Genomic DNA, 55,850 nt, shown 5'->3' with positions numbered 1-55,850 from the left:
CTTCCACGTCCGGCTGTCGCGGGCGATCCGGAGGGCGCTGGCGGGCCGGGTCCGAGAGTCGGTGTCGCGCCGCCTGGGTCGGATGCTCTCGGGCATCTCGCTCATCGTGGCGTCGATCGTCGCCGTCATCCTCCCGCTCGCGTACATCTCGTGGGTGTTCGTGCGCGACCTCACGGCGATCGCCCGGGGGAACACCGACATCGACGTCGCGGCGATCGAGGCCGAGATCGCGGCGCTCACCGGCCAGACAGTCGAGGTCGGCGACGTGCTGGCGACGGTCGGACAGAGCCTCGTCAACACGCTGTTCGGCGGGGTCAGCGGGGTCGTCACCACCGCGCTCCGGGCGTCGGTCGGGCTCTCGCTCGCCCTCTTTTTAGTCTACTACGCGCTGCTCGACGGGCCGGCGTTCGTGCGGTGGATCCGGTCGACGAGTCCGCTTCCGCAGGAGGTCACCGCCGACCTCGTCGACCGCGTCGACGCGATGACCCGCGGGGTGGTGATCGGCCACATTGTCGTGGCGCTGCTGCAGGCGGTGATCGCGGGGGTCGGCCTCTGGGCGGCCGGGATCCCGAACGTCGTCTTCTGGACGTTCGTGATGGCCGTGCTCGCGCTGTTACCGCTGATCGGGGCGTTCTTCGTCTGGGGGCCGGCCGCGGCCTACCTCGTCGTCATCGACCAGACCACCGCGGGCGTGTTGCTCGCGCTGTACGGGGTGTTCGTCATCGCGATGGTCGACAACTACGCCCGGCCGTTCGTCATCGACCAGCAGGCGCACCTGAACCCCGCGGTGATCCTCCTCGGCGTGTTCGGCGGGATCTACTCGGTCGGCTTCACCGGGCTGTTCGTCGGCCCCATCGCCATCGGCGTGCTCGCGGCGACCCTGGAGACGTTCCGCGAGGATTACGACCTGATCTAACCCCCGTCTTCCCCGAGCCGCTCCGCGATGAACGCCCGCTCGCGGGGGTCGAGCTCGCGGTCGTCCTCGCGGAACGCTCGCAGCCCGGCGCGGTACCGGTCGTCCTCCTCGCTCGTCCCGCCGCCGTCGACCTCGCTCTCCGGGGCCGGCTCCGCGGCCGGTCGCTCCAGCTCCAGCTCGGCGAGCCCGGTCCGCTCGCCGGTGTACGCGAAGCCGCACTTGTACAGGGCGGCGTAGGCGAACGGGTTGTTCACCGCGATCCGCACCCGGTCGTAGCCGTCGGCCGCGAGCCGCTCGACGGTCCGATCGACGAGCCGCGGGCCGAGCCCCTCGCCCCGGCGCGCGACGTGGACGGTGACGTACCGGAGCCGACAGCGGGCGGGGTCGGTCCGGTCGGGCGAGAAGGAGATCGCCGCGACCACGTCGTCGTCGAACGCGCCCGGTTCGACGGTCGGGGGGAGGGGCTCGTCCGGCTCCCACTCCGGGACCGCCGGCGAGCCGTCGGGGGTCCGGAGGGCGGCCTTGCCCGGCGCGCCGACGACGAACTTGCCGGCGTAGGCGAACGCCCGGTAGTCGAGCCGCAGGGTCGCCCCCGAGCCCGGCTCGCCGACGAGCGCGTACTCCATACCGGCCTCACGGCCCGTTCACGTAAATGCGGAGCGGCGAACGCGGTCCCTCCCGGCGCGAGCGACGCGCGACCGTTTATGTGGCCCCGACGCCGATCGCCGCCATGCACGGCCTCGGCGACGTCCGCTTTTTCGACCGCGTAGCGCCCCTGTACGACCGCGTCATGCCGCCGGCGGACGGCGAGGCGCTGGTCGCGGGGCTCGACCACGCGACGCGGCCGATCGACCGCCTGCTCGACGTCGGCGGCGGGTCGGGCCGGGCGGCCGCCGCGCTGACCGGCCCCGAGATCGCGGTCGTCGACGCCTCGCTCGGCATGCTCGCCCGCGCCCGGAACGGCCGAGGACTCTCGGGCGTCGCCGGCGACGCGGGGCGGCTCCCGTTCCGAGACGCGTCGGTCGACGCGATAACGATCGTCGACGCGTTCCATCACCTCCCCGATCAGGAGGCCGCGATCCGGGAGGCCGCGCGGGTCCTCGCGCCGGGCGGCGCGCTCGTGGTCCGGGAGTTCGACCCCGAGCACCCCCTGGGACGCGCCCTCGTCGCGGCCGAGCGCGCGATCGGGATGGCGTCGCGGTTCCGGACGCCCGCGGCCCTCGCGGCCGCGTTCGACGACGCGGGACTCGACCCCCGGATCGTCGACCGCGGCTTCGGCTACACGGTCGTCGGGATCAGACGGGGAGGCTGAGCGGGTCTCGTCCGCACGGCCCGAAAAGCGGGTCCGAGTCAGTCGTGCGAGTGGCTGTGCGCGCCGTGGTCGTGCGCGGCGTCTCCGCTCTGGTCCTCGTGGGTGTGGTCCTGCTCGCCCGAGTCCGTCTCGCCGAGCACCTCGGCGCCCTCGCCGTCGATCATGTCCATGTTCTTGAGGTTGTCGCGCTCTTCGAAGTCCTCGACGGCCTCCATCACGTCCTCCTGCGTGATCGTCATCCGGTCCTCCGTGAGCGCGCCGAGGACGGCCTCGCGCAGCACCATCCGGAGGTCCGAGCCCGTGAGCCCGCTGGTGCGGTCGGCGACCTCCTCGGGGTCGAAGTCGGCGATCTGCATCTCGCGGGTGACGACCCGGAGGATGTCCGCACGCATGTCGCGGTCCGGCTTGGGGAAGTTGACGATCTCGTCGAAGCGGCGCCACGCGGCCGCGTCGAGCTGGTCCGGGTGGTTCGTCGCGCCGATGAGGAGCACCTCGTCGCGCACGAGCGACACCTCGTCGATCGACTTGAGCAGGGTGTTGACCGCGCGCTTCAGTGCGGCGTGCTCGTCGGAGCGCCGGGTCTTCGCCACCGAGTCGAACTCGTCGATGAAGAGGATACACGGGGAGAGCCGCTTGGCGACCTCGAACGTCTTCTCGACGTTCTTCGCCGTCTCGCCGAGGTACTGGCTCGTGATCATCGACATCTTCACCTCGACGAGCGGGATGCCGAGCTGGTGGGCGAGCGCCCGCGAGACGGTCGTCTTCCCGGTTCCCGGCGGGCCGACAAACAGGAGCTTCCCGATCTCGCGGAGCCCGATGCTCGCGAGGTACTCGCGGTGCTCGATCGCCTTCACGATCTTCTGGATCTCGCCCTCCTGGTCGCCGGTGAGCACGAGGTCCGCGAGCGTCGTCTCGATCTCCTCGGGGGCCTGGACGTTGACGAGGTCGAGCATCTCGCCGTCCTCGTCCTCGTCGAAGTACTCCTCCAGCAGGGCGTCGATCCAGACGCGGTCGGCCTGGATCGGCCGGACGCTGTCGCGCGCCTCCTCGTGGGTCACGGGCGCGTCGAGGTCCGCGGCGAGTTCGAGCGCGGCGACGATCGTCGGGTTCTCGGCGATCCGGTCGGCGTCGGCGTGGTCGCGGTACCACTCCAGCGCCATCGCCGGCTGCGTCAGGGAGATCTCGCCGGAGAACTCGGTGCGTTGGGTGAAGAGGAGGTCGGAGACCGCGTCCCACGGGTGTTCGACGCCGGTGGCGGTTCGGGTGGTCTCGCTGGTCGCCTTGAGCGGTCGCTCGACGCCCCCGGGGGCGTCCTCGGCGGCGTCGTCCGACCAGAACACCTGTCGGAAGCGCGGGGGCAGGTCGTTCTCGTCGAGGTCGCGGTTCTCCGTGTAGAGGTGCGTCGTCAGCACGAACTCGACGACGTCGAGCGCCGGGTCACTCATCCGCGCGACGTAGCCGCGGGACGCGGTTAAGCGCGTCGAACCGCGGTCGGGGCTGCCGACGTCGGACCGCGGTCGGGGCCGCCGATGTCGGACCACGGTCGGGACCGCCGATGTCGGACCGCGGTCGGGACCGCCGGCGACGGCGGGGGCGCGTCGCCCGCCCCACGGCGTATCGAACGCTTATTAGCCCTGGTGACAGACCTACCTGCCATGAGCTCAGAGGACGCGGCCGCCCCCGGCGACCCCTCCGGAGGGGCCGACGCCAACGAGGACCACGAGAACGCGCTCCAGGACGTGATCGCCGTCGACCCCGACGACGCGGAGCAGGGGACGGTGAACCGGCTCGACGCCCACACCGGCGACGGGATCCGGCACCGGGCGTTCACCTGCCTCGTCTACGACACCGACGACCGGATCCTGCTGGCCCAGCGCGCGCCGACGAAGCGGCTGTGGGACGGTCACTGGGACGGGACCGTCGCCTCCCACCCGGTCGAGGGTCAGACGCAGGAGGACGCGACCGAGCAGCGACTCGAGGAGGAGCTGGGGATCACCCCGGACCAGTACGACGACCTCCGGGTGACGGACAAGTTCGAGTACAAGCGCTACTACCCCAACGAGGGCGTCGAGTGGGAGGTCTGCTCGGTGCTGAAGGTGACCCTGGACGACACCTCGCTCGACCCCGACGAGGACGAGATCGGCGGGATGCTGTGGGTCGACTACGAGCACCTCCACGAGAACCCGTCGCTGTACCGCCAGCTCCGGCTCTGTCCGTGGTTCGAGATCGCGATGCGGCGCGACTTCTCCTGAGCGGCCGGCCCCGCCGGCGGCCGAGCACCCCCGCCTGTTCGCCGGTTCCGATCCCCCCGGTCCCGACCCGAAACGGCGGCTTGAAGGCGCGCGGGCGACTCCTCCGAGTATGACCGTCGTCGCCGTCATGGTGCAGCCGCCCCGCGAGGGGCTCGTCGCGACCGGGATCGCGGAGTCGACGCCGCTCTCGACCGCCGAGGCCGCCGACCTGTACGAGGCGCTGTTCCGCGACGCCGTCCTCGCCGTCGACCGCTCCGGCGGCGAGCTCCTCGTCAACTACCCGGTCGACGACGACCTCCCCGCCGAACACCGCACCGACACCGCCCCCGAGGCCGAGCTGCGCACGCTCGTGGCCGACACCCTCGGCGGCACCGAGGACGCCCGGTTCGAGCGGCAGGTCGGGTCGTCGTTCGGCGCGCGCGCCGGCAACACCGTCACGCACCTGCTCCGCGAGGAGAACGCCGACTCCGTCGCGGTCGTCACCCCGCAGGCGCCGCTGCTCTCGCGCACCGTGATCGACTCGGCCGCGATGAAGCTCCGGACGAACGAGGTCGTGCTCGGCCCCTCCACCCGCGGGCGGGTCTACTACGCGGGCTTCACCGCGCCGATCGACTTCGACGGCGCGTTCGAGGACCCGAGCCTCCCGACGCTGGCGGCGCGCGGCGCCGACGCCGACCTCGACGTGGAGTTCCTGGAGTCCTCGCCGTCGATGGTCGACGGCGACGACCTGCTCGACGCCGTGCCCCTGTTGCGCGCGCGGTTCGCCGCCGAGCGCGTCGTCCCCGACTACACCGCCGCGTTCGTCCACCAGCACGGACTGGACGTGGTCGTCGAGGACGGCGCGGAGCGCGTGGTGCGGGACTAATTCGCGGACCGCATCGTATCTGAATACGAACGGCGGTATTTAGATCAGTCACAGCATATCGTCGGTCGTTTCTGCCGTTCGAAGCTCTCCTAACGTCGTGTATCGCAGACCTTGGGGATAGCGTGTCTCGAACGGGACCGGATCTTCGAGTTCATACAGCGTGCCCGGTCTGAACACGATGACCTTCTTATCGTCCGCGATCGCTCCTCGATCCTTGTATTCCAACGGCTCACGCTTGAGATCCGCTTGGTCCGGTGAGACCACTCGTTCGACTTCGGCGATGTATTTCACCTGCCGAACGTCTCCGGTCACGTACATCGCGACGTAGTCGAAGTCGCGTCCGACACGAACGAACCCCCACGCCTCGTTCTCCTTCAGAAACGGAAGTCCGGACTCCCGAGTCGGAAACACCGCAACCGCCGCGTCCGAGTCGCCCTCGATATCTTGACGGCGGATCGTTCCCGCGACGTGGTCTTCGATCGGTTCGATATGTTCGAGGTTATCGGGACCGTCTGCAGAGCCCGTCTCGCCCTCTCTTCCGGTAACTTCGGGGTCGGGCGGGGAGTCGTCTTCGGGAGTGTGGCCGTCGGTTTCCCCGACGAATTGGCGCTGTTCGCGCAACACGGATACGAGACCCTGGACGAACTCTCTCGACTGCGCTTCAAGGTCGATCGGTAGCTCGCCGACCTCGTCGGTAACCGCGCTCGCGACGGAATTGGTGACCGTCGATTCGTGTTCGTTTAGGTATCGGATCGCGCGGTTCGTTTCCGCGACCTGTTCGGCGATCTCCGCCGATTTTCCCGAGCGGATCGACTCCTTCGTGAGGAGTTCGAGAACGCCCGGCCGTTCGCCGAGATCTTCGAGACTGAACTGTACGACCGACATCTCTTCGCCGCCGTTTCGGCGTCTGTCCTTCGTCAACACCTCGAATGATTTTCCGTTAGTCAGAATGCCCCAGTCGACATCCAGTTCCTGTCGCATGTAGCTTCGTAACTGGCGGACCTCGTCGTCCGAGAGGGTCGAGCGCACGGGCTTCGCTTCGACGAAGACGACCGGTGAGTCGCCGACGAGGAGCGCGTAATCGACGTGTGTACTCCCCGACGCCATCGGGATCGTGTATTCCAGCGCGACCTCCGTCGAGTAGAGATCCCACCCGAGGAGTTCGAGGAACGGCTGGATCAACTTCACCTTCGTGTTCTCCTCGTCCATCTGTGGCGATGCCTCGATGAGCCCTTGACATCGGTCGACGTACTCATCGATCTCGTCCCGATCCATTATCGTGTGGTCCACGGCGAGGGTGTTTAAAACATCGCCACCAGAGACCGGCCGACACCGACACCACTTAGTCGAACGACTCCGACCGTCGGGACGTGGTGGGATGGCAGAGTGGCCCATTGCGCCTGCCTTGAAAGCAGGTAGCCTCACGGCTTCCTGTAGGCCCGTGTAATCACCCGATATACGCCTTCTACCTCAAGTATAGTTGATTCGCACTTATAAAATTATAGGTTCATAAGTCTAACCGATATGGTTCCTATCTTTACTCTGTCGACCGCAATTTAGGGCGGAATTGCCGGTCTGATTTATATACTCCCGTCATTTCCCGAGAACAGGCGCAAAATCCCGCCGCCGTCTGTTGCTATTACCCCTGTAAGCGGCCATGTAGAGGACTCCCAGTGGCACAACTTTTGACCACCGACAGGTGGTCCAACCAGCGAAAATTACTCACCCCTTGCGGCTGGTAGTACGGGTATGAGCGACGAACAGAACAAGTCCCCTGAAATCAATCTGCCCGACGGCGAGAGCGAAGTTCACGAGATGGCTGGCGCGGAGACGGACGAAGAGAAGGCGCTGGCTGTTGCCCAAGCGGAACTGATTGGCGACCTGTAGACAGTACATAATATCCACTTTTATATCAATTCGCTACAAGGTGCCAGCCAATGCCTTCGGAGAAACTTGTCCCATACTCTTTCGAAATATACGAACAACGGAATCCTGACAACGGCTACAACCTCACTCAACTACACGCCCACGATACAGCGTTCGATGAAAACCACATTCTCGATTTGATGGAGAATCTATTCTCGAAGCAGGATTCTAATCTTGAGCCTTCAAGTAATGACAAGACCTTCGTCATCGAAGAGTACCATCGTGACGGGAATCTAATCGAAGGTATCGTTTCGACTGGCTATCACGGATACGAGGCCGAAATCCGTGATGTGGAGTCAGGCGATATGACTCACCTGAAAGGAGAAGATGAAGCCGAGCAAATGCCGCTGTACTTCCTCATTTGTCTCCCACACACACGCGATGGCAAGCCATATGATAATGGCCAGACCGCTCTAATCATCCTTCACCAAGTGAACCGAATTGGCGTGAAGGGGAAATTGAAGAAGCATATCGAACAGACGTGTCTCTCGGGAGTGAGTGACTACACAATGAAGATGGACCCTGTTACCACGGAAGACGTACTTGAAAAGGTGATAGGAGCCGACCGAATTGCCAAGTTAGACATTAATGTTCGGAAGATTCCGGGGGACGATGAAAAGCGAATGGAGTTAGTAAAGGGCTTAAGAACTGAAGAAGTTGGAACTCGTTCGGTCGTTCTGCGTCCCGAACACGGTGGGAGTTTTGAGTGGGTGAAGAGTAAAGCGGCCAGCCTCAAGGACACGAACAAGCACTTCGGGACGATTGTCAGCGACGATGTGGAGAACTTTACTGTGACCATTCAGAAGGATGGTGGCCGGAGCGAAACCTTCTCGCTATTGAACGAAGAAGTGGCTATGCGGAAAGACCTCGATAGTGAGAAACTCCGCACTGAAGCTGGCCTTATCACCGCACGTTCTCTCCGAAATGAGTCAAACGATTTGGCCAATGATATTTTGGACCAGCAGATTGTAGAACCAGTCACCGGGTCAGCAAACGTCGAAAAATGATATTCGGCAATATCGGGAGTATCATCAGCGACCACTATTCATCCCTCGGCCAAGAGACTGGTCTAAAGAATCCGCTTGATTCCATCGTCTTGGCTGGTATTTTCGCCGTTTTTCCTGCCATTGTAGGATTCGCTCTCGCTAACTACGTCGTGCTTTGGTCGGGATTCATCACTGCTTCTGCTTCAGTTTTGAGCGTCCTGACGGGGTTTTCGATAAACACTATCATCCTGCTCATGAGGTACGACAAGGATGGTAGCCATCCCTACGAGCAACGGACTGTAAAAAAGACAAAGGAGTTCACGCTCTATGCGATTCTGGCAGGCGTAGTTCTCATAATCTGTCTGGTCTTTGGAATCGTGGTATCGCGCATAGGCGGCACCGCCGGTTCGGGACTGGCATTTATCGTGAGCGGGATTGTCTACAGCCTGATGGCGCACTATTTCTTGACGCTGTTAGTCATTACTCACCGCTTCTGGTCTTTGATACATGGCGATGTTCTTTGAGAGTGTGCGCTATGCGCCTCACGTATAAATTTAATAAAGACGTGGCAAACATTGGTGCCGCAAAAACAGGGGGTTCGACTACCGTGATTCGGCCCTCTCCAACGAATGTTTCCGGCCCGCTCTCGGCTCGCAGTCAATCCCTCACGTCCTTGAAGTCCAACGGTGACGAGTGACCCATGCTGTCGAAGGCGACCGTCACGACTGGCACGCGGCCAGCATGACGCCACGAACGCGGCCTGTGACCCCCGAAAATCACACATCTCTGTAGAGTGCCTGCCGCTCTGAAATTTTCGACCCTATCGAAGCCCCCACCCCTACCCCCGATTGTCTCGGCCCGACCGACGACCCCCTGACCCCCACGGGGCCAGTCCCCCGGCCTCTCGTACCCCACCAGCCCACCCGGCCTACGGGGTACCTCGGTGGCCCCTGCCGCTGACAGCGCTCTGCTGGTGCCTGTGCGTGCTGTGCGCCTACACAGGTCAGGTGGCTCACGGGTCGGACTGTCCCCACCAGAGACGGCCCCACAGGGCCATAGAGAGGTGCTACGCAATTCTCACACTGTCTAAAACGTCGTTAGAAGGATTTAGAGGCCGGTTTCGCCCGTTTCGGCCCCTTGCTAAAATCGGAAGGTATCGGGATAGCCGGTCAATTCGATTTGACCTTTTCACCCCCCTCATTCCCATATCGGGAATGAACAAGGAGACGCCCCGGTGGGGTTATCTGAAAACACCCCCCGGTGTCGAATCGAGAGCGACCGATAGTAGTCACATAAATCACCAAAATTTTGGCCGGGTTGGGTTCGGTCGCTCTGCTATTATCCCTATCAGCGAGTTCGGCTGATAGCCCTACTGATAGAGAGTCACTTCGGGATTTCAGCCGTATTCCTTTTTATACTCCGAATCACCTTGCTTCCAATAGAGTCGCTATACTCTTCGATTTCACGGGTTCCCGCTTCAATAATAGGAAGGCTGGTACTTCTATGGCCCCGAGGGGACGTTGACAGGGTATTGATTAGGCCACTGTTCCACAATACGCTGAAGGTGACTATGGGTCTTCTGTGGGTTGAACTCGTCACGGTAAACACGTCTGAACCATTCATATGTGCCGTCCCATCCGCGCGACTTGAGAAGACGACACGCAATCACGAACATCTGGTCGTATTCGGCAGTGAGTGATTTCGGGCCATTCTGCTCCACTTTTCGCTGTAACTGGGCCGCTCTGGTATTGGAAGAACGACCAGACTCCGAACTTCGTTCGCCGCGACGCCCGTTCTTACCTCCGCTACCAAGGTCAAAATCCGTCCACTCGTCAAGAGTATCGAATACAATCTCTTTCCCGTCCTCGTAGTTCAGGTCCTTCGAATACGATTTATCGACCACTGCGCCGTGAAGCACACTGCCGAGGGTTGAATCAATCTCGAAGATTCTCGACTGGCCGTTGCCGCCACCGATTATTAAGAGACTCTCTCCGGGGGCATACTCTCGCTTGTTGTAATCGGGTTCGGAAAGATAGAGTGGCAGGTACTTGCCGTGGTAATGAAATTCGGGGTCGCCGCCGAGAGCAAAGCGAGCAACGCATGGAATGAGAACTCGTCGTTCAGGGTCGTTTCTTCGAACGAATTCACCCCCTATGACGCGACCGACGAACACGCTACGTCTATGCGTTCGTACCTTGGCATATGGTGAGAAATACTGGTCGTTGTACGCTTTCCACTTCTCGTAGCCTTCACCCGCGTACTTCGGCTGTCCCGGTTCCCAAGGTAGAGGGTCGACTATGGGAGCGTCGTCTGTGGTGGTCGGGTCATATAGAAACTCTCCAATATTCGCAAAGAGGTACGACATTCCATATCCAAAATCACGTTCAAGTACGTCCACATATCGGTCAGGGGGTCTCGGTTGGCTTCGGTTGGTTTCGCGGGCGATTTTACCTTTTGACCAGTTCCATCCAATCTCCACTTTCGGTGAACCGCTATGGTGTTCAGTATCGGGTATGCGGAACTGTTGTTTCTGCTTGAACGTCGCAGAGTCTAATTGCGCCGCAGTTTCGCTGTTGAACTCGTCCACCAGTTCCTTAACACGCTCAAACCGTTCTATACCCTCGACGAACAATGGCGTATGAAGATGAATTGAGCGCCCGCCAGAGTAGTACAGGGTACAATCGTTGGGAGAGACAGGAAGGTACTGGTCAGCAAATTTTGAAAGCCACTGACGAACTACACTGATACCTTCGTTGCGAACTTCGTCTGATTCTACTTTTACCTGATAGAGTACTCGTCCTTCGTCTTTGACTCGCTCTTGTAGAACAGTAGCGATTGAGCCATTCGAGAACTCATATTCTGATTCTTCAGTGACTACTCGGTCATGCCGACGTATCTCTTCGTCTGTGAGGAAATAGAGCGGGCCGTGATACCTCGCTTCTTCCGGGGGCGAATCATAGATAGAACGGAGACGAGGGTACTGGTGCTTTCCACTGTCTTCTCTGTCGGTACTGTATCGAGTACAAGCAGTAAGTTCGGAAGCCGGAAATGACCCACTGCTACTGCTTGATTCTCGTGTGGTCGATACTCTTTTGCGGGCAGGGCTTGTATCGTTCATTGTCGTACTCGCCTACGACAACAGTCGTGCGTAGGAAGGGACAATCCCAATACTCTCTCCCCTTCCGAATCCGTCCCCTTGGGACTGCTTTCCGTAGCGGCGCGACCGGCGTTGTCGTTACGATTCGTTTATTACTCCGTGGGCATAAGCGAACCGCCGAAAACGTTGCTAATAGGGCTATCAGGGCCTCTACCCGAAGAATGCCGTTTCCGAATAGGGAATGAACTTCGAGGTCAAGTAGACCGTCAGATTGTCCTTGACAGCCTCTCGCTTGTCGGCGTCAGGTCGTGACCGTCGGAATCCTTTTGAGATTAATTCGCTTAAGTTGACATAGGCGTGGCCACCAATGAGCAACCACAGCGATAGGACAGAAAGAGTCGTCCTCTGTTTCGATAGGGACAACAGCGTCTCTGTCAACCCCCATCCGGAACACCGGGCAGTTCCTATCGGTTGGATTCAGTATTGGGCGCACGTTGAAGAGACTCCCGTGTGGTGTACTGGGAATCAGCATTTGAGGGTGGAAACGGAAACCCCCGGTATTCGGGAAGCAGAATACCTTTGGGAAGAGCATATCGCAGGCGAACAGTACAAGTACGAAAACTCGCAGTTTGAGGACTTCATCAAGCCACGCCGCCGCGATGGTCTTCGACTAATTCAGGACGTGTATGAAGCCGCGTTCCCCGACGAGGACTTACGGTTTATCGTCGTTGACGACGCGGACGTGAGTGACCTGTCGGACGAAGGCCCGTGGACTTGGTACGCACCGTGGGATTTCGTGGAAGCAGTTGAATCAGGCGAGTTCGTGCTGGACGAACCGGACGGAGACTCATTCCGTAACGAAGGCGTTCCATTCAATTCTACTGACCAACCGGACTTTGAGGCCGACCAACGGCGGGAACTCCGGCAGATACAGAAGAGGGTGCGTACCCCTGTCGCTTCCGAAAAATAACAGAGTGTCTCACCTGTCGAGTTAGAACGTTGGCAGGGGTATTCTGGTAACGAGATAGTCCACCCCGAGCTTCACCGGAGCAAATAACCGGCTCGCATGGAATAGGACGCATATGACCCTCTCCTTGGAAGAACTGGACTCACATCTTTTCAAATGCGCCGACATAATTCGTGACGCCGTTGACCCCACCGACTATAAGGAGTTCATACTCCCCCTCGTGTACTACAAGTCGATTTCCGACGAGTTCGAGAAACAGTACCAGCAGAACCTCGAAGAGTACGGCGAGGACTTCGCCCGCCGGGAGAACCTATACGACATTCCGGTTGTTCCCGAGGGCTACCTGTGGGACGACCTTCGTTCCGTCTCGGACAACGTGGACAAGGAACTGAACGAAGCCTTCGACGCGCTTACCGACGAAAACCCCGAACTTCAGGGACTCTTCCGGGCAGACTACATCGACGCCGACGCGCTGGACGACGACCGGCTCGGGAAGCTGGTTGAACACCTCTCGAAGTACGACCTCGACCGGGACAGCATCCCGCCAGACATGCTCGGAGAGGCGTACATGGATTTAGTTCGCCACTTCGCAGAGGAAGAGGGGAAATCAGGGGGGCAATTTTTTACGCCGCCACATATCGTCAATCTTTGCGTTCGCCTCGTGGACGAGTTCGAGGATGGTATGACCTTCCACGACCCGACGGTCGGTTCGGGTGGTATGCTCATTGAGGCCGCCCGCTACTACCGCGAGGAACAGGGTGGCGACCCCTCGAAGATGACATTCACCGGGCAGGAAATCAATCCCGACATTGCGGCGATTGCGAAGATGAATCTCTCGATTCACGGCCTGAATGGCACCATCGAACGCGAGGATTCACTGTCGAGTCCCGCGTTCACCAACGAGGACGACAACGCACTCACGCGCTTCGACCGGGTGCTGGCTAACTTCCCGTTCTCCGTCGATTGGGACAAGGACGGGCTTCAGGACGACCCGTATGGTCGCTTCCATTGGGACGAGAAACTCCCCCGCGCCGACCGGGGCGACTACAGTTTCATCATGCACATGGCCGAGCAACTGAAAGACCCCGAGCGTGGCGACGACTCGGGTGGGAAGGCGGCTATCGTCATTCCCCACGGGGTGCTGTTCCGCAAGCACGAGAGCAAATACCGCGAGCCAATGCTCGAAGACGACCTTGTGGAAGCAATCGTCGGACTTCCGGGCAACCTCTTTCAGAATAACAGTATCCCGTCGGCCATCCTCGTCCTGAACACTGACAAGCCCGACGAGCGAGCGAACGAGGTACAATTCGTTCACGCCGCTGATGAGGAATTCTACCGCGAACTCTCGAATCAGAATGAACTCACCAAAGAGGGACTTGACCACATCGTAGAGAACTTCCGTAACTGGACGACGGAAGAACGTGTTAGTCGAACAGCCGAACTGGACGAAATTCGGGAGAACGATTACAACCTGAATATCGCGTTGTACGTCGATACGACCGAACCGGAGGAAGAGATTGACGTACAGGAAGAACTTGGGAAACTACGCGAATTACAGGCCGAACGTGACGAGATAGAAACTCGAATGGATAGCCACATGGAGGCGCTGAATTATGAGTGAGGAAGCAAAATTGGATGATTTCAAAGACCACCGAGAGCAGGCCAATGAATGGGCTGAAAAAAGTCTTGTTGACCTGTGCGAGATTGGTGGTGGAAGCACTCCAAAAAAGAGCAACGACGAATACTGGGATGGGGGAAAAATTCTGTGGACAACGCCGAAAGATTTCGACGCCCCACGACTGAATGACACTGAAGACAAGATGACGAAGAAGGGGGTAGAGGCGTCAACATCCAAAATATATTCTTCAGGAACAACTCTCATGGTTGTTCGGAGTGGCGTTCTACGTCACACATTACCGGTTGCGATGGTTGATAATCAAACGACTATCAATCAGGATTTGAAGGCACTTGACCCGGACAATGAACAAGTCAACGCAGAGTACTTTTTCCAAGCAATCTCGGGTCTTTCCGAAGATATACGCGGGAGTTGTAAGAAGACGGGGACGACTGTTGAGAGTATTCAGACGAATGTGCTGAAACAGTATCAACTGCCTGTACCATCAAAATCTGAACAACAAAAAATCGCTACTGTACTTCACAACGTAGACCAAGCGATTCAGAAGACGGGAGAAATAGTTGAACAGGCGAATCGGCTCAAAAAGAGTTTCATTCAGGAGTTCTTTTCGCGAGGTTATTACGACCATCAAGAATGGCACCAAGTCGATATGCAGGACGCTTACGTGATGACAAGGACAGAGACCCTTCCTGCGGCGTGGGATATTAAGAAATCAGGCAAGATTACAGAGGTAAAAACAGGCCACACTCCATCTACCTCTGTCGATGAGTATTGGGACGGAGAAATTTCGTGGGTAGACATTCACGACCTGACCCAACTCGAAGGAACAGTCATTCACACTACTGACGACACCATCACCAAAGAAGGTCTGAACAACTCGGGAGCAAAACTCCTACCAGAAGGTACTCTCGTCCTTTGTCGCACTGGTGCTATCGGAGAAACGGCTATCTTGGGAAAAGAAATGGCGACCGACCAAGACCAAGTGACGTTCGAGTGTGACAAAAGTGAGGTACTCCCTCGGTATCTCATGTACCTCTTCGAGTACGCAACCCCACAGCTTGAACGACTCTCGGCGGGCAGTACTCACAACAAGGTTCAGTTACACTTCTTCTCTAACTTGGAGATTCCACTTCCCGAGATAGACGAACAAAGAAAAATTATAGAGGTAATCGAATCGGTTGATGAGGTTTCACAGGCCAACAAAAAGCAACTGGACAATCTTCACCAAGTCAAGCAGGGCCTCGTACAAGACTTGTTGTCAGGAACAGTCCGAACAACCAACACTAACATAGAGGTGCCAGAAGAAATCGAACAGCATGGTTAGTGATAGAGGACTGAACTACGCTCTTGGGAATCTTCTCGCCGGGCCAAGCCAGTGGCGAAACATGTATTCTACTGGCGCGTCCGTCGCTTTCATCGTCAATGTCTCACTTGCGTATCTGAATATTCTCCCACCACTCTACTCCAGCTCAAGTTCTGAAGTGGCCGACACGCTCGGAGTTTTTATACTGGAACTGGTCAATGCGATGTTGCCGATAGTTGCGTGGGCACTGGACAGGCCGATTAAGGCCGTACTGACGGTGATTGTGTACATATTCGTGGGCCTGTCCGTGTGGACTGTAAAGTATGAAACGGCCACGGGAGGCTTCTAATGACTACAGCACCAACCGAAGAGGGCGTTGAACACTCGCTACTGTCGTGGCTCAATACCGTCGGGTGGGACACCTACGGACAGGACGGCGACCGTGGTGCCAGCGCCCTCGACGCCGCATACGACCGGCAGAGCCACGAAATCGTCTATTGGGATTTACTGGCCGAACAGGTCATAGCGCTGAACAAGGACGTGACCGAGGAAAATGTCGAGAAATTCATTTCGTCCCTGAAGCGCGACCTCGACAGCGAGAGCCTGATAGACGGTAATCGGGCGTTCTACCAACTGCTGACGAAGGGCAAGACCTTCTCCGTCCGCCGCCCTGATGGAGTGGCGAAGACCGTCTATGTAGACCTGATAGACTACAAAAACCCCGAGAACAACACCTTCCACGCCGTGAATCAGTTCTCGGTATCGCGCGAGACGACCATCCGCCCGGACATGAACCTCTTCGTCAACGGGATTCCGCTCGTCACGATGGAACTCAAGAGCCGGGCACAGGACAACGATTGGCATGACGCTGTGAGCGACCTGCTGGCCTACCAAGAGGGTGTACCCCGACTGTTCGCCCCCGGCCTATTCAACGTCGCCGCAGACACGATGGAATTGCGCTACAGTGCGGTCGGCGCACCGCGCGAGTTCTACGAACCTTGGAACGACGCCCCCGAACAGTACGCCGACGACAACGAAATGCGCCAAGCCGTGAAGGCGCTGTGTAATCCCGGCTCCCTTCTGGACCTTCTGAAGAACTTCGTCTTCTACGAGCGCCGAGCCGGAGGGGACGCGAAAATCGTTCCTCGGTATATGCAATACTACGCCGTGAACGCGATTCTCGACCGCGTGGGTGAGGGCGAGGACAAGACCGGCCTCATTTGGCACACGCAGGGGTCGGGGAAGTCCTTCACAATGCTCTACGCCGCCGAGAACCTGCTGTCCCGCGACATGGCCGACAACCCGCAGGTGTTCATCATTGTGGACACGGACAAACTGAACTCCCAAATGCGGGACCAACTGGCGAACCTCTCCCTCGAACGGTGGACCGAGGCCACGGGTATCGACCACCTCGAAGAACTCATTGAAGAGGGCCAGAGCGAACTCGTCCTTACCACCATTCAGAAGTTCCAAGACGTAGAGCCAGACGCGCAGGGCAACGACGAGGTAATTGTCATGAGCGACGAGGCTCACAGATTTATGGAAGCCGACCTTGGCAGTCGTCTCGACAACGCGCTTCCGGACTGCTACCACTTCGGCTTCACCGGAACCCCGGTTAGGGAAGGCGAGACGCAGAAAGCCCGCAACACCTTCCGCGAGTTCTCGCCCGACGGCGAAGACTACCGAACCGGCGAACGGTATCTACACCAGTACACCGTCAAGGAAGGTATCGAGGACGGCCTGATTCTACCCGTCTACTTCACGCTCCGCCACGAGATGGAATGGAAGATTGACGAGGCCGGGTTGGACGACGAGTTCGATCAAGAGTTTCGGGGCCTCACCAAAGACGAGAAGCGCGAGTTCATCCGTGAAGCCGTCAACACGACCACGCTCGCAGAAATCGAGCCGCGCGTAGACAAGGCAGTCGAGGAAATCGACCAACATTACGACGAACACGTTTCCCCGAACGGCTGGAAGGGGATGGTCGTCACGCCGAGCCGCCGGTCAGCCGCCATGTACGGCAAGCGACTCACCGACCGTCGTGGCGAAGACGAGGTGGAAGTTCTCTACACGACCACCAACGATGACCCCGACCTGATTCAGCAGTTCCACACCGACCCGGATGAACGCGACAGTATCATCAAGTCGTTCAAGGAAGACGAAGACCCGAAACTGCTGGTCGTCCATAACATGTTGCTGACTGGCTTCGACGCCCCGGTTCTGAAGACCATCTACCTCGACCGGAATCTCAAGAACCATACCCTTATGCAAGCTATCGCCCGGACCAATCGGCCCGCCGAGGGTAAGGGGAACGGCGAGATAGTAGACTTCCAAGGCGTTTTCGAGAATATCGACGAGGCGCTGGACTACGACGACGAGACGAAAGCCTACGCCGCCCGCGACAAAAGTGAACTCTTTGAGGACCTGAAAGACCAGTTGGAAACAGTCATAGGTATCTTCGAGGCGATACCGAAGAACGACACACAAGAAGCCGCCTACGAGGCCGTCGAACGCGTCAGCACCCACCCTGAACGTCGTCAGTTCAAACAGGGTTTCCGACGGCTACAATCGCTCTATGAGTCCGTCGCACCCGACAAACGGCTCATAGAGAGCGGTATCGAGGACGACTACAAATGGTTGAGTCGAGTCCACGTCGCGTTCAAGCGGACCACCTCCGGCGACGACGACCCCGAAGAGGATATGCGCGAAAAGACCCGCGAGATAATCAGTGAGAACGTCGAAATCGGGGAAATCAAGCGGGACTTCCCCACGTACAAACTCGGAGAGGAATACCTCGAAGACGTGGAAGGGCTGGACAATCCCGGCGTGAAGGCGTCACAGATTGCCCACGCAACCCGTGAACACCTACACCCTCGGGAGAATCAGAACCCCCGCTACAAGCGCTTGAGCGAGCGCGTGACGGACATAGTGGAACGCTGGCAAGGAGACGAGATAGGCGACCCCGAGGCTGTTGAAGCCCTCAAGACCGTCGAAGAAGAGCTTCTGGACGTAGAAGCCGAGGCCGACGAGAAGGGGATGAAAGACACCGAGTTCGCTATCTATACCCACCTAACCGAAGAGACACCCGAGGCTATCGAGTCCGAAGAACAAGCCGAAGCCGTGGCCGGGGAAATCGTCACGCAGTTCCGCGACCGTGTGGACCGAGGGTATCACGGCTGGAAGACGAACCAGCAGACCATCGCTGAAATCGAGCGTGTCCTGCTGGACGTGCTGGTCAAGCAGTACGACCTTGGACGCTTGATTCAGGACGACGACGATTTCATAGACGCGATTCGGAACTACCTCATTGCGAACAATGGCTAAAGCACAACCTCGGAAAATCGACCTGTTGGGGAACCCCATCGAGTACGAGGTACGCCGCAGTGCTGACGCCAGCGAGCCACGTATCGACGTGGACATACATGGCGTAACGGTCGTCCTTCCCGAGTCCGAAGACGCTCGTTCATCGAGATTGCTGAAGGAGAACGCGGCGTGGGTCGTTGACCAGCAACGGAAGTACGACACCTACCGTGAGCAAGCCCCCGACCGGACCTTCGAGGCTGGCGAGGTCTTCCCCGTACTCGGTGAAGACCGGGAAGTCGTCATAGAGCCACGCCGGAAGCATGATGTGGACGAGGACTCGATTCGTCTCCGGAAGAGCGCCGTTGAGCAATCAACGGTCAAGCAAGTTCTCGAAAACTTCTACAGGAGACGGGCGCGGGACTATCTCACCGACCGTACCGACCACTACGCCGAACGCATGGGTGTCGAGTACGAAAAAATCGAACTTCGGAACCAGCGAACTCGGTGGGGTAGTTGCTCGACCGGTGGAACGATTAGCCTGAACTGGCGGCTCATTATGGCCCCGCCCGAGGTTGTTGATTATCTCGTTGTTCACGAACTCGCCCACCTGACCGAACAACACCACGGGCGAGAGTTCTGGCAGTTGGTCGGAGAACACGTATCGAACTACAAGGAGAAGGCCAAGTGGCTGGAACAAAATAGCACGAACCTGATTTTCACGAAATCGGATTTATGAACTGGCAAAGACTCCGTAGTGAGAAAATATCTGTCGAAAAAGGGGTCGGAATTGCCGTTGTCTTCTCTCACGTCGCACTTCTGGTTGTCGGGATAACCCTGTTTTCAATGGGCCTCCTTACAACGGCAATCGATTCGATTTTTCCGAACGCAACTCCGAGTGAAGCAGGGAATATCTCGTTGTCAGTTATCTCTATTCTCGTGAATACTCTCCTTACAGGTGGTCTGATATGGATATATCTTCGCCAGACGAGAGTTCTGGAAGACCAGAGAGACATTAGCGAAGAACAAGCGTCTATCGCAGAAGAGCAAACGTCAATCAGTGAAGAACAGACTTCAATACAAGAACGACAGCAAGAGATAATGGAGGCCGAGTACATTCCTGCTGTCGATATTTCGGTAACTGAAGCCTCGGATGATTCTATCACTATTCACTGTTCCAATCAAGGAACTGGCCTCGCCAAGCGATTCAAGATTGATGTTGAGTTCTACGTTGGCGAAGAAGCGATGGACGGGCCTGCTGATTATGATATGGGCGTAGAGGTGGAACCGCTCTCTAACAAAGTTTTCACCAGTACTGAACAGGACACACCACGGGGAGAGGTTACATTTCGTGCCACCTACACAGGAGGTGCAACTACACCGAAGAGAGTAGGCGCTGATGAAGACCTACCGCAAGCCCGTACAGAAGAGATTCTTCGTGAAGATGATGAACAGGACCTGAAGTTCTCACTCTATTTCGAGCGATATGTAGAACCCGGCGGAGAACAGTCAACTCGGTTCTCATTCAGTGAGGGTGTGGAAGAACTCATGGAAGAGAATATTAGTACACTTGGATTCGGTATCGGTATCTCTTATCGAGACATATTCGACAATAAGGTAGCGGATAGGACACTGGCTACTGGCTGGATAGATATTCGAGATGGTTCCAGTGTGGAACAACTGTTTGAGGATTCAGAAAACAGGACAATTCTATCACATAAACAACCATCACTCGATGATGAAGGAAACCTCTCACTCCGAGATGGGGAAAAAGTTCACCGAACTGGCCACTACTCCTACCTATAGAACGTTCTCACACCCGGTCTGTATCTTGCCGGCATAAACTATTATAACCGCTGAATCCGGTCGTAGAACACGTTGTGGAACTGTTCGCCGTGTTCAACCATCCATTCGAGGTATTCGTCCCATTGGTCTTGGTCAGTCACATCAGCCGACTTCGTGGCAACGATACGGCTCCGTTCCTTCCCGGCTCGCGTCTCTTCAGGTTCGTGCCAGGTTAATTGTCGGTCGAACTCCGATTCGATTTGTTGTGACTGGTCTATCAACTGCCGATACGCTTCGGCGTTATCTCGAATAATGAGTTCAGCTCGGAGTTCGTTATCGCGGGAATTGAGAATGAAGGCGAGTTCAAAGCCAGTTTTCCCAATCGGATTGTTGTACCAGTGTTGTGGGTTCGGTTTCCGAGCGCTCAAGGGCGTCTCGCGGTCCTCAATCCGGTCCCGAAACTCGGTCCAAAACTCTTCCTGTAATTTCTCCGTGTCCGTTAGTTCGCCCTCTGACCGCTTGGCCTTCTCCTTCCACTCGCTCGGCTCTGCGACAGGGTTCAGTCGGACAGCAGGGTCAGACTCACCAATCTTCCATACTTCGAGCCGTATAGCGAATAGGTCCACACCCTCGCGGCTGTTCTCGTTAAGCCACTGAATCGCGTCTCGGTGTTCGTCGTGAAATCGAGGTGAAATCCACACGATAATGTCAGCGTCAACGCCCGAAGCATAGGCAATTGATTTCCCCAAGTGGTCGTGGTCCGAGGGGTTCAGTTGGTTTTCAATGACGACGTTTCGATTGTCGTCTACGACTTCAGCGAGAATATCGACGTTGTAGCGTCCGACGCTCTTCTCTTCCTCGATTATCTCAAGGTCTAACCCCAACGAGTCTTCTAACTCCGAAACGTCTTCGGCACGTATCTCACTCGCTATCCACGGGGTGAACTCTTGAGCCTCGTGTTCCCAATACTCGCGTACCTCTTGGGATTCGAGCGAAGCAAAGTTTGGCATACAGCGAAACAGCGAGCCGATTATCAAAAATCTGCCTGCTACGTCTACGGTCTGCTTCGGTCAACGGTCTTGACACCAACCAGCCGCGACCCCCAATACACGGCCTCGACAATCACCTCGTCGGCACCATCCGTGGGTAGTCCGATAGTGCGGCTTCCACAGTCGCACATCACTCGCCGGACGACCCACCCATCGGCGTCGTAGTAGGTCGAGTAGACTACCGCCATGTCGCCCGTCCTGATACCCCTATTACACCGGTCGCATATGTGGCCTACCTGTACGCCGTTCAGCGCCGCCGCCGGAGATGGTCGGGTCACTGCCCATCACCCGCCGCGTGCGGGTTTGGTTCCTCGAATCCCTCACGATAGCAGGGCCAACAGCACAGCCCGAGGCCATCGTTCCACTCGCCACAGTCGCAATCCTCGGGACGGTCGTCGTTCCGGTCGTCAGTACCGAACTCTTCGAGGGCCGCAGTTCCTCCATCAGCGCGAACTTGCTGGTCTTCGGTGGCCGCTTCGAGGACTGGTTCTCGAATCGCTACGGCTACCATATGCTTACACACGCCGGGCTGGTACTCCCACGCTGGACACGTACAGTGCGAGGGGATACCGCTCTCGACATGGACGGTGTAAGTGTGGTTGCCAGCGTCCCCATGCGACCCATTCGTCACCTCTACGTTGCCGTCACCGAGAAGCGCGAACTCGAACGCTTCCCAAGCCGCTCGTTTCTCTACCTGTTTGTCGGCGTCGAGTACGTCCACCACATCGGTAGGGGATAGTGCCGCCATCGTTACCCCTCGATGTAGGTGACGAACTCGTTCCCGCACTCGGTACAGCGGTGGGTGTAAGTCACAAAGTCACTGTAACCGACCGACTTGCTGGTCCGGATGGCGTCAATACCGCAATCACACGGCCAACCGGAGTCCAGATGGAATCCCGGTAGCTGGCGAAGTATCTGTCGTTCAGTACACTCTTCACTCTCGGCGTTCGATGTTGTCATGGCCTTGTCGCCTCCAAGTGAGAAGGCCTCGTCCGGTGTTGTCGCACCGGGCGTTTTCGCGCGAATCACGCCCCAAGAGACGAGTCCTTCTCTATCTATACCTTGGAGGGCATGGATATTAAGTGTACTGCCTTGGACGGCATAGTTAACTGATTACGCGTAATAGAAGCCTGTATGAGCGAAGATACGAAACCGGGGCCTACATCGAGAGTGAGTGGAGATGAAATCATCAAATTGTTTCGAGACACGGACGACCCCGTACTTTCGACTGCGGAAGTGGCAGAACAGGTGCCGCTAAAACGACGCGCTACCTACAACCGGCTCCGCTCACTGGCTGACGAAGGTCGATTAGAGAGCAAGCAGATTGGGGGTCGAAACATGGTATGGTGGCTGGCCGAATCCGAGAAACTTCAACCGCGCTCGTTTATCGAACAGTGAAACCGACTCATAGAGAGTTATAGAGTTATAAAACGCTATTCAGGCGCTCTAATGGTTGTGGCTCTGGTTCATCTCCGAAAGGAACGATACCACTCGCTCCGTGACGAACGCACTCACAGCGCACTCACGGCGCTCTCACGGCTCGCTGTCGGTTCGACTATCTCCGAAAGTCAGGGTAGAGGGGTCAATACACTCGTTCATGGCAGAATAAGGAATGAATAGCTGACCAGCCTTGTTTATTGATGACGAGTCCAGCTTTCGCTATCGATACAAACACATTAGAGTTAGTACACTACTACATTGTGTAGAGTGAGCGCTCCGTCGTCATCACGGGCTGTTTCATCTGTTGTTGCGACAGTCTTGATGGTCGCAATAGTGGTTATACTGGCCGCTACAATGTCTGTCTATGGGCTTGGGTTTGCTGACGATATAACCCGACCCGGACCCCTCGTCGGACAGTCAAGTGGTGAGCTTGTCTCTCAAGATGGTAATGATGGGGGTGTTATCCGGATAACACACATCGCAGGCGATAGAATAAAAACAGGTGATTTAGAAATCGCTGTCGACGCGCAGGACGCCTGCGGGAAGTCTGGTCGATTAGTGAACCTGCCAGCAAGTGGTGGCGACCCGCAACCAACGAGCGAGTACGTTCGTGGCGACGATATTTTCGACAACTCGGCTAATTCAGTAGGTGGGCCAATTGGAGAGGCTGGTGGCGTGTGGGAACCGGGCGAAACAGCAACGTTCCGGTTAGCCAGTAGTGAGTGTACACTCAATAGTGGCGATAGCATAACCGTTCGCGTCGTCCACACGCCGACGAACTCGGTCGTAATCAAGCAAACACTGACCACAACGTAGGCGAGAAAATACTCCGCCCTCGTCGCCCGGCTGGAGTTCTGAAATCCACGAGAGAAAATACAAGCCAGTGGCGTCCCATTCCGTTGACATGGCAGAAACAAACGTCGGTGGCCGCGACCGTCTCGCCCGCGCATTGCTCGCCGCCCTGCTGACCATCGTGGCTGTCAGCACACTCCGAAAGGGGAAGCGCAAGACTGGCTTGCTGGCTCTCGTCGGGGCGCTCGGGTTGGGATTCAACGCGACGACCTGCTTCTGCGGGCTGAACAAGACGCTCGGTATCGACACGACTGACGAGTAGACGCCGGTCAGAGCCGCAAGACGACTCCGAGAAAATCCTATGTTAGCATAGCGGCGACACAGCCCTGTTCTCGACGCCGCTCAAAGCGTTAGAGACGGTTGTGGACAAGGACTATTTAGCGTCGATTGAATGATTCTATGACAATGGTAGAAGAGCGACTATCTTACGACGAAGACGTTCGGAAAGACCCTACCAGCGGACGGAAGGCTAACTTCAAACAAGGCTGGACGCGAGCCGTGGAAGGTCAAGAGTACGAAGGTGTGCTTGAAGAATTGACGTGGAACAATCTCGGTTGGCGACTCGGTCGTGTTTTCGGTGACACACCAGAGTACCTCCGAGACGAAATGTACGAGTGGTGTAAGGAACAGAGAGACGCCACAGACGACTCATAATTATTCCCTGCTTATTTTAAGGGAAGAAATAACCAGCCTTCGTCGTCCGGTTCAAGTTCTACCGCCACTCTTCATGTCTGTCACAGAGCGAGGTTCTCAATACCGAGTCGTTTCTCAATTCTGATTTTCTTTTGTTTTATCAGATGGGATATGTACTCTTCGTAGTCTTGGTTGGGATAGTGTGGATTAGGTCTTGTTTCTTCATGCGGGAATGTATTCAACGCACCCGCAAGAGCCGCTAACGAAGAAATAGTCTTTTTCCTGTCAATCTCGTTGTAGAGCGTTTTCAGTTGTCTCAACTCTTCATGGAGTTCTGCTGTTTCCTTTTCGACACCACTTTCTCGTCTTCTTCGCAGGAGTGACTGTACCTCTTCATAATTCGCAACGCTACTTTTTGTATTCCTTCTCACATATATACTGCCTTCGTCGATGTTTTTCCCGGCGTTCGTTGCTACAAGAGGGACAAGTTCACCTGCGCCATTAATGAAGAGGGCTTGAAATGTATGGCCAGAAATTCCATCATCGTATACTTCCCCGTATGAGAATGTCTCCAGTGAATAAACATCATGCGCAGAGTCAGGAAGATATTTTTCGACCTTGTTTCCAAAGTCGGATTCATCAAGAGGGTCGTCTACACCAGATGATTCGAGTGATTTATCTCCGGCTTCTTCTACACCGATTATGATAGCACCCCCACCAGAGTTAGAGAAGGCCAAGATATGTCGGGCCAATTGTGAACGTTCGTGCCACTCACTCTTGAAGTCGAGATAATCGTATTCTTTGTCGACGCTCAAAATAGCCGGAAGATTATCTTTTGATGGAGAAGTAAAGAAGCGCTCTAAATCGTCTTTGATTGACTCTTGATATTCGAGGTCGTCATTGGCCATGTGTAGGCTACTCTCGCCCATTTGCCAAAGAATTGTCGTTACAAATACTTTAGAAAATAGAAGTAATGGTGCGGAAAGGCAGGACAAACCGAAAGAGGCTACGGCGAACTTGCTTCTGGATTCTACAATCCTTGGACACTTGAGGTAGGGCATCACCCCATCCTATCGAGCGCGTCCCGGCGGTCTTCGACCGGCGCTTGGTCATACTTCGCGGTCGTTTTGATACTACGATGGCGAAGCTGTGATTGCGCGGCGGCCAGCCCTTCTTCGCGCGCCATATAAGTGCCAGTCGAGTGCCGAATCGCGTACCAACTAATATCGCGCTCAATCTCTGCGAGGTCACACACGGCGTCGAGGACGTAGCGGAGCGACGACGCACTGTAGGGGTTCGAGTGTCGCGTCAACCAGAGTCGGTCAGAATCTTCATACTTTTCGTACATTTCTCGTTCTTCGAGCCAGCGGGCGAGATATTCAGTCGTCTCACGGCGCAGGCTGACTGTCCAATTGTCTTCGTTCTTTGAACTCTCCGCCTCTGGAATACGAAGGGTGGCATTCTCTACATCTACCCAATAGGTTCGAGCGCGGCCAACCTCTATGGGACGAAGGCCTGCGTCGAGTGCCGTATGGATGATTGATGGATATTTGAAGCCGTTCGCACGGTCCCAATCGTTTCGTGAGACTTCGGACGTTGGCTTCCCGTATCGACGAGCGAGGAACCGCTTCCACTTCGTTCGTTCCTCGGGTTCGAGTGCCGCGTAGGCGGGGACAGTTCCGTATTCGAGCGCGGCCTCGCGGAGCGCAGTTCGTTCCTCGTCGGACAAGAAGTCCCGAGGTTGCGAGACACCTGACGACGAACTGATGGTAATGTCTGGCTCCCATTCGTTTCCTTGGAACCGAAAGTAGGCAAGCAAAGCCAGTTTCGTGTTGTGTAGGTGGGTCTTTGAATACTCGTCGTCGGCCAAGAGCAAGGACCGAAGGTAATCTTCTGCGTCGTCGTGGTCAACGTCGAGTGTGTACCTGTCACGCGACCACATCTCGCGCAGAAATCTATCTATGATACTCGCGTAGTTCTTCGTGGTGTGGTGTGCGTACCCTTCGAGCGCGTCCGGGTTCTTTCCTTGTCGCGCGAGCCATTTCAGTAATTTTCGGCGGTGACTCTTGTAGGCGACTCGTTGGCGTTCATTGAGGTAATCGCGGGACGGACGGGGAATAAGAACGATACCTTCAACTTTCTCGGGGTTGTTTCGACTCATAGTCCCTGTATGACGGCGATTTCAGCGGTTTCGGCGCGATTCAATCGAGGCACAATGGAACGTGTCAATTTCATTGGTTTCGTCCTCGAAGGCGCTGAAATCGCATGACGTGACGGGGACGCCCACAGATTGCTCGGTGGGATGGCAGAGTGGCCCATTGCGCCGGTCTTGAAAACCGGTAGCCTCACGGCTTCCTGGGTTCAAATCCCAGTCCCACCGTGAGCGCGCGGTGCACCCCGCGCCGCGCACGTTTCGTGCGGGATTCGAATCAGAGAGCCGCAGTGCCCGAACGGGACCCCTGCAGTCACCCGATCAGGTCTTCTGTGTGACCCTCACTCCACCAGTGGAGAAAACGGAATTAGTTACGTCCACGCGAACTCTGGTCTCGCTCGACGCCAACCGGAGTCCCCGCTCCGTGCGCCTGGAACCGCAATCATACCGCTAATCGCCCGAATCGAACGACGACGCTCGCGTCCGGTGCCGTGTGTTATCGCGTGCCGCATTATCTTTAACAGGTTTCCAACACATGTTAGGAGTAGGTGATACAAGCATGAGCTACGAACTCGATCCGCTACCGTACGAGTACGACGCGCTGGAACCGCACATCTCCGAGCAGGTGCTCGAATGGCATCACGACACCCATCACCAGGGGTACGTCAACGGCTGGAACTCGGCCGAAGAGACGCTCGAAGAGAACCGTGAGTCCCACGACTTCTCTTCGTCGGCCGGCGCGATCCGGAACGTGACCCACAACTCCTCGGGTCACATCCTCCACGACCTGTTCTGGCAGAACATGTCCCCCGAGGGCGGCGACGAGCCTTCGGGCGCGCTCGCCGACCGCATCGAGGAGGACTTCGGCTCCTACGAGGCCTGGAAGGGCGAGTTCGAGGCCGCCGCCGGCAACGCGTCCGGCTGGGCGCTCCTGATGTACGACACGTTCTCGAACCAGCTCCGCAACGTCGTGGTCGACAAGCACGACCAGGGCGCGATCTGGGGCGGTCACCCCATCCTCGCGCTGGACGTCTGGGAGCACTCCTACTACCACGACTACGGCCCCGCCCGCGGCGAGTTCGTCGACAACTTCTTCGAAGTCGTCGACTGGACCGAGCCGTCCGCCCGCTACGAGCAGGCCGTCGACCTCTTCGAGTAAGCGCGTTCGAGAGGACGCGTTACGCGCGTCGAGATCCGCATTTTTCGCGGTACGCCGCCCGAAAGCGACGGATTCGTTCGGGCCGACCGATGTACGAGTAGTCGCCGATAGATTAGCGGAGAACGGCCTCGACGCCGGGAAGCCACGTACACTCGGTTGACGCTGGATTACTGACGAAGACCTCCAAAGCCCCAGCCGCGAGGACTCGATGGCCTCGCTGCGGTCCTCGTCGCTCACTCCGTTCGCTCCTGCGGTCCTTACGTCGGCCGTCTTCGTCCTCGCGGCTGCCCCTTTGAGTCCCACCCCGCACCGCACAGCGACCGCACCTCTCGCCTCCCCAGCCTCGTCGGTGGTCCTCCGCTTCGCTTCGGACCACCGACTCCCTCGCGCGTGCTGACTCGCGGCCTGTCGGCCGCTCGCAGGCACGCGCCGCCGCGGTGGATCGTGTGGGCTCGGACGGTCGTGCGCCGACCGATTCGATCCGTATCGGCAGCGTTTACGGAGCCGCCGCCGTACCGCCGGCCATGCCCGAGCCGAAGTCGACGTTCGACGCGACCTACCCGTGCGAGTTCTACGAGCCCGCGGAGCTGTTCGAGCCGGACCTGATGTACACCGTCCCCGAGATCGCCCGGCTCCTGCAGGGGTTGGAGCCGGACGCGCAGGTCGACCCCGACACCGAGGCGGTCCTGATCGACTGGGCGATCCCGTGGGTGATGACCCACGCCGAGGACGTCGTCATCGCGGAGCCGTTGGAAGAGGACGGCCCCGGCTACTACGGGGTCGCCGAGCACGCGATCGACGAGGGGGCCGACGAGAGCGGCGGCGACGCCGACGCGAGCGACGGATCCGACGCGTGAGCGGGAGCCGACCCGACGACGCGCCGGTCCTGCTCGTCGCGGGCGGCGCCCGCGTCGACGCCGGCAAGACGACGTTCTCGACGGGGCTGGCCGCGTGGCTCGCCGAGCGACGCGGCGACGCGGTCGGCGTCAAGCCCCGCGCCGGCAACGACCACTGGTTCGACCACGACGACTACCGGATCGCGACCGACGGCGGCCGGCTCTACGGGAAGGACGCGCGGCGCCTCGCGGCCGCGAGCACCCGACCGCTCGCCGCGGTCGGCGGGGGGCGTCGCCCCGAGACGGTCGCGCCCGAGTCGATCAACCCCGTCCACCGGCTCTGGCGGCCGACGCCCGGGCGGACCGGGATGCTCGGCGACGCGGACCGCACGTTCCTCTGCGACCGCGTCACGGGCGCGGAGGGGAGCCGGTTCGTCGTCAACGGCGCGGCCGAGGCGGCGGGGCTCCTGCCCGACGACCTCGCGGCGCGGCTCCCGCTCGCGGACGCGACCCGCGTGGACGACGTGGCGGCGTTCAACGACGTGATGGCCGCGGAGTACCTCCCGGCGTTCGACCGGCTCGCGGAGCGGATCGCGGCGACGGCGGTCCCCGTCGCCGTCGAGTCGTACGCGGACGTGGCCGACCCGCTCCCGCGGGGCGGACCGGTGGCGCCAGACGCGGTCGCCGTCGTCGACCCCGGACGGGCGCGGATCTACGCGGGCGACCGCTACGCGAAGGCGCGTGCGGTCGCCTCGAGGAGCCCCCGCGAGGGGACCATGGAGGAGCACACGGGGACCGTGACCGACATGATCGAGCCGGTGGCGACGGTCGATCTGCCGGCGCTCGGCGGCGAGGTCCGGGGGGATCCGGAACGGGTCGTGGAGCGCTACGGGACCGCGTACGAAGCGCTGTTCGAGGCGGTCTGACGGCGGGCGAGGAGCGGGACGGCGCGTCGGCTACGCGTTCCGCTTCGTGTAGTGCTCGATGGCGGACTCGATGGAGGAGAGCTCGGCGTTCACCCGCGAGTCGGCGACGCGCATGAAGCCGGGCGTGTAGGAGGCGGAGTAGTCGAAGATGGCGTTGACGGCGCGCTTCGGCGCGGAGACCGCCGCGAAGTCGGTGACGGTGTAGACGCGGGTCGTGGGGAACGCGGTCCAGAACGTGCCGGAGACCCAGCGGTCCTCGTCCTCGAAGGTCGTGCCGACGCGGCCGGTCGCGAGGTACTCGCCGTCGTGGTAGAACAGCAGGAGGTCGCCCTCGGACATTCGCTCGAAGGTGGAGCCGTTGCCGCTCTCGTCGTCGACGGCCCACAGCCGGGCCTCGTCGAGGTCCGCCAGGGGCTCCGGCCGGTCGTCGTACTCGGTGAGATCGACCGCGGACCGGACCGTTCGGTCGAAGTTCTCCGGGTCGATCGGGACCAGGAAGACGTTCGCGCTCATTGCCTCCGTTTTCGCCGGGAGGGTTTTAAACCCGTCCGTTGTCGCGTCGCCCCGGTCAGGAGACGACGCCCGATCGATTGACGACGCCCGATCGGTGGACGACGCTCGACCGGAAGGGCGGGTTGACGCGTCCGGGGCGGGCGGCTCAGTCGTCGCCGTAGCCCTCGTAGATCCGGTCCATGCGCGCGGCCATCACGAAGTCGGACTCGTGGAGCCCGCCGATGTCGTGGCTCCACATCTCGACCCCGACCTCCCCCCACGACAGGTGCAGGTCTGGGTGGTGCCACTCCGCCTCGGCGAGCTCGCCGACGTCGTTGGTGAACGCCAGCGCGGACGCGAAGTCGTCGAACTCGTAGGTCGCCTCCAGGTGGTGGTCGTCGACGACCTCCCACGCGTCCCCGAGCTCGGCGAGGTACTCGGCGTACCCGTCCTCGGTCAGCGGCTCGTCTCCCTCCTCCGACGGTTCGACCGGCTCGTCCGCGAGCGATGACGCCATGCGACGGCGTTGGGCGACGAGCGGCTTGTACCTTCGGTGCCGGACCGAGTGTTTGCGAGAGTCGCAGGGTTCGACGGGCCGGTGGCTTCCGGAGACTCATTCGGTCGTTCGTACGAGTCTGACGACGAACCGAAGGCGAACATCTCCGAAGTCCCAGCGGCTCGGCGATACGTGACTGCGTCCACCGAGAACACCGCCAAAGCCCCAGCCGCGAGGGCTCGGTGCGGTCGCTGCGGTCCTCGGTCGCTCGCGAGGCTCGCTCCCTGCGGTCCTCGCGTCCCGCGCCGTCGCCCTCGCGGCTGCCCCTTTGAGTCCCGCCCCGCTCCGCCCAGCACAGCACCTCACGCCTCCCCAGCCTCGTCGCTCACGCCCTGCGGGCGTTCGCGACTCCCTCGCGCGTGCGACTCGCACCCTTCGGGCGCTCGTCGGCACGCGCCACCGCGGTATTAATTCTGAATCGTCGGCGCGGCGAACGGGATTCGACCGTCGCTCAGCCGATCCGATCGCTCACCGCACGGCGGAGACGGTCGAGAAGGCCGGGGTCGTCGTTGGATCCGGGCTCGCCGAGCTCCCAGTCGGCCCGCTCGGCCGCCTCGCGGACGTCGCGGTACTCGAAGCCGACGTGCGTCGCGACGCGGCGGTCGGAGGAGTCGGTGCCGACGAACACGTGCCGCGGCGTGTCGGCCTCGCCGTAGACGTCGCCGAGCGTCCCCCACTTGTCCCAGTTGCGGAGCGCGTAGTCGTTCTCGACGCCGTGCTCGCGGACGAACCGCTCGACCGCGTCGGCGTCGTTGGCGACGATCCCGACGTACCGGCTCCAGCGCCGGGCGTCCGCGAAGGCCGCCGGGGGATCGGCGAGCCGCCGCGCCGCGCCGAGCGAGAGGACGAGCGTCAGCTCGCCGCTCCGGGTCGCGGGGTCGTCGTCGACGTCGAGGCTCATGGGCCCTCGTCGGGGGATTCGACCGCGGTCGACTAAACCGTGTGGGGGCGGGTATGGGAGGGGCTTATGAGGGGCGCGGGCGTCGCTGCCGGTGACATGGAGTTCGAGACCACCTTCGGCACGGACGCCCCGGTGATCGGCATGGTACACCTCCCGCCCCTCCCGGGCGCGCCGAAGGCGCCGGCCGACGGCGCCCGCGCGATGCGGGAGGCGCTCGACCGCGCCGCGGCCGACGCCCGCGCCCTCGACCGCGGCGGCGTCGACGGGATCGTGGTCGAGAACTTCGGCGACGCCCCCTTCTACCCCGACGACGCGCCGAAACACGTCGTCGCGGCCGTCACGCGCGCCGCGACCGCGGTCGCCGCCGAGACCGACCTCCCGCTCGGGGTCAACGTCCTCCGGAACGACGCCGAGGCGGCCCTCTCCGTCGCGGCCGCGGTCGGCGCCGACTACGTCCGCGTGAACGTCCACACCGGCGCCCGCGTCACGGACCAGGGGGTCGTGGAGGGGCGGGCCCACGAGACGCTCCGGCTCCGGGAGGCGCTCGGCGTCGACGTCGGGATATTCGCCGACACCGACGTGAAACACTCCGCGCCGCTCGCGGCCGAGGGGTACACCGCGGAATCGTTCGCCGACACCGCCGAGCGGGGCCTCGCCGACGCCGTGATCGCCTCCGGGCGGGGGACCGGCGAGGCGACGGACCCGGAGGCGCTGGAGGCGGTCGTCGCCGAGCGCGACGCGCACGGGCTCGACACGCCGGTCCTCGTCGGGAGCGGGGTCAGCGCGGAGACGGTCGGCGACGCCCTGTCGGTCGCCGACGGCGTCGTCGTCGGGACGGCGCTGAAGGAGGGCGGCGAGACCACCGCCCCGGTCGACCCGGACCGGGTCGCCGAACTCGTCGCGCGGGCGGACGAGGCGCGGTGAGTCCGGCGCCGGTCCGGGCTACTCCCGCTCGGCGAGGAACCGCTCGACCGCCTCGCGGGTCGGGAGCCCGCCCTGCGCGAACCGCTCGGTACAGTTGATCGCGGCGACCGCGGCCGCGAAGCGGACGCCGTCGGCGAGGTCGTCGCCCTCGATACCCGTCGGGGATCCGCTCCCCGCGACCCACCGGTCGATCAGCCCCGCGACGAACGCGTCGCCGGCGCCCGTCGCGTCGACCACGTCGACGTCGAAGGCGTCGAACCGCCGCGAGTCGCCGGCGGCGACGACCGTCATCCCGTCGGCGCCGTGGGTGAGGACGGCGCGCGGCCGGCCGTCGGCCGCGGGGGTGGCGCTTCGGGTCCCGCCGGCCGCGCCGTCTCGCGCCCGCTGTGCGGCCGCGATCCGGTCGACCGCGGCCGCCTCGCTTCCGAAGTAGGCCGCGGCGGCGACATCGCCGGCGACGAACAGGTCGGCCCGGTGGAGGAGGCGGTGAACCGTCCCGGGCTCGGTACCGCGCCCGACCAGCTCCTCGACCGGCCCGGAGAGGTCGAAGACGAGCGCGGGCGGGTCCGCGGTCGACTCGACGACCGACAGGACGCCCCGCGAGACCGCGTCGGGCGTGTAGCCGGTGAGGAAGGCGACGTCGGCCGCGGCGATCGCCTCGCGGTCGCCGGGAGCGAGCCGGAGCCCGCGGAAGCTCTCGCCGGTCGTGACGATCGCGCGCTCGCCGTCGGGCGCGCTGAGGACGAGCGAGCGGGTGGTCGGGTCGTCGCCGACCGCCACGCGCGAGGCGTCCACGCCCGTCTCGGCGAGGTAGCCGCGGGCGCGACGGCCGTACTCGTCGTCGCCGACGCGGCTGACGAGGCCAACGTCGCGGCCGAGGCGATCGAGCCCGACGGCGACGTTCGCGCCCACGCCGCCGAACGCGGTCGTTACCTCGCTCGCGAACGCGCCGCCGTCCGGCTCGGGGAGGTTGCTGACGGCGTACCACTCGTCGATCGCCGCGGCGCCGACCGCGACGATCGAGGGCGTCCCGCTCATGACGCCCGCAGAATTCGACCCCGCACGCTACGACTCCCCGGCGGACCCGTCCCCGTTCTCGTCCCCGTCCCCGTAGAACGACTCGTGGACCGCCATCGCGGCCTCGGTCGCGATCGGCCCCTCGACCGTCGTCTCGCCGTCGGCCCGGCGGATCACCTCTTCGCAGGGAACGGCGACGACGTCGCCGGTGAGCTCGTCGAGCGTCTCGCCCGCGACGCCGAAGACGACGCGGCCGAGCCCGGCGTAGTGGATCCCCGTCGCGCACATCGGACAGGGCTCCGTGCTGGCGTACATCGTGCAGCGCGCCCGTTCGTCGGCGTCGAGCTCGCGGCCGGCCCGCCGCGCGAGCGCCAGCTCCGGGTGCGCCGCGAGGTCGTCCTCGGTCCTGGTCTCGTTGCGCGCCTCGGCGACGACCTCGCCGTCGACGACGAGGAGCGCGCCGAACGGGGTGTTCCCGCGCTCCACCGCCTCCTCGGCGAGCTCGATCGTCCGGTCGACGAGCTCGCGGTCGCGGTCGGTGACGGCGGCGTCATCGTCGTCGTCGGAATCGGCGGCGTCATCGTCGACGTCGGGAGCGGCGGCGTCGCTCTCGGCGGTCCCGTCTCGCTCGTTCGGATCGGTCATACGGGAGTGTTCGGCCCGGGACACCTAACGTTTCGTGAGACGGGCGGCGTCGGCCCGGTCAGGACGCGTCTCGATCGGCGCCGTCGGGGTCACCCGGGTCGCCGTCGGAATCGGAGTCAGCGGCCTCGTCGGGGTCGACGTCCCCGTGAGAGTCGGCGTCCCCGTCGGCCGGCGCGGCCTCCTGCGACCGTCGCACGTCGCGGAGCGCGTCGACCGCGTCGTCCGTCGCCGCGGTCCGGGTCTCGGTCGCAGCGCTCGGGTCGAGCCCGGTCGCCTCGTCGCCGCCGGCGCTCTCGCCGTCCTCGGCGGTCGCCGCTCCCTCGGAATCGGTCGACGACGCCGCGCTCTCGTCGTCGCCGGCCGTCCCCGCGATCCAGGCGCGCAGTCTCGACAGCAGTCCCATGGGTCGTCAGTAGTTCCTGAACAGCAGCGCGCGCACGTCGTCCTTGGTGCGCGCCGTCTCGACGTCGCCGTCGGGCAGTTCGACCTCGTACCGCGCGTCGCCGTCCCCCTCGCTCCACTTGTCGTCGTGGGTGTCGAGGAGGCTCATCATCGCGTCGAGCTGGTCGGATCCCCCGCCGTCGTCGCTCTCGGTCGCCGTCTCGTCGGTCTCCCCGTCGCCATCGTCCGTCTCGTCGCCGCCGTCGAGTTCGACGCCGGCCCACGCGAAGGGGTCGGCCGACAGCGACTCGGCGGCGTCGAGCGTCGCCTCGACCAGCTCCGCTTTCGTCATGTCGCTGCGACCGGTCACGTCGAGCGCGGCCGCGACCTCGTACACGTCCGGCTCCTCGGCGGCGTCCGGATCGGCGTGGCGCCGCGGGCGGGATTCGAGCCGCTCCCGGGCGTGCTCGCGGTCGAACGGCGGGGCGCTCTCGTCCGCGGTCCGGCCGTCGGTCGGCGCCCCTTCGGTCGCCTCGTCGCCGCCGAGCGCGGTCGCGTCCGCGGCGCGCTCCGGGTCGTCGACGGCGTCGGCCAGGTCGAGGAGGTACGCGAGCGCGTCCTCGGTGTCGACGGAGGCGTACGGGCCGGCGTGGGCCGCCGCCAGCTCCTCGCGGAGCGACTTGATACGGTCGCGGTGGTCGTCGGTGATGTCGATGGTCGGCATGGTCAGTCGCGTTCCTCTTGGAAGCGCGCGAAGGCGTCCTCCCAGCTCTCGACGAGCCGCGGCTCGCCCGAGTGGTCGGCCTCGACGCCGGCGTAGCCGCAGTCGTCGCAGGCGACCGCCGTCGCCCCGCCGAGCGCGAACGTCGACAGGGTCGTTCCGCAGCGAGGGCAGTTGAGTGACACGGGCTATCGGTTGAGTCGTGGACCCGTGCCCTCAAAAGCGCACGGGGTGACGGGGTCGAAACGGGGGGGTCGAAACGGGGAGTCGGGGTCCCCCGATCGAGTGCGCGGCCCCCCGGCGCCGGCGCTCGCGCAGCCGGCACCGCGGGGTAACAATCATTAGAGTCGGCGGCGACCGTCCGGTATGAGCGAGTCGAACACGGAGAACCGCCTCTTGGGGTACTACCGGCGCTACGTCGGCGACCCCGACCGGACGATCGACGTGTACGCGGGCTTCGGGCTCTTCTTCGCCGGGATTGGGCTCGGACTGATCGGCGTCGCCGTCTTCTTTTACAGCGCGACGCTCCCGCCGGAGGCGCTGTCGACGTACGCCGTCCGGGAGGTCGCCGCCGTCGCCGCCGCGGTCGGACTGCCGGTCCTCCTGCTCGGCGTCGTCGTGCTGCTCCCCGTGGACCGGCGGATGCTGTACCTCGCCGGCGTCGGGGCCGCGATCACCCTCGTCGCCGTCGGGCTGTTCACGTGGGCGTACCCGTACAACTGGAACGTCCCCACCGCGACCGACTACAGCGCGCAGGTGGTCGCGGTGTACACCCTCGGGCTCGTCGCCGTCATCGCCGCGACCGGCGGCGCCCTGGTCGCCCACCGCGTCGAGCGCGCGACGAGCGCGGCCGCGGGCGCCGCCGGCGGACGCGCGGCGGACGCCGCGGGAGGCACCGGCGGCGACGCCGGCGCGGGCGACGACGGCGAAACGGTCACCGAGGCCGACGTGCGGGCCGACATCGAGCGCGAGCTGGAGGACGCGGAGCTGACGTGGGGCGGCGTCGAGCGCAGCGAGACGCGCCGGCTGGAGCTGGACACGAGCGCGGTCGACGACGTCGACGTCGACCGCGAGAAGCTCGCCGGCTCGGCCACCGAGACCCGGACGACTTCCGGCACTGTCAACGACGCGGTCTCGGAGCTGAAGGGGCTCCAGGGCGGCGAGAAGAAGACCGCGAGCGGCGAGGGGACCGACGACCAGGCCGCGAAGCTCCGGGAGCTCCGGGAGCAGCAGCGGCGAGAGGCCGAGGCCGACGACGAGGACGAGTCGGTCGTCGAGAAGATCAAGGGGCTGTTCGGCTGAACGGATCGGCTATCCGTCGTTGCGGTCGATGGCTCCGTGAACACCGCCAAAGCCCCAGCCGCTCGGCTGTACGCCATCAACGGCTCTGCGACGAACACCTCCAAAGCCCCGGCCGCGAGGACTCGGTGCGCTCGCTGCGGTCCTCGTCACTCGTTTCACTCGTTCCTGCGGTCCTTACGTCGCGCGCCGTCATCCTCGCGGCCGCCCCTTTGAGTCCCACCCGACCGCACCGCACAGCGCCTCACGCCTCCCCAGCCTCGTCGGACCGGCGCAGCGGCGCCGGTCCGACTCCCTCGCGGTCACCTCGCGGCCGCCGGTGGCGGCCGCTCGGAGGCGCGCCACCGCGCTCTGTTTTAAATACTCGTCAGACGCCTCTCGCGCATTTAAGTATCTCCCGTCGCCTACTCGGGGTGTGTCCAGCGTCACCGTCAGCATCGACCCCCACGTCCACTCGGACGAGAGCTACGACGGCCACGAGCCCGTGGAGCTCATCTTGGAACACGCCGCGGAGATCGGCCTCGACGCGGTCGTGATCACCGACCACGACGTGATCGGCGAGTCGAAGCGGGCGGCCGAGCTGGCCCCGGAGTACGGGCTGATCGGGATCCCCGGGGTCGAGGTGTCGACCGCGCACGGCCACCTGCTGGCGGTCGGCGTCGAGCGCATGCCCCCGCGCCGGCGCCCCTACGACGAGACGATCGCGTGGATCCACGAGCGCGGCGGGGTCGCGATCGTCCCGCACCCCTTCCAGCGCTCGCGGCACGGCGTCCGCCAGCGGAACATCCCGGTTCCGGAGGTCGACGAGGAGGGGGTTCCGGTCGCCGACGGCGACGCGGTCGGTCACATCGACGAGGTCGACGCCGTCGAGGTGTTCAACGCCTGGCTGTTCACCGGCTACCGGAACCGCCGCGCGCGGCGCTTCGCCGCGAAGTACGACTACCCGGGCGTGGCCGCCAGCGACGCGCACCACCTGGAGTACGTGGGGCGGGCGTTCACCGACGTGGAGATCGAGGGCCGGGAGTCGGTCGCCGACGTCACCGCCGCCGACGTCCTCGACGCGATCCGGGCGGGGACGACCACGGTCGACGGGCGCCGCGCGCCGATCCGGATGGCCGCGAAGCACTACGTCGCCGCGGCGGGGCGAAAGTCCGGCTACTACGCCCGGACCGGCGCGGTCCGGAGCGCGACCGCGGCTCGACGGGGGGTCGCGGAGACGCTCTCGACCGCGCGCGTCGCGGCGATCCAGGGGACCCACCGCGCGGCGCGTGTCCTCTCGTGGATCACCTGAGGCGGCCGCGCCCCGGTCGCCGGTCGATCCCGATCCCCCGGAGAGCGGGGTTTTTGCACGCGGGCCCGAAACGGACGCCCATGAGCCACGACAGACGCGAGGCCGGCTTCAAGCGGCGGACCCGCGTCGCCGACGCGCTGGCGACGCTGCTCGACGCCGCCGAGCCCCACGGCCGGACCGAGTCGGTCCCGGTCGCCGGCGCCGACGGTCGGGTCGTCGCCGAGCCGATCGACGCGCCGGCGCCGGTCCCGAGCTACGACCGGGCGGCGATGGACGGGTACGCGGTCCGCGCCGAGGACACCTTCGGCGCCTCCGACCGCTCGCCGGCGGTCCTCCGCGCGGCCGGCACCGAGGCGGAGTCGATCGCGCCCGGCGAGGCCGCGCGGGTCCACACGGGGAGCGCGGTCCCGGAGGGCGCCGACGCCGTCGTGATGATCGAACAGGTGGAGGAAGTCGGGGACGAGGTGGAGGCGTTCGACGCCGTCGCGACCGGCGAGAACGTCGGTGAGGCCGGCGAGGACGTCGCCGACGGCCAGCGCCTCTTCGACGCGGGCCACGTCCTGCGCCCGTCCGACCTCGGCCTCCTGAAGTCGGTCGGGCTCGACGCGGTCCCGGTCTACGAGCCGCCGACCGTCGCCGTGATCCCGACCGGCGAGGAGCTGGTCCAGTCCGACCCCGACCCCGGCGAGGTGATCGAGACGAACGGCCTGACCGTCTCGCGGCTGGTCGAGCGGTGGGGCGGCGAGGCGCGATACCGCGACGTCGTCACCGACGACGAGGACGCGCTCGCGGCGGCGGTGGAGGCCGACCTCGACGCCGACGTGGTCGTCACCACCGGCGGGTCGTCGGTGGGAGAGCGCGACCTGATCCCGGAGGTCGTCGACGGGCTCGGCGAGGTGCTCGTCCACGGCGTCGCCCTGAAGCCGGGCCACCCGGTCTGTCTCGGCGTCGCCGACGGCACGCCGGTCGTCTCGCTCCCCGGCTACCCGGTCGCCTGCATCGTCAACGCCGCGCAGTTCCTCCGGCCGCTCCAGAAGGAGGTGGGCGGGACGACCGCCGACCCCTTCCCGACGCGGCGCGCGGTCCTCGATCGAAAGGTACCGAGCGAACCCGGGACGCGGACCTTCGCGCGGGTATCGCTGTCGGAGCAAGAGAGCGACGGCGAGAAGGACGGCGACGACGCCGACCTCCCCGCCGCGACCCCGACCCGCGCGAGCGGCTCCGGCATCCTGTCGAGCGTCGCGCTCGCGGACGGCTGGGTCGTCGTGCCCGAGCCGCGGGAGGGGCTCGACGCGGGCGACGCCGTCGACGTGGAGCTCTGGGAGGTGACGCCGTGAGCGACCGCAAGGAGTTCCGGGACCTCGCGACGCCGGAGGCGGCCCGCGAGGCGATCGACTCGCTCGACCTCGCGCCGGAGCCGGAGACGGTCCCGCTGGCGGAGGCCCGCGGGCGCGTCCTCGCGGAGCGGGTCGACGCCGCGATCGACGTGCCCGGCTTCGACCGGGCGTCGATGGACGGGTACGCGGTCCGCGCCCGAGACACCTTCGGCGCCGACGAGGCCGACCCCGCCGAGCTCGACCTCGTGGGGGCGGTCCACGCCGGCGCCGCGCCCGAGGTGACGGTCTCGCCGGGCACCTGCGCCGAGGTCTCCACGGGCGCCGTGATGCCCGAGGGCGCCGACGCCGTGGTGATGGTCGAGCGGACCGACGAGCTGGGCGCGGACGGAGAGGCGGAGACGGGAGCGGGGGAGGGAGCGAAAGGCGACCCCGGCCGGATCGCGGTCCGGACCGCCGTCGCCCCGGGCGACCACGTGATGAGCGCCGGCGCGGACATCGCCGCGGGCGCCCGTGCGCTCGGTCCGGGAACGCGCCTGACGCCGCGCGAGATCGGACTGCTCTCCGCGCTCGGCGTGGACGAGGTCCCGGTCGAGGGGAAACCGCGCGTCGGGATCGTCTCGACCGGCGACGAGCTGGTGCGGCCGGGCGAGGCGCTCGACCCCTCGCGCGGCGAGATCTACGACGTGAACTCGACGACGATCGCGGCCGGGGTCGAGGAGGCGGGCGGCGAGCCGGTCCTCTACCCGCACGCCGGCGACGACTACGCGGAGATGGAACGGCTGCTCCGGCGCGCGGCCGACGAGTGCGACCTCGTCCTCTCCTCGGGGTCGACCTCGGCGAGCGCCGTCGACGTCATCTACCGCGTGATCGAGGAGCGCGGCGAGCTGCTGCTCCACGGCGTCGCGGTCAAGCCCGGCAAGCCGATGCTGGTCGGTCGGCTCGACCGCGGCGGGAGCGACGCGGCGCCCGAGAGCGACCGAGTCGGCGAGTCGGCGTACGTCGGGCTCCCCGGCTACCCCGTCTCCGCGCTCACGATCTTCCGGACGTTCGTCGCGCCCGCGATCCGCGAGGCGGCCGGCCTGCCCGAGCCCGCGACGGCGACGGTCGAGGGGCGGATGGGCGTCGGCGAGCGCTACGGCGAGGGGCGCATGCGGCTGATGCCCGTCGGACTGCTCGACCTGGACGACGGCGACCGCCCGCTCGTCCACCCGGTCGACAAGGGCTCCGGGGCGACGACGAGCCTCGTCGAGGCCGACGGCGTCGTCGCCGTCGACCCGGACACGGAGTACCTCGATCGGGGCGAGACCGTCTCGGTCCGGCTGTTCTCGCCGGACGTGCGCCCGCCGAGCCTGCTCGGCGTCGGGGAGGACGACCCGGCCCTCAACCGCCTGCTCGACCGGTTGGAGAACCCGCGGTACCTGCCGGTCGGCTCCCGCGAGGGGCTCCGGCGACTGCGCGACGGCGTCCCGGACGTCGCGGTCGTCGCGGGGCCGACCGACCGCGAGGTCGAGACGGTCGACCTCGGCGGGTGGACGCGCGAGTGGGGGCTCGTCGTCCCCGCGGGCAACCCGGCCGACGTGACGGGGCTCGGGGACGTCGTTGACCGCGACCTGCGGTTCGTCAACCGCCCGACCGACTCCGGGCTCCGACGGAGCCTCGACGACGCGCTCGACGCGCTCGCCGACGAGCGGTCGACCTCGCGGGGAGAGCTGACGGAGGGGATCGCGGGCTACGACCTGACGGTGCGGGCGTTCGAGAGCCCGGCGCGGAGGGTGATCGCCGGCGCCGCCGACGTCGGGCTCGGGCTACGCGAGACGGCGGCGCGGCTCGACTGCGGCTTCGTGTCGCTCGGCGAGCAGTCGGTGACGGTCCGCGCGGCGCCCGACCGGACCGAGCGCGACGCGGTGACCGCGCTCGCGGCCGCGCTCGACGACCCCGCCGACCTCCTCGACGGCCTCGCGGGCTACTCGCGGAACAGCCGAAACGACCCCTGACCGACGACGACCTCGGCGGTCTCGCCGTCGGCGGCGCCGGTGACGGTCATGTCGCTGACGCCGATCGAGCCGCCGGACCTGACGACCGTCGCCTCGGCGGTGAGGTCGCCCGTCGCCGGACGGAGGTAGTTCGCGTTGAGGTTCACCGTCGCGACGCCGCCCGAGAGCGGGTCCTCGAAGGCAGTGCGCTGGGCGACCCCGCCGGCGGTGTCGATCAGGGTCGCGGCCACGCCGCCGTGGATGGTGCCGCCGTCGCTGTTCGTCAGCTTGTCGTCGAACGGGATCGAGAGGACGACGCGCCCGCGCTCGACGAGGTCGACCGAGGTGTTCAGCCACGAGAGGTAGCCGTGCTCCTCCTCGATCCGCCGCTCGACGAGCGCGACGGCCTCCGCCGACAGGGGCTCCAGCGCCGCGACGTCTGTCCGGTTCATACTCCCCACTCGCGAGGGTCCCGCTTGTAGCCCCCGAAACGGGAGGCAACTGGTCGGCGGTTGGCCACGATGACGTGGGTCGGAGTCGCACCGCGGCGGGACCGTCTGACCGCTTATCACCGATGCCGACCCAGCCGCCCCGTGACCTGACGCGTCGCCCGCGGCGGCCGAGACGGGAGTCCGGCGCACCGCCGCGGAGAGTCGTTAGCGCCGGCTGTTCGCTATCGCCACTCGCTACCGACGGGGAGGCATCATCCCACCCCGAGCCGGATCGGGTCGTCGCTCGGGACCACGTCGAGCGACACCGCCTCGCCGACCGCGAGCTCGCGGTCCGGACAGACGACCTTCGCGCCGTACCCCGCGTCCCGCGCCGCGAACAGCGACAGCCCCACCACGCGCTCGCCGTTCGCGAGCACGTCGACCGGGTCCCACGCGAGCCCGCGGCCCGCCGCGACGCCGACGCGGGTGCCCCACAGCGCCGCCGCCGTCCCCTCGTCGAGCCGGCCGAAACGGTCGGCCCGTCCGACTCTCCCGCCACCGTCGCCGTCGGGGACCGCGCCCCCGCCGAACGCGCCCCCGCCGGCGTAGTGGGCCAGCCCGCCGTCGAGCGGGATCCCCTCGTCGCTCGCGAGCGCCGCGAACGACCCGCCCGGGTCGGGGTGGACCGGCGCGTCGAGGAGCGCGTGCGTCGGCCCGCGCTCGGCCACGACGCCCTCCCCGTCCCAGGCGATCGGCTTGACGTCGACATCGACCTCGACCGGGAGCGACCCGCTCGCCCGGAGCGCGTTCGCGCCGGGCGCCCGGAACCCGAGGTGGACGTGGTCGTCGACCCACCGCCCGAAGAACCCGGAGCGCGTCGTCGGTCCGAGGTCGTCGCCGACGGCGAGGCGGTCGCCGGGAGACACCTCGGGGACCACGTGGAGGACCCGCGCGACGGTTCCGGGTTCGGCGCCGGCCCGCCGGCACCACTCGTCGTCGAGGTCGACGACGATCAGGTGGTCCTCGCTCGCGGCGTACGACCGGTCCGGACAGCCGACGGTCCGCGTCTCGCGGACGATCCCGGAGACGGGCGAGAGCCCCCGATCCGCTTCGGGGTACAGGTCGACGGCGCAGCCGTCGTCGTGTGCCGGGTACGGCGAGTTGAACCGGGAGAACCGCCGGTAGCCGTCGATGGCGTCCGGCGGGAGCGTGACGGGCATCGTCGTTCGCACGGCGGGGCCCGACCGACAAGTGGTCGTCGGCGGCGGCAGTCGGCCGCGGTCGGGGGCGACCCTCCCCGCGGTCGCTCACTCGTCGGCGGGCTCGATGCCGACGATCAGGAAGCGGGCGCCGCCCGACTCGGACTCCTCGACCGAGAGCTCCCAGCCGTGCGCCTCCGCGATGTCGGCGACGATCGCGAGCCCGAGTCCCGTCCCGCCGGCGAGCGAAACGCCCCGCTCCGTCACCTGCGAGCGCTGTTCCGGCGGGACGCCCGGACCGTCGTCGGCGACGGCGAGCGCGACGCCGTCCGCGCGGCGCTCGATGTCGACCCGCACCGCGACGTCGTCGCCGGCGTGTTCGATCGCGTTGCGGAACAGGTTCGAGAGCAGCTGTTCGAGTCGGTCGCCGTCGGCGAGGACCGTCGCGTTCGGGCCCTCGACCGACAGCGTCGCGTCCGCGGTTTCGAGCCGCGACCAGACCCGACGCACGGTCGCGTCGAGGGACACCCGGTCCGCCGAGTCGACGGAGTGTCCGGCGGTCGCCAGCGAGAGGAGCCCCTCGATCAGGTCGTCCATGCGCTCGTGGGCGTCCGCCGCCCGGTCGAGCGCGTCGCCGCCGTCGCCGTGACGCGCCAGCTCGACCGCCGCGGTCGCCGCGGCGAGCGGGTTCCGGAGGTCGTGAGAGACGACGCCGGCGAAGTCCTCCAGTCGCTCGTTCTGCCGCTCCAGCTCCGCCTCGCGGCGCTCCAGCTCCGTCTGCCGACGCTCCCGCTCCGTCACGTCGCGGAGCAGGAACACGTGGCCGCGGTCCGTCTCGCGGGGGTCCGTGATCGGGTCCTCCTGGATGTCGAACTGTCGCCCGTCGATGGCGATCGGGTGTTCGGCGCCGACGTCGAGCCGCGGGAACACCGCCGAGAGCGACGAGCCGACCGCGTCCGGCGGGAGCAGCTCCTCGGCGGCCGGGTTGAGGTCGCGGATCCGACCGTCGGAGCCGGCCACGATCACCGGGTCCTGCATCACCTCGACCGCGGTGTCGCGGGCGACGACCGCGGCGTCGAGCGTCCCGAGCCAGAACACCGTCCCGTAGAGGGAGACGCCGTGGACGACGAGCGCGGGCGGAAACCACGCGAGGTCCGCGTAGCTGCCTAGGTCGACGACGGTGGCGATCCCCCCGAGGAACGGGAACAGCGTCCCCAGCAGGATCACGAGTGTCTGGAGCCGGTAGCGGTTCCCGGTCCGCCGGTACAGGTCCGCGACGACGAGGACGCCGACGACGCAGAGGGCGTACGCGTACAGGACGAACGCGACGTCCGCGAGGCCCAGGTCGAAGGAGAGCAGCGTGAACGGGCCCTCGACGACCGCGCCGAGCGACCGCCGGGAGAGGCCGTGGGTGGCGCTCGACCACGCGAGCAGCACCCAGACGAACGGCGGGGTCGCCAGCGAGACGATCCGGCGTTCCGTCCGCCACTGGTCGTGACCGGCGAACGCGAGCGTGAACGCCGTCCAGACCCCGGGGACCGCGGCGACCAACGGCGTCGCGAGGTTGAGCGCGACGGACATGACCAGTTCGCTCGGACTCGCCACCCTGACGGCGTACAACAGCGATATTCCGCCGCCACACAGCAGGTAGAGCGCCACCTCGGTGCCGCCCGGTTGGTCGCGCTCCCGCCACGCGACGCGGCCGAGCCACAGGCCGACGATCCCGGCAAGCAGGCAGGCCGCGAGGTATGCTCGCACCGGCAGCGCGCCGAGGTCGCTCATCGATACGTGACCCAGTCAGAGGCCCGGCAAAACGTTTGTGTCATACGCCCCGGCGACGCGAGGACGAGGGCGACACCGGGAGCGGGCCTCGCTGCCGGCCGAAATCGGCTTGCCGCCGGCCGTCCTACGAACGGTATGCGCGTGCTCAGAGGGACCGCCGGCGACCCCGACGCGGACCGGGAGCGCACGGCGGCGCTGCTCGCGGGCGCCGCCGCGGGGACGCCCGGACTCCGCGTGTGGACGCCGATGCGGCAGGTCGCCTTCGGTCGCCGGGACGCCCGCGCGGAGGGGTTCGACCGGGCCGAACGGGTCGCGGCCGATCGCGGGTTCCGAGCGGTCGAGCGCGACGTCGGCGGCCGGGCCGTCGCGTACGCCGGGGAGACGCTCGCGTTCGCCCACGCGGTCCCCCTGGACGGCGGGACGGCGGCGAGCGATGCGGCCGGAGGCGGGGTGGCGGCGGACGAGGCGGCGGCGGACGACGCGCGCGGATCGATATCCGGGCGGTACGACCGCGCCGTCGAGACGGTCGTCGGCGCGCTTCGGGGGCTCGGCGCCGATGTCGTCGCCGGCGAGCCGCCGGCCGCGTTCTGTCCGGGCGATCACTCCGTGCGCGTCGCCGGCGGCGGGAAGGTGTCGGGGATCGCGCAGCGCGTCCGCGCCGACGCGGCGCTGGTCGCCGGCTGCGTCGTCGTCGCGCCGGGGGACGCGAGCGAGATCGCCGCGGTCAGCGACGCCGTCTACGACGCGCTCGGCGTGCCGTTCGATCCGGAAACGGTCGGGAGCGTCGCGGCGGCCGGCGGGCCGGACGACCCGGAACGCGTCGCACGGGCGCTGGAAGACGCGTTCGTCGGGGGACCGTGGGGCGACGGGTCGCGGCGCGTCGAGCGGATCGGCGCCGGGCGGTGAGTCCGTCTCCGCGCCGAGTCCGCGCGTCGAGCGGCCTCGGAGGGCGATCGGGGCCGAATCGCGGTTTCGACGTGCTTTTTATTCGCGGGGGTCTCGGTTCGCCCATGGCCGAATTCAAAGTCGTCATCGCCGACCCCGAGAGCGGCGAGACGTTCCAGCGAGAGGTCGACGGACAGGACGCCAACCGGTTCCTCGGTCGCGAGATCGGCGACGAGATCGGCGGCGACGCCGTCGGGCTCTCCGGGCACACGATCGAGATCACCGGCGGCTCCGACGAGACCGGGCGCCCGATGCGCGAGGACGTCTCGGGCACGCGCCTGAAGGAGCTCCTGTTAGAGGGCGGCGTCGGCTTCGAGCCGTCCCGCGAGGGCGAGCGCAAGCGCATCACCGTCCGCGGCCGCGAGGTCGACGACGACGTCGCGCAGATCAACGTCTCGGTGATCGAGGGCGACGACGTCGCCGCCGCGCTCGGCGAGGACGACGGCGACGCCGACGAGGAGTAACGCTCGTTCTCGATGCCCCGCGTTCCCTCCGACGACGAGGGCGTCGCTTCGGTCCGCGTCTCGCTCGCTCGGAGCGGCGGTACTCGCCGCCCCTGCGTGCGAATTCCGGACGACGACGAGCTCTCCGGGCGCGTCGAGTCCGGGAGCTGCGAGTCGCTGGAGGTGGCCGCCGGCGACGTGGTCCGGGTCGTGATCGACCGCGAGGAGCGGCACGCGCCGGTGACCGCCGACAGCGCCGGACGGCTGATCCGGGGCGCGTTCGACAACCGGCGGCTCGCGCGGGAGACCGGCGAGGGGGAGAACCGCCTGGTCGCGTGGCTCGACGCGAACGGCCGCGAGCCGGGCGATAGCGTCGTCCTCGACGTCGTCGTGCCGGGGGAGCTGTACGGGCTTCGGATCCCCGGCGAGCGCGTCGTGTACGAGGCGACGCGCGGCCCGCCGTCGTCGCTGTCGGACATCGCGCGCGACCTCGACGGCTGAGACCGGCGCGGGGAGACGGGGTCTCGCCCGCCTCCCGCGTCCGCGGGCCCGGGTCGGATCGCTTATTCTCGCTCGGACCCGACCCCGAGGCATGAGAGAGGTCGACGCGGATCTGACGGCGCTCGACCGCGGGATCATCAACGCCTTCCAGGGCGGGTTCCCGGTGACCGAGCGGCCCTTCAAGCCGGCCGCGGCGGCGCTGCGCGAGCGCGGCGTCGACGTGACCGGGCCGGAGCTGTGCGAGCGCGTCCGCGAGCTCGACGCGGAGGGAATCTTATCGCGGTTCGGCGCGCTCGTCAACGCCGAGGAGATCGGCGGGGCGGCGTCGCTCGTCGCGATGCACGCGCCCGGGGACCGCTACGACGAGATCGCGGAGACGGTCAACGAGTTCACCGCGGTCGCGCACAACTACGAGCGCGAGCACCCGCACCTCAACATGTGGTTCGTGGTCAGCGTCGCCGACCACCCGGACCCGGACAAGGACGGGAGCGACCGCGTCGAGGAGGTGCTCGCCGACATCGAGGCCGCGACGGGCCAGGAGACGTACAACCTCCCGAAGCTCCGGGAGTTCCACGTCGGCGCGACGTTCCTCGTCGACGGCCCGGTCTCCGACGGCGACGTCGACCTGTCCGACCTCGGGCCCGCCGTGGAACCCAGCGACCGCGGGACGCTCACCCCCGACGAGCGCGACCTCGTCGTCGAGATTCAGGGCGGCCTCCCGATCACGGAGACGCCCTACGCCGACGTCGCGGCCGCGATCGACGCCGACGTCGACTGGGTGCTCGAAACGGTGAAGCGCTTCGAGCGGGAGGGGAAGGTGCGCCGCGTCGGCGTCATCCCGAACCACTACGCGCTCGGGTACACGGAGAACGGGATGACCGTCTGGGACGTGCCGGAGGACGCCCTCGACGAGGTCGGACCGGCCGTCGCCGCGCTCGACTTCGTCACCCACTGCTACGAGCGCCCCCGACACGCCGGCGTCTGGGAGTACAACTTCTTCGCGATGACGCACGGGCGGACGGAGGCCGAGAGCGAGCGCCGCATCGCGGAGGTGAAGGAGCTGATGGACGAGCACTGGGACGTCGGCGCCGACGACTGGGACACGCTGTTCTCGACCCGGATCCTGAAGAAGACGGGGATCCGCATCGCCGACCGCGCCGACAGCAACACGGCGTGACCGTCCCGATAGCGGTCCCGAGGTGGCGGTCGTGATCCCCCTCTACCACGACTTCGCCGGGGAGTCGGTGCTCGTGTTCGGCGGCGGCGCCGTGGGGGCGCGGAAGGCGGCGCGGTTCGCCGACGAGGCCCGCGTCGTCGTCGCGAGCCCCGCGTTCGACGACCGGCTGGCCGAGCTCGCGAGGGAGGGCGGCCGGAGCGGGGCGGAGGGCCCGACCGTCGAGCTGGTCCGCGCCGCGCCGGACCCCGAGGCGGTCGGAGAGTGGATCGATCGCCTCGGACCGGCCCTCGTGGTCGCCGCCACCGACGACGCCGCCGTCAACGCCGCGGCCGAGGCCGCCGCGCTCGACGCCGGCCTGCTCGTCAACCGGACGGACGCGTCGGCCGCGGACCGGTCGGGCTCGCGCGACGTCGGGAGCGTCGTCGTGCCCGCCACGGTGGAAGACGACCCGGTGCGGGTCGCGCTCTCGACGGGGGGTGCGAGCCCGGCGCTCGCGAAGGCGCTCAGGGAGCGCGTCGAGGCCGAGATCGACGGGGCGGGGGCGATGGCGGAGCTCTCGGGCGAGCTCCGCGCGGAGCTCAGAGAGCGGGGGATCGACCCCCAGACGCGGCGGGAGGCGATCCGTCGCGTCGTGCGATCCGAGGGGGTTTGGAAGGGTTTACAAAAGGGGAGATCCAACGGTCGCCAAGAGGCGTATTCCGTGATCGAGGAGGTACTCAAGGGATGAAGGAGACGGGAGCCATCGCCGGCGCGAGCGTCGCCCACTCCCGCGCGACGGTCGACGAGATCGAGTCGGCCGGCGGCGACGGCGTCCGCGCGACCGTCTCGGACCTGCTCGCGCGCGACGGCGTCGAGGAGGCGTTCGCCCTCCAGACGTGCAACCGCTCGGAGGCGTTCGTCGTCACCGACCGGACCGTCGACGGGACCGACGCGCTGGCGTCGTTCGCCCCCGAGGTCCGCGGCGGCGCGGTCCGCCGCCTCGACCACGAGGAGAGCCTGGAGCACCTGATGCGCGTCGCCTCCGGGCTTGAGTCGCTCGTGCTCGGCGAGGACCAGATCATCGGCCAGCTGCGGGAGGCGTACGAGGAGTCGAAGTCCGCGGGCGGCATCGGCCCCGTCCTCAAGGACGCGGTGACGAAGGCGCTTCACGTCGGGGAGCGCGCGCGCAACGAGACCTCGATCAACGAGGGCGTCGTCTCGCTCGGCTCGGCCGCGGTCCGGCTGGCCGCCACCGAGATCGACCTCACCGGCGGGTCGGCGGTCGTCGTCGGCGCCGGCGAGATGGGGACGCTCGCGGCCCGGACGCTCGACGACACCGCGGTCTCCGAGATCGTCGTCGCGAACCGGACGGTGCCGAACGCGGAGTTCGTCGCGAGCGAGATCGACACGCCCGCCGAGGCCGTGCCCCTCGCCGACCTCCCGGCGATTGTCCCGGACGCCGACCTCGTGATCTCGGCGACGGGGAGCTCGGAGCCGGTGATCGAGCCGCGCCACGTCGCCGACGCGGGGCGGCTCGTCTGCGTCGACATCGCGCAGCCCCGCGACGTCGACCCGGCCGTCGCCGACCGCGAGGGGCTCTCGCTGTACGACATCGACGCGTTGGAGGACGTGACCCGGCGGACCCGAGAGAGCCGCGAGGCGGAGGCGCGCGAGGTCGAGGCGATCATCGACGAGGAGCTCGACCGCATCCTGCGGGCGTACAAGCGCAAGCGCGCCGACGACGCCATCTCCGCGATGTACGCGGGCGCCGACCGCGTCAAGGCCCGAGAGGTCGACCGCGCGCTCTCGAAGCTGGAGTCGCAGGGGGACCTGACCGAGGCGCAGCGCGAGACCGTCGAGGACATGGCGGACGCCCTGGTCGGCCAGCTGCTCGCGGCCCCCACCAGCTCGCTGCGCGACGCCGCCGGCGAGGACGACTGGGAGACGATCCGGACCGCGCTCCGGCTGTTCAACCCCGAGTTCGACGCCCCGCCGGAGACGCCGGGCGGCGAGTCGACGGGCGAGGGGAGCGCCCCCGACCTCGACGGGCCGCCGGAGTCGATCGCCGAGGAGCTCGACGACTGACCGCGGCCGCTCGCCGCCCCGGTCCGCACCGCTTTACCTTCCCCCGAGCGTATCGGCCGGTATGCAGCTCTCAGAGTACGCGGAGCGGCTCGACGACGAGCTCGACACGGCGGCGTACGCCGACGTCGACGCCAGCGCGAACGGGCTCCAGGTGGGACCGGACGACGCCGAAATCGAGCGCGTCGCGTTCGCGGTCGACGCCGCGCTCGCGACCATCGAGGCCGCCGCCGAGGCGGGGGCCGACGCCCTCGTCGTCCACCACGGGATCTCGTGGGGCGGGATCGACCGCGTCACCGGGTCGACCTACGACCGGATCGAGGCGCTGATCGAGCGCGACCTCGCCCTCTACGTCTCGCACCTCCCGCTGGACGGCCATCCCGCCCTCGGCAACGCGGCCGGCGTCGCGGACGAGATCGGACTCGGCGACACGGAGCCGTTCGGCGAGATCGGGCCGGTCACGATCGGGACGATCGGCGAGTTCGACGCGCCGCGGTCGCCCGCGTCGATCCGCGGGACGCTCGACGGGTTCGAGGGGCAGCCGGAGGGGGAGGCGTCGCCGACGCGGGTCCTCGACTTCGGCCCCGACGAGGTCGAGCGCGTCGCGGTCGTCACCGGCTCGGGCGTCGACTGGCTCGACGAGGCGGTCGAGGCCGGCGCCGACGCGCTGATCACGGGCGAGGGGAAACAGCAGGTCTACCACGACGCGCGGGAGGCCGGAATTACGGTGTTCCTCGGTGGCCACTACGCGACCGAGACGTTCGGGGTCCGATCCCTCAGGTCGCTGTCGGCGGAGTGGGGACTGGAGACGGAGTACGTGAGCCACCCGACCGGGCTCTGAGAACGGCGGCCGAGTTCCGAGGGGGCGCCGTTCCCCCGAGCGCCCCGTCGCCCCCGAACGCAACCCTTACCGCCCGCGTCCGTCCACCTCGGGTATGCGCGATCACTTCGAGATTCGGGACCACGACGCCGCCGGGCGGATCGGGCGGCTGGAGGTCCCCCGCGCCGGGGTCACGGTCGAGACGCCGGCGCTGCTGCCGGTCGTCAACCCCAACGTGCTCACGGTCGATCCGTCGCGGCTCCGCGAGGAGTTCGGCGCGGAGATGCTGATCACCAACTCCTACATCATCCGGAGCACGGACCGGATCCGGGACCGGGTGCTGGCGGAGGGGCTCCACGACTTCCTCGGGTTCGACGGCGCGATCATGACCGACTCCGGCTCCTTCCAGCTCGCCGAGTACGGCGACATCGACGTGACCACCGAGGAGATAATCGAGTTCCAGCGGCGGATCGGGAGCGACGTGGCGACGCCCGTCGACGTCCCCACCCCGCCCGACGTCGACCGCGAGCGCGCCGAGCGGGAGCTGGCGACCACGGAGCGGGCGCTCGCCGACGCCGAGGCCGCGGCGACCGGCGAGATGCTCGTCAACGCCCCCGTGCAGGGGTCGACGTTCCCGGACCTCCGGGAGGCGGCGGGCCGGCACGCGACCGAGACCGACCTCGACGTGTTCCCGGTCGGCGCGATGGTCCCGCTCCTGAACTCGTACCGCTACGCCGAGGTCGTCGAGGCGGTGCGCGCCGCGAAGCGCGGGCTCGACCCGGACGCCCCCGTCCACCTGTTCGGCGCGGGCCACCCGATGATGCTCGCGCTGGCGGTCGCCGCCGGCTGCGACCTCTTCGACTCGGCCGCCTACGCGCTGATGGCGCGCGACGGGCGCTACCTGACCGTGTCGGGGACCGAACACCTGGAGGAGATGGCGTACTTCCCCTGCTCGTGTCCGGTCTGCGCCGAGCACACGCCCGCGGAGCTCCGGGAGATGGACGGGGGCGGAGACGCCGACGCCGACGCGTCCGCCGAGCGGCTGCTGGCCGAGCACAACCTCCACGTCACCTTCGAGGAGCTCCGCCGGGTGAAGGCCGCGATCCGGTCGGGGAACCTCCTCGAACTGGTCGACCGCCGGGCCCGCGGCCACCCCGCGATGCTCGACGGCTACCGGGCGCTGCTGGACCACGCCGACGAGCTGGAGCGCACCGACCCGGTCTCGAAGGACGCGTTCTTCTACACCTCCCACGAGTCGGCCCGCCGCCCCGAGATCCGCCGGCACCGCGACCGGCTCGCCCGGCTGGAGGTCCCGGACCGCCTGCTGCTCACGGAGTCGAACGCCCCCTCCACGCACGACTACGACGCGGTGTGGCGCGTGAAGCCGCCGTTCGGCCCCTTCCCGCGGGCGCTCTCGGAGACGTACCCCCTCACCGCGGAGGTCCCGGAGCGGCTCGACGAGGCGGCGCGGGTCGCGGCGGCCGAGGGCGTCGCCGCGCTCGCCTCGGCGAACCCCGAGACCGCGATCACGCTCGGTCACGACGGGTGGCCCGAGGCGGCGCTCGACGCCGTTCCCGACCGCGTCGAGACGGAGGACCTGCGGACGCTCGGGCGGTCGGGGTAACGGGACCCGTCCGACCGCTCGACCGGAGCGTCTCGGTCTCGATCCGATCGGTGCCGGGACGACGCACCGAGCGCCGCGGCTCGTGGAAGGAGTTCGTCCCCACCGTGATTCCGCGGTTGAAACACGGGACAGGAGGTATACGCCGGACGACCGATCACCCAATATGACAGGCGACCTCTCGGAGAGCGGGTCTCCCTCCGAAGACGGACGCAGCGCCTCCTCACGATCGGGCTCTCGCTCGGACCGGGCGTACACGTGGCTCTCGCGGAACGGGCTCTACGTCGAGGCCGGGATCTCCGTCGTGGCGATTGCGATCGGAGCGATCGCGCTCCCGCTTCTGGCCTTCGGGTCGTTAGCGGCGATCGGAGGGGAAACGTCGATACTCACAGGGGGAGCCGCCATCGCCCTCGTCTGTGTCGTCCTACTGATCGGTGTGGCACTCCTCCTGCTCGTTCACGGATATCTGGAAGTGAGTCGCCGTGGCGTCCCGTTTACCGGAGACGGCAGCGCCCGTGCGCTGGCCTACGACGGAATGAGGACGTTAGAGACGGTCGCCGCGGGAGCGTTCGTCGGCGGACTCCTGGCAGTGACCGGATTCGCGTTTTCGACGGGTGAGGTCCCGACGGCGCTCTCCGTCGCGGTGGCGGCGGCCGCCGTCGTGCTACCGGTGACGCTGTTGGTACACGCGGTAGGGCGCTTCGTGTCGTTCGTTCTCGACGCGGGCTGAGCGCCGCCGCGCGGGGCGACCCCCGACGGTTCCCGGTGGCACGAGTCGCTCTGCGCGGGGCTTCCGATCGGCGACGGTGGACAGCCGGTCCGACGGTCGACCGTCGACTCGGGCGTCGTCGTCGAAGTTGCTCCGAAGGCGTACGTCGAACGTGATCGAGCATTCCGACACGAGGGGGTTTCCGCCGGATCCGTACGACGCGTGAGCGAGGTCGATCCCCTCCGCGGTACCGTTGCTCACGACGAGTCGGACACAGCGATGCCCGCCGCCATGCCGAGCAGTAGCAACCCGAATCCGGCGGCAGCGGCCGGCGGGGACGTCCGGATCAGCGCTCCCCCGGTGAACGCGCCGGCGCCGCCGACTGCGGCTCCGGCCCTCGGTGAGAGCTCGCCGTTCGATCGCGTCCATCGCCGGCGATGCGCGATAATCAGCGACGTCGCGGCCGCGAAGAGCGGCAGCAGTGAGGCCGTGACAAGCCAGTCTCCCGCAGCCCACTCCCCGACGGGAATCGTAACGGCCAGTCCGACGGCTATCGAGACGGCGTATCGGAGGGCGAGACGCATACCGCCCTCTGCAACCGCTGAGAGTAAGACGGCTTTGATACCAACGCTGTTTCGCGTCGATCGTCGACCGGTCCGAAGCGGATGTCCGAGCTCTGCGTTCGGCGGTTTCCCTCCGTCGCGTTCCGTGACCGTCGACGGAGACCGGAAGCGGGCCGGCCGCGCGACGCTATCCGTCTCCCGACCCCATCCGCTCCGAGTAGTCCCACGTGTGGAGTCGCTCCGGCTCGATCCGGATCCGGACCTCCTCGCGCTCCGGGCGGAGGAGTCGCTCCCCGGTCGGGTTGTCGACGCCGCCGAGGTACCGCTCCAGCAGGGCGCGGAGCAGCTCCTTGTCCGCGTCCGGCGACACGGTCGCGCGGCCGCGCCCCCGGACCCCCCTGTACGGCGGGTCGTTCGTCGACACCTCGAAGGAGACGTGGTCGTCGTGCGCGAGGAAGGAGACGAGGTCGGCGTCGGCGCTCGTCGCGCAGTGGACGGCGCCGTCCCACGAGAACCACAGCGAGACGATCCACGGGTCGTCCGCGGGCGTGCGGCAGCCGAGCCGGACCGGCACGCGCGCCTCTTCGAGGAACTCGTCGACGCGGTCGCGGTCCCACGGGCCGGACGGGTCCATGCGATCCCTTCGGTCGGGGCGGGCCTAACGGTTGCGGCGACCCCGTTTCGACGGCCGCGGCGCGGAACACAAGAGAATTGACCGTCCCCGCGCGAGGGGGAGTATGACCGACCACTTCGAGGTCCACGAGCGCGACGGCGCCGCCCGACTCGGGGAGCTGCGGCTCGCCGAGCCGGTGACGACGCCGGCGCTCGCGGACCCGTTCCTGGAGGACGCCGGGAGCCTCTGGGCCGGCGACCGCGGGGTGCCGGACGGCGACGACGCCTCGCTCACGGTCCTGCCGCACCGCTCGTTCCCCGCGGGGACCCGCGAGGAGGTCCGCGAGTCGTTCGCGGTCGACCACCCGGACGTCGACTACCCCGCCGCGGCCGTCGTCGACAGCGAGGGCGCCCGCGACGTCGGCGCCGACGCGTACCTGCTCTCGGACGCGTCCGGGTTCGTCGGCCACGGCGAGGCGTTCCGCGACGCGGTCGTCTCGGCGAAGGCGTCGCTGCCGGCCGACACCGCGCTGTTCCTCTCCGGCGTCGCCACGCCGCTGAACGTCGCCGTCCTCGCGTACGCGGGCGTCGACCTCGTCGACGCGACCCTCGCGCGGACGAAGGGGACGCAGGGACGATATCTCACCGCCGACGCCGAGCACTTCCTGGCGGACCTCGACGAGCTGCCGTGCGCCTGTCCCGCCTGCGCGGGGCCTCGCGACGAGTTCACGCGCGCCGACTGCGCCGAGCACAACGTCAACGCGCTCCGCGCCGAGCTCCGACGCGTGCGCGAGCGGATCCGGGCGGGGCGCCTGCGCGACTACGTCGAGGGACAGGCCCGCCACGAGGGGTGGCTCACGGCCGCGTTCCGGGAGTTCGACGACCAGTGGGGGTACCTGGAGGAGCGGACGCCCCTCATACGCGACGCCGAGGTGACCGCGGCGAGCGCGGAGACGCTGGACCGCGTCGAGATCCGGCGGTTCGCCGACCGCGTGACGAGCCGGTACCGGAACCGCTTCGCCGACCAGCCGCTCGTGTTGGTGCCCTGTTCCGCGACGAAGCCGTACAGCGACTCGCAGAGCCACGGCCAGTTCCACGACGCGATCCAGTGGCGCGGCCACACCGTCTCGATGACCTCGCCGATCGGCGTGGTGCCGCAGGAACTGGAGACGACCTATCCCGCCCAGCACTACGACGCGGTCGTCACCGGCGACTGGAGCGAGGACGAGATCGGGTTCGTCGCCGAGGTGCTCCGGCGGTACCTGCGGCGGAACGACTACTCGCGAGTGATCGCGCACGTCCCCGAGGACGGCTACCGCGAGATCTGCGAGCGCGTCGAGCGCGACCCCGCGATCGACGTCCCGTTCGAGTACACCTGCGTCGGCCACCCGACGAGCGACGAGTCGCTCGGGGAGCTGAACGCCGCCTTACAGGGCGAGCCCGCCTACAGCAAGCGCGAGCGCGAGCACAACACGGTCCGGGCGATCGCCGACTACCTCCTCGGCGACGGCGCCGGCGACGACCTGTTCGGCGGCCTCGCCGGCGGCGACGGCGAGTCCGGGAGCTACGGGGGCGACTCGGCCGTCCGCACCACCGGGCGCTACCCCAAGCTGCAGGTGTGGGGCGACGACCCGGACGCCGGGCGCGAGGGCGAGCCGGGCGAGCAGCTCGCGACGATGGTGCCGCAGTACGGCACCCTCTCGTTCACCCTCGCCGGCGCGCGCCGGTGGGTCGAGAGCGACGCCCCCACGAAGCGCGTCGAGATCGATCCGTTCGTCCCGCACGGCTCCGTGCTCGCCCCCGGCGTCGTGGACGCGGACGACGAGATCCGGGTCGGCGACGAGGTCGTCATCGAGGGGCCGGAGGCGTTCGCGGTCGGCCGCGCCGAGATGTCCGGGCCGGAGATGGTCGAGTCGACCCGCGGCGTCGCGAGCGAGGTCCGACACGTGGACGAGAAGTAGGGACGAGACACGACTGGACGGATATTTATAAGTTACTGCGGTGGCGCGCGCCTGTGAGCGCCCGAAGGGCGCGAACAGCGCGTGCGAGGGAGTCGC

The 55,850-nt window shown here is 65.6% G+C and carries 57 protein-coding genes and 1 tRNA gene (1 of these 58 running past the window's edge); 36 read left to right on the top strand and 22 right to left on the bottom strand.

Features of this window, described 5'->3' with window-relative positions; translation table 11 throughout:
- A protein-coding gene (locus tag NO900_RS00285; protein WP_256407220.1) for an AI-2E family transporter crosses the window boundary here: on the top strand, positions 1–916 show its 3' portion. It extends 125 nt beyond the left edge of the window; the window shows 916 of its 1,041 coding nt (coding positions 126–1,041); its start codon lies beyond the left edge, outside the window; the stop codon is at positions 914–916.
- On the opposite strand, the gene NO900_RS00280 is transcribed toward NO900_RS00285, so the two are convergent.
- Positions 913–1,542, bottom strand: coding sequence for a GNAT family N-acetyltransferase (locus NO900_RS00280; RefSeq protein WP_256407219.1), 630 nt, complete (start codon positions 1,540–1,542; stop codon positions 913–915). The genes NO900_RS00285 and NO900_RS00280 overlap by 4 nt on opposite strands.
- A 104-nt stretch (positions 1,543–1,646) precedes the next feature.
- Here NO900_RS00280 and NO900_RS00275 point away from each other — a divergent pair, with 104 nt between their 5' ends.
- Positions 1,647–2,228, top strand: coding sequence for a class I SAM-dependent methyltransferase (locus tag NO900_RS00275; protein ID WP_256407218.1), 582 nt, complete (start codon positions 1,647–1,649; stop codon positions 2,226–2,228).
- Positions 2,229–2,266: 38 nt separating this feature from the next.
- Here NO900_RS00275 and NO900_RS00270 read toward each other — a convergent pair whose 3' ends face one another.
- Positions 2,267–3,673 carry an ATP-binding protein gene (locus NO900_RS00270; RefSeq protein ID WP_256407217.1) on the bottom strand — a complete coding sequence of 469 codons (1,407 nt, stop codon included), beginning with the start codon at positions 3,671–3,673 and terminating at the stop codon, positions 2,267–2,269.
- A 210-nt stretch (positions 3,674–3,883) separates the two neighbouring features.
- Between NO900_RS00270 and NO900_RS00265 the strand changes: the two genes are divergently transcribed.
- Both NO900_RS00265 and NO900_RS00260 read left to right on the top strand, forming a co-directional pair.
- On the top strand, positions 3,884–4,480 hold the full coding sequence (locus NO900_RS00265) for an NUDIX hydrolase (protein WP_256407216.1): 597 nt from the start codon (positions 3,884–3,886) through the stop codon (positions 4,478–4,480).
- Between the two features lie 109 nt (positions 4,481–4,589).
- The gene (locus NO900_RS00260; protein ID WP_256407215.1) at positions 4,590–5,345 is read left to right on the top strand and encodes a DUF2064 domain-containing protein; all 756 of its coding nucleotides are present in this window, start codon (positions 4,590–4,592) and stop codon (positions 5,343–5,345) included.
- Between the two features lie 48 nt (positions 5,346–5,393).
- On the opposite strand, the gene NO900_RS00255 is transcribed toward NO900_RS00260, so the two are convergent.
- Positions 5,394–6,620, bottom strand: a complete 1,227-nt coding sequence (locus NO900_RS00255) for a type I restriction enzyme HsdR N-terminal domain-containing protein (protein WP_256407214.1) — start codon at positions 6,618–6,620, stop codon at positions 5,394–5,396.
- Between the two features lie 474 nt (positions 6,621–7,094).
- On the opposite strand from NO900_RS00255, the gene NO900_RS00250 reads away from it, so the two are divergent.
- From NO900_RS00250 to NO900_RS00240, 3 genes are read left to right on the top strand one after another with little or no spacing between them, the layout of a single operon-like run.
- Positions 7,095–7,232 carry a hypothetical protein gene (locus NO900_RS00250; RefSeq protein ID WP_256407213.1) on the top strand — a complete coding sequence of 46 codons (138 nt, stop codon included), beginning with the start codon at positions 7,095–7,097 and terminating at the stop codon, positions 7,230–7,232.
- Positions 7,233–7,282: 50 nt separating this feature from the next.
- Complete coding sequence (locus NO900_RS00245; RefSeq protein ID WP_256407212.1) at positions 7,283–8,278, top strand: hypothetical protein; 996 nt, start codon at positions 7,283–7,285, stop codon at positions 8,276–8,278.
- The gene (locus NO900_RS00240) at positions 8,275–8,781 is read left to right on the top strand and encodes a hypothetical protein (RefSeq protein ID WP_256407211.1); all 507 of its coding nucleotides are present in this window, start codon (positions 8,275–8,277) and stop codon (positions 8,779–8,781) included. The genes NO900_RS00245 and NO900_RS00240 overlap by 4 nt, the downstream gene beginning before the upstream one ends.
- A gap of 977 nt (positions 8,782–9,758) precedes the next feature.
- Here the strand turns inward: NO900_RS00240 and NO900_RS00235 are convergent.
- Positions 9,759–10,844 carry a hypothetical protein gene (locus NO900_RS00235; RefSeq protein WP_256407210.1) on the bottom strand — a complete coding sequence of 362 codons (1,086 nt, stop codon included), beginning with the start codon at positions 10,842–10,844 and terminating at the stop codon, positions 9,759–9,761.
- Between the two features lie 877 nt (positions 10,845–11,721).
- Here NO900_RS00235 and NO900_RS00230 point away from each other — a divergent pair.
- The 7 genes from NO900_RS00230 (at position 11,722) to NO900_RS00200 (ending at position 20,366) form a co-directional block, all read left to right on the top strand.
- Positions 11,722–12,324, top strand: coding sequence for a hypothetical protein (locus NO900_RS00230; protein WP_256407209.1), 603 nt, complete (start codon positions 11,722–11,724; stop codon positions 12,322–12,324).
- Between the two features lie 112 nt (positions 12,325–12,436).
- Positions 12,437–13,942 carry a type I restriction-modification system subunit M gene (locus NO900_RS00225; protein ID WP_256407208.1) on the top strand — a complete coding sequence of 502 codons (1,506 nt, stop codon included), beginning with the start codon at positions 12,437–12,439 and terminating at the stop codon, positions 13,940–13,942.
- Complete coding sequence (locus NO900_RS00220; RefSeq protein ID WP_256407207.1) at positions 13,935–15,281, top strand: restriction endonuclease subunit S; 1,347 nt, start codon at positions 13,935–13,937, stop codon at positions 15,279–15,281. Before NO900_RS00225 ends, NO900_RS00220 begins: the two co-directional genes overlap by 8 nt.
- A complete protein-coding gene (locus NO900_RS00215) occupies positions 15,274–15,609 on the top strand; it encodes a hypothetical protein (protein ID WP_256407206.1) in 336 nt (111 codons plus the stop codon). Before NO900_RS00220 ends, NO900_RS00215 begins: the two co-directional genes overlap by 8 nt.
- Positions 15,609–18,584: a type I restriction endonuclease subunit R gene (locus NO900_RS00210; RefSeq protein WP_256407205.1), complete on the top strand. Its 2,976-nt coding sequence runs from the start codon at positions 15,609–15,611 to the stop codon at positions 18,582–18,584. Before NO900_RS00215 ends, NO900_RS00210 begins: the two co-directional genes overlap by 1 nt.
- The gene (locus NO900_RS00205; RefSeq protein ID WP_379791396.1) at positions 18,577–19,299 is read left to right on the top strand and encodes a M48 family metallopeptidase; all 723 of its coding nucleotides are present in this window, start codon (positions 18,577–18,579) and stop codon (positions 19,297–19,299) included. Before NO900_RS00210 ends, NO900_RS00205 begins: the two co-directional genes overlap by 8 nt.
- Positions 19,296–20,366 (top strand): hypothetical protein, encoded by a 1,071-nt coding sequence (locus NO900_RS00200; protein ID WP_256407203.1) that lies wholly within the window; start codon positions 19,296–19,298, stop codon positions 20,364–20,366. The genes NO900_RS00205 and NO900_RS00200 overlap by 4 nt, the downstream gene beginning before the upstream one ends.
- 41 nt (positions 20,367–20,407) lie before the next feature.
- On the opposite strand, the gene NO900_RS00195 is transcribed toward NO900_RS00200, so the two are convergent.
- Genes NO900_RS00195 through NO900_RS17580 form a run of 3 tightly spaced genes read right to left on the bottom strand, consistent with a single transcriptional unit; the run spans position 20,408 to position 22,142 of the window.
- Entirely contained in the window at positions 20,408–21,355 is a 948-nt protein-coding gene (locus tag NO900_RS00195; RefSeq protein WP_256407202.1) for a DUF4268 domain-containing protein, read from the bottom strand.
- Between the two features lie 44 nt (positions 21,356–21,399).
- Positions 21,400–21,672, bottom strand: a complete 273-nt coding sequence (locus NO900_RS17675; protein ID WP_465261783.1) for a DUF8112 family protein — start codon at positions 21,670–21,672, stop codon at positions 21,400–21,402.
- The gene (locus tag NO900_RS17580; RefSeq protein WP_379791392.1) at positions 21,669–22,142 is read right to left on the bottom strand and encodes an SWIM zinc finger family protein; all 474 of its coding nucleotides are present in this window, start codon (positions 22,140–22,142) and stop codon (positions 21,669–21,671) included. Before NO900_RS17580 ends, NO900_RS17675 begins: the two co-directional genes overlap by 4 nt.
- 386 nt (positions 22,143–22,528) lie before the next feature.
- On the opposite strand from NO900_RS17580, the gene NO900_RS00185 reads away from it, so the two are divergent.
- The 3 genes from NO900_RS00185 to NO900_RS00175 all read left to right on the top strand — a co-directional run bounded on the left by NO900_RS00185 (position 22,529) and on the right by NO900_RS00175 (position 23,948).
- Positions 22,529–22,792, top strand: a complete 264-nt coding sequence (locus NO900_RS00185) for a hypothetical protein (RefSeq protein WP_256407200.1) — start codon at positions 22,529–22,531, stop codon at positions 22,790–22,792.
- A 309-nt stretch (positions 22,793–23,101) separates the two neighbouring features.
- Positions 23,102–23,650, top strand: coding sequence for a type IV pilin domain-containing protein (locus NO900_RS17575; RefSeq protein ID WP_256407199.1), 549 nt, complete (start codon positions 23,102–23,104; stop codon positions 23,648–23,650).
- A gap of 88 nt (positions 23,651–23,738) precedes the next feature.
- Positions 23,739–23,948 carry a YgaP-like transmembrane domain gene (locus NO900_RS00175; protein ID WP_256407198.1) on the top strand — a complete coding sequence of 70 codons (210 nt, stop codon included), beginning with the start codon at positions 23,739–23,741 and terminating at the stop codon, positions 23,946–23,948.
- A 472-nt stretch (positions 23,949–24,420) separates the two neighbouring features.
- Here the strand turns inward: NO900_RS00175 and NO900_RS00170 are convergent, their stop codons facing one another.
- Together NO900_RS00170 and NO900_RS00165 are read right to left on the bottom strand one after the other, a co-directional pair.
- Positions 24,421–25,227, bottom strand: a complete 807-nt coding sequence (locus NO900_RS00170; protein WP_256407197.1) for an AlbA family DNA-binding domain-containing protein — start codon at positions 25,225–25,227, stop codon at positions 24,421–24,423.
- Between the two features lie 152 nt (positions 25,228–25,379).
- Entirely contained in the window at positions 25,380–26,480 is a 1,101-nt protein-coding gene (locus NO900_RS00165; protein WP_256407196.1) for a tyrosine-type recombinase/integrase, read from the bottom strand.
- Between the two features lie 135 nt (positions 26,481–26,615).
- Here NO900_RS00165 and NO900_RS00160 point away from each other — a divergent pair.
- From NO900_RS00160 to NO900_RS00145, 4 genes are all read left to right on the top strand, one after another.
- Positions 26,616–26,699: transfer RNA gene (locus NO900_RS00160), tRNA-Ser, on the top strand.
- Positions 26,700–27,030: 331 nt separating this feature from the next.
- On the top strand, positions 27,031–27,630 hold the full coding sequence (gene sod / locus NO900_RS00155; RefSeq protein ID WP_256407195.1) for a superoxide dismutase: 600 nt from the start codon (positions 27,031–27,033) through the stop codon (positions 27,628–27,630).
- Positions 27,631–28,154: 524 nt separating this feature from the next.
- Positions 28,155–28,487 (top strand): DUF5827 family protein, encoded by a 333-nt coding sequence (locus NO900_RS00150; RefSeq protein WP_256407194.1) that lies wholly within the window; start codon positions 28,155–28,157, stop codon positions 28,485–28,487.
- Positions 28,484–29,392 carry an ATPase gene (locus NO900_RS00145; protein WP_256407193.1) on the top strand — a complete coding sequence of 303 codons (909 nt, stop codon included), beginning with the start codon at positions 28,484–28,486 and terminating at the stop codon, positions 29,390–29,392. Before NO900_RS00150 ends, NO900_RS00145 begins: the two co-directional genes overlap by 4 nt.
- A gap of 30 nt (positions 29,393–29,422) precedes the next feature.
- On the opposite strand, the gene NO900_RS00140 is transcribed toward NO900_RS00145, so the two are convergent.
- From NO900_RS00140 to NO900_RS00130, 3 genes are all read right to left on the bottom strand, one after another.
- Positions 29,423–29,905 carry a hypothetical protein gene (locus NO900_RS00140; protein ID WP_256407192.1) on the bottom strand — a complete coding sequence of 161 codons (483 nt, stop codon included), beginning with the start codon at positions 29,903–29,905 and terminating at the stop codon, positions 29,423–29,425.
- Between the two features lie 145 nt (positions 29,906–30,050).
- Positions 30,051–30,401: a 4a-hydroxytetrahydrobiopterin dehydratase gene (locus NO900_RS00135; RefSeq protein ID WP_256407191.1), complete on the bottom strand. Its 351-nt coding sequence runs from the start codon at positions 30,399–30,401 to the stop codon at positions 30,051–30,053.
- A gap of 490 nt (positions 30,402–30,891) precedes the next feature.
- Positions 30,892–31,341, bottom strand: a complete 450-nt coding sequence (locus NO900_RS00130) for a DUF7124 domain-containing protein (protein ID WP_256407190.1) — start codon at positions 31,339–31,341, stop codon at positions 30,892–30,894.
- A 96-nt stretch (positions 31,342–31,437) separates the two neighbouring features.
- On the opposite strand from NO900_RS00130, the gene NO900_RS00125 reads away from it, so the two are divergent.
- Entirely contained in the window at positions 31,438–32,265 is an 828-nt protein-coding gene (locus NO900_RS00125) for a BtpA/SgcQ family protein (RefSeq protein ID WP_256407189.1), read from the top strand.
- Between the two features lie 18 nt (positions 32,266–32,283).
- Here the strand turns inward: NO900_RS00125 and NO900_RS00120 are convergent, their stop codons facing one another.
- From NO900_RS00120 to NO900_RS00100, 5 genes are read right to left on the bottom strand one after another with little or no spacing between them, the layout of a single operon-like run.
- A complete protein-coding gene (locus NO900_RS00120; protein ID WP_256407188.1) occupies positions 32,284–33,303 on the bottom strand; it encodes a carbohydrate kinase family protein in 1,020 nt (339 codons plus the stop codon).
- Positions 33,304–33,330: 27 nt separating this feature from the next.
- Positions 33,331–33,927 carry a nucleoside deaminase gene (locus tag NO900_RS00115; RefSeq protein ID WP_256407187.1) on the bottom strand — a complete coding sequence of 199 codons (597 nt, stop codon included), beginning with the start codon at positions 33,925–33,927 and terminating at the stop codon, positions 33,331–33,333.
- Positions 33,928–33,985: 58 nt separating this feature from the next.
- A complete protein-coding gene (locus NO900_RS00110; RefSeq protein ID WP_256407186.1) occupies positions 33,986–34,330 on the bottom strand; it encodes a hypothetical protein in 345 nt (114 codons plus the stop codon).
- A 6-nt stretch (positions 34,331–34,336) separates the two neighbouring features.
- Positions 34,337–35,032 (bottom strand): hypothetical protein, encoded by a 696-nt coding sequence (locus tag NO900_RS00105; protein WP_256407185.1) that lies wholly within the window; start codon positions 35,030–35,032, stop codon positions 34,337–34,339.
- A 2-nt stretch (positions 35,033–35,034) separates the two neighbouring features.
- Positions 35,035–35,214, bottom strand: a complete 180-nt coding sequence (locus NO900_RS00100; RefSeq protein WP_256407184.1) for a zf-TFIIB domain-containing protein — start codon at positions 35,212–35,214, stop codon at positions 35,035–35,037.
- 181 nt (positions 35,215–35,395) lie between these two features.
- On the opposite strand from NO900_RS00100, the gene NO900_RS00095 reads away from it, so the two are divergent.
- From NO900_RS00095 to NO900_RS00080, 4 genes are all read left to right on the top strand, one after another.
- Positions 35,396–36,331, top strand: coding sequence for a cell division protein CdpA domain-containing protein (locus NO900_RS00095; RefSeq protein ID WP_256407183.1), 936 nt, complete (start codon positions 35,396–35,398; stop codon positions 36,329–36,331).
- Between the two features lie 412 nt (positions 36,332–36,743).
- Complete coding sequence (locus tag NO900_RS00090; protein WP_256407182.1) at positions 36,744–37,619, top strand: CehA/McbA family metallohydrolase; 876 nt, start codon at positions 36,744–36,746, stop codon at positions 37,617–37,619.
- A gap of 80 nt (positions 37,620–37,699) precedes the next feature.
- Positions 37,700–38,956, top strand: a complete 1,257-nt coding sequence (locus NO900_RS00085) for a molybdopterin molybdotransferase MoeA (RefSeq protein ID WP_256407181.1) — start codon at positions 37,700–37,702, stop codon at positions 38,954–38,956.
- A complete protein-coding gene (locus NO900_RS00080) occupies positions 38,953–40,950 on the top strand; it encodes a molybdopterin biosynthesis protein (protein WP_256407180.1) in 1,998 nt (665 codons plus the stop codon). The genes NO900_RS00085 and NO900_RS00080 overlap by 4 nt, the downstream gene beginning before the upstream one ends.
- On the opposite strand, the gene NO900_RS00075 is transcribed toward NO900_RS00080, so the two are convergent.
- The 3 genes from NO900_RS00075 to NO900_RS00065 form a co-directional block, all read right to left on the bottom strand.
- Positions 40,920–41,381, bottom strand: coding sequence for a PaaI family thioesterase (locus tag NO900_RS00075; RefSeq protein WP_256407179.1), 462 nt, complete (start codon positions 41,379–41,381; stop codon positions 40,920–40,922). The two genes, NO900_RS00080 and NO900_RS00075, sit on opposite strands and share 31 nt — an antisense overlap.
- A gap of 251 nt (positions 41,382–41,632) precedes the next feature.
- Entirely contained in the window at positions 41,633–42,580 is a 948-nt protein-coding gene (locus NO900_RS00070; protein ID WP_256407178.1) for a DUF8155 domain-containing protein, read from the bottom strand.
- Positions 42,581–42,667: 87 nt separating this feature from the next.
- Positions 42,668–44,341: a sensor histidine kinase gene (locus tag NO900_RS00065; protein WP_256407177.1), complete on the bottom strand. Its 1,674-nt coding sequence runs from the start codon at positions 44,339–44,341 to the stop codon at positions 42,668–42,670.
- A gap of 135 nt (positions 44,342–44,476) precedes the next feature.
- Between NO900_RS00065 and NO900_RS00060 the strand changes: the two genes are divergently transcribed.
- The 9 genes from NO900_RS00060 to NO900_RS00020 all read left to right on the top strand — a co-directional run bounded on the left by NO900_RS00060 (position 44,477) and on the right by NO900_RS00020 (position 52,639).
- Positions 44,477–45,247, top strand: coding sequence for a lipoate--protein ligase family protein (locus tag NO900_RS00060; protein WP_256407176.1), 771 nt, complete (start codon positions 44,477–44,479; stop codon positions 45,245–45,247).
- Between the two features lie 104 nt (positions 45,248–45,351).
- On the top strand, positions 45,352–45,750 hold the full coding sequence (locus NO900_RS00055; RefSeq protein ID WP_256407175.1) for a 30S ribosomal protein S6e: 399 nt from the start codon (positions 45,352–45,354) through the stop codon (positions 45,748–45,750).
- A 12-nt stretch (positions 45,751–45,762) separates the two neighbouring features.
- On the top strand, positions 45,763–46,230 hold the full coding sequence (locus NO900_RS00050) for a DUF7112 family protein (protein WP_256407174.1): 468 nt from the start codon (positions 45,763–45,765) through the stop codon (positions 46,228–46,230).
- A 91-nt stretch (positions 46,231–46,321) separates the two neighbouring features.
- Positions 46,322–47,407 (top strand): siroheme decarboxylase subunit beta, encoded by a 1,086-nt coding sequence (ahbB, locus tag NO900_RS00045; RefSeq protein ID WP_256407173.1) that lies wholly within the window; start codon positions 46,322–46,324, stop codon positions 47,405–47,407.
- 31 nt (positions 47,408–47,438) lie between these two features.
- A complete protein-coding gene (locus NO900_RS00040; protein WP_256407804.1) occupies positions 47,439–48,134 on the top strand; it encodes a precorrin-2 dehydrogenase/sirohydrochlorin ferrochelatase family protein in 696 nt (231 codons plus the stop codon).
- On the top strand, positions 48,131–49,471 hold the full coding sequence (gene hemA, locus NO900_RS00035) for a glutamyl-tRNA reductase (RefSeq protein WP_256407172.1): 1,341 nt from the start codon (positions 48,131–48,133) through the stop codon (positions 49,469–49,471). The genes NO900_RS00040 and hemA overlap by 4 nt, the downstream gene beginning before the upstream one ends.
- A 61-nt stretch (positions 49,472–49,532) precedes the next feature.
- A complete protein-coding gene (locus tag NO900_RS00030; RefSeq protein ID WP_256407171.1) occupies positions 49,533–50,309 on the top strand; it encodes a Nif3-like dinuclear metal center hexameric protein in 777 nt (258 codons plus the stop codon).
- A 94-nt stretch (positions 50,310–50,403) separates the two neighbouring features.
- Entirely contained in the window at positions 50,404–51,912 is a 1,509-nt protein-coding gene (gene tgtA / locus NO900_RS00025) for a tRNA guanosine(15) transglycosylase TgtA (RefSeq protein WP_256407170.1), read from the top strand.
- Positions 51,913–52,075: 163 nt separating this feature from the next.
- Positions 52,076–52,639 carry a hypothetical protein gene (locus tag NO900_RS00020; protein WP_256407169.1) on the top strand — a complete coding sequence of 188 codons (564 nt, stop codon included), beginning with the start codon at positions 52,076–52,078 and terminating at the stop codon, positions 52,637–52,639.
- A gap of 236 nt (positions 52,640–52,875) precedes the next feature.
- Here the strand turns inward: NO900_RS00020 and NO900_RS00015 are convergent, their stop codons facing one another.
- Together NO900_RS00015 and NO900_RS00010 are read right to left on the bottom strand one after the other, a co-directional pair.
- The gene (locus tag NO900_RS00015) at positions 52,876–53,202 is read right to left on the bottom strand and encodes a DUF8153 family protein (RefSeq protein WP_256407168.1); all 327 of its coding nucleotides are present in this window, start codon (positions 53,200–53,202) and stop codon (positions 52,876–52,878) included.
- Positions 53,203–53,368: 166 nt separating this feature from the next.
- Positions 53,369–53,815 (bottom strand): pyridoxamine 5'-phosphate oxidase family protein, encoded by a 447-nt coding sequence (locus NO900_RS00010; protein WP_256407167.1) that lies wholly within the window; start codon positions 53,813–53,815, stop codon positions 53,369–53,371.
- A 103-nt stretch (positions 53,816–53,918) separates the two neighbouring features.
- On the opposite strand from NO900_RS00010, the gene arcS reads away from it, so the two are divergent.
- The gene (arcS, locus tag NO900_RS00005) at positions 53,919–55,754 is read left to right on the top strand and encodes an archaeosine synthase subunit alpha (RefSeq protein ID WP_256407166.1); all 1,836 of its coding nucleotides are present in this window, start codon (positions 53,919–53,921) and stop codon (positions 55,752–55,754) included.
- Positions 55,755–55,850: the final 96 nt, after the last annotated feature.

The organism is Halorubrum rutilum (genome assembly GCF_024494565.1).
Note: the sequence above shows the minus strand (reverse complement) of the source record. Positions and strands in the feature narration are given on the sequence as shown.

Bases quoted from the DNA above. Each gene is read 5' to 3' on its own strand.
- NO900_RS00250 (WP_256407213.1), top strand. From the start codon at position 7,095: ATGAGCGACGAACAGAACAAGTCCCCTGAAATCAATCTGCCCGACGGC.
- NO900_RS00215 (WP_256407206.1), top strand. From the start codon at position 15,274: ATGGTTAGTGATAGAGGACTGAACTACGCTCTTGGGAATCTTCTCGCC.
- NO900_RS17580 (WP_379791392.1), bottom strand. From the start codon at position 22,142: ATGGCGGCACTATCCCCTACCGATGTGGTGGACGTACTCGACGCCGAC.
- NO900_RS00140 (WP_256407192.1), bottom strand. From the start codon at position 29,905: ATGAGCGCGAACGTCTTCCTGGTCCCGATCGACCCGGAGAACTTCGAC.
- NO900_RS00165 (WP_256407196.1), bottom strand. From the start codon at position 26,480: ATGAGTCGAAACAACCCCGAGAAAGTTGAAGGTATCGTTCTTATTCCC.
- NO900_RS00260 (WP_256407215.1), top strand. From the start codon at position 4,590: ATGACCGTCGTCGCCGTCATGGTGCAGCCGCCCCGCGAGGGGCTCGTC.
- NO900_RS00095 (WP_256407183.1), top strand. From the start codon at position 35,396: ATGAGCGAGTCGAACACGGAGAACCGCCTCTTGGGGTACTACCGGCGC.
- NO900_RS00205 (WP_379791396.1), top strand. From the start codon at position 18,577: ATGGCTAAAGCACAACCTCGGAAAATCGACCTGTTGGGGAACCCCATC.
- NO900_RS00065 (WP_256407177.1), bottom strand. From the start codon at position 44,341: ATGAGCGACCTCGGCGCGCTGCCGGTGCGAGCATACCTCGCGGCCTGC.
- NO900_RS00150 (WP_256407194.1), top strand. From the start codon at position 28,155: ATGCCCGAGCCGAAGTCGACGTTCGACGCGACCTACCCGTGCGAGTTC.
- NO900_RS00255 (WP_256407214.1), bottom strand. From the start codon at position 6,620: ATGGATCGGGACGAGATCGATGAGTACGTCGACCGATGTCAAGGGCTC.
- NO900_RS00110 (WP_256407186.1), bottom strand. From the start codon at position 34,330: ATGGGACTGCTGTCGAGACTGCGCGCCTGGATCGCGGGGACGGCCGGC.
- NO900_RS00030 (WP_256407171.1), top strand. From the start codon at position 49,533: ATGCAGCTCTCAGAGTACGCGGAGCGGCTCGACGACGAGCTCGACACG.
- tgtA (WP_256407170.1), top strand. From the start codon at position 50,404: ATGCGCGATCACTTCGAGATTCGGGACCACGACGCCGCCGGGCGGATC.
- NO900_RS00070 (WP_256407178.1), bottom strand. From the start codon at position 42,580: ATGCCCGTCACGCTCCCGCCGGACGCCATCGACGGCTACCGGCGGTTC.
- NO900_RS00275 (WP_256407218.1), top strand. From the start codon at position 1,647: ATGCACGGCCTCGGCGACGTCCGCTTTTTCGACCGCGTAGCGCCCCTG.
- NO900_RS00280 (WP_256407219.1), bottom strand. From the start codon at position 1,542: ATGGAGTACGCGCTCGTCGGCGAGCCGGGCTCGGGGGCGACCCTGCGG.
- NO900_RS00075 (WP_256407179.1), bottom strand. From the start codon at position 41,381: ATGAACCGGACAGACGTCGCGGCGCTGGAGCCCCTGTCGGCGGAGGCC.
- NO900_RS00055 (WP_256407175.1), top strand. From the start codon at position 45,352: ATGGCCGAATTCAAAGTCGTCATCGCCGACCCCGAGAGCGGCGAGACG.
- NO900_RS00115 (WP_256407187.1), bottom strand. From the start codon at position 33,927: ATGACCGATCCGAACGAGCGAGACGGGACCGCCGAGAGCGACGCCGCC.
- NO900_RS00050 (WP_256407174.1), top strand. From the start codon at position 45,763: ATGCCCCGCGTTCCCTCCGACGACGAGGGCGTCGCTTCGGTCCGCGTC.
- NO900_RS00125 (WP_256407189.1), top strand. From the start codon at position 31,438: ATGGAGTTCGAGACCACCTTCGGCACGGACGCCCCGGTGATCGGCATG.
- NO900_RS00015 (WP_256407168.1), bottom strand. From the start codon at position 53,202: ATGCGTCTCGCCCTCCGATACGCCGTCTCGATAGCCGTCGGACTGGCC.
- NO900_RS00230 (WP_256407209.1), top strand. From the start codon at position 11,722: ATGAGCAACCACAGCGATAGGACAGAAAGAGTCGTCCTCTGTTTCGAT.
- NO900_RS00225 (WP_256407208.1), top strand. From the start codon at position 12,437: ATGACCCTCTCCTTGGAAGAACTGGACTCACATCTTTTCAAATGCGCC.
- hemA (WP_256407172.1), top strand. From the start codon at position 48,131: ATGAAGGAGACGGGAGCCATCGCCGGCGCGAGCGTCGCCCACTCCCGC.
- NO900_RS00120 (WP_256407188.1), bottom strand. From the start codon at position 33,303: ATGAGCGGGACGCCCTCGATCGTCGCGGTCGGCGCCGCGGCGATCGAC.
- NO900_RS00105 (WP_256407185.1), bottom strand. From the start codon at position 35,032: ATGCCGACCATCGACATCACCGACGACCACCGCGACCGTATCAAGTCG.
- NO900_RS00020 (WP_256407169.1), top strand. From the start codon at position 52,076: ATGACAGGCGACCTCTCGGAGAGCGGGTCTCCCTCCGAAGACGGACGC.
- NO900_RS00240 (WP_256407211.1), top strand. From the start codon at position 8,275: ATGATATTCGGCAATATCGGGAGTATCATCAGCGACCACTATTCATCC.
- NO900_RS00245 (WP_256407212.1), top strand. From the start codon at position 7,283: ATGCCTTCGGAGAAACTTGTCCCATACTCTTTCGAAATATACGAACAA.
- ahbB (WP_256407173.1), top strand. From the start codon at position 46,322: ATGAGAGAGGTCGACGCGGATCTGACGGCGCTCGACCGCGGGATCATC.
- NO900_RS00175 (WP_256407198.1), top strand. From the start codon at position 23,739: ATGGCAGAAACAAACGTCGGTGGCCGCGACCGTCTCGCCCGCGCATTG.
- NO900_RS00130 (WP_256407190.1), bottom strand. From the start codon at position 31,341: ATGAGCCTCGACGTCGACGACGACCCCGCGACCCGGAGCGGCGAGCTG.
- arcS (WP_256407166.1), top strand. From the start codon at position 53,919: ATGACCGACCACTTCGAGGTCCACGAGCGCGACGGCGCCGCCCGACTC.
- NO900_RS00210 (WP_256407205.1), top strand. From the start codon at position 15,609: ATGACTACAGCACCAACCGAAGAGGGCGTTGAACACTCGCTACTGTCG.
- NO900_RS00265 (WP_256407216.1), top strand. From the start codon at position 3,884: ATGAGCTCAGAGGACGCGGCCGCCCCCGGCGACCCCTCCGGAGGGGCC.
- NO900_RS00010 (WP_256407167.1), bottom strand. From the start codon at position 53,815: ATGGACCCGTCCGGCCCGTGGGACCGCGACCGCGTCGACGAGTTCCTC.
- NO900_RS00060 (WP_256407176.1), top strand. From the start codon at position 44,477: ATGCGCGTGCTCAGAGGGACCGCCGGCGACCCCGACGCGGACCGGGAG.
- NO900_RS00270 (WP_256407217.1), bottom strand. From the start codon at position 3,673: ATGAGTGACCCGGCGCTCGACGTCGTCGAGTTCGTGCTGACGACGCAC.
- NO900_RS00195 (WP_256407202.1), bottom strand. From the start codon at position 21,355: ATGCCAAACTTTGCTTCGCTCGAATCCCAAGAGGTACGCGAGTATTGG.
- sod (WP_256407195.1), top strand. From the start codon at position 27,031: ATGAGCTACGAACTCGATCCGCTACCGTACGAGTACGACGCGCTGGAA.
- NO900_RS00220 (WP_256407207.1), top strand. From the start codon at position 13,935: ATGAGTGAGGAAGCAAAATTGGATGATTTCAAAGACCACCGAGAGCAG.
- NO900_RS00085 (WP_256407181.1), top strand. From the start codon at position 37,700: ATGAGCCACGACAGACGCGAGGCCGGCTTCAAGCGGCGGACCCGCGTC.
- NO900_RS00185 (WP_256407200.1), top strand. From the start codon at position 22,529: ATGAGCGAAGATACGAAACCGGGGCCTACATCGAGAGTGAGTGGAGAT.
- NO900_RS00200 (WP_256407203.1), top strand. From the start codon at position 19,296: ATGAACTGGCAAAGACTCCGTAGTGAGAAAATATCTGTCGAAAAAGGG.
- NO900_RS00170 (WP_256407197.1), bottom strand. From the start codon at position 25,227: ATGGCCAATGACGACCTCGAATATCAAGAGTCAATCAAAGACGATTTA.
- NO900_RS00135 (WP_256407191.1), bottom strand. From the start codon at position 30,401: ATGGCGTCATCGCTCGCGGACGAGCCGGTCGAACCGTCGGAGGAGGGA.